The sequence below is a fragment of the Pleomorphomonas carboxyditropha genome (genome assembly GCF_002770725.1).
In the GTDB taxonomy this organism is placed as follows: domain Bacteria; phylum Pseudomonadota; class Alphaproteobacteria; order Rhizobiales; family Pleomorphomonadaceae; genus Pleomorphomonas; species Pleomorphomonas carboxyditropha.
On sequence record NZ_NQVN01000014.1, the window covers coordinates 1 to 57,671 of the forward strand.

43 protein-coding genes are annotated in these 57,671 nt (G+C 67.8%); 27 read left to right on the plus strand and 16 right to left on the minus strand.

Annotation, left to right across the window (positions count from 1 at the left end; genetic code table 11):
- The 4 genes from CJ014_RS17965 to CJ014_RS17980 form a co-directional block, all read right to left on the minus strand.
- Window positions 1–751: UDP-glucose dehydrogenase family protein (locus tag CJ014_RS17965; protein ID WP_133121877.1), on the minus strand; the 751-nt coding region annotated here is incomplete at its 3' end.
- A 21-nt stretch (window positions 752–772) separates the two neighbouring features.
- Complete coding sequence (locus CJ014_RS17970) at window positions 773–1,732, minus strand: NAD-dependent epimerase/dehydratase family protein (protein ID WP_100081874.1); 960 nt, start codon at window positions 1,730–1,732, stop codon at window positions 773–775.
- Between the two features lie 247 nt (window positions 1,733–1,979).
- The gene (nusG, locus tag CJ014_RS17975; protein WP_100081875.1) at window positions 1,980–2,543 is read right to left on the minus strand and encodes a transcription termination/antitermination protein NusG; all 564 of its coding nucleotides are present in this window, start codon (window positions 2,541–2,543) and stop codon (window positions 1,980–1,982) included.
- Between the two features lie 420 nt (window positions 2,544–2,963).
- Window positions 2,964–3,701 (minus strand): GntR family transcriptional regulator, encoded by a 738-nt coding sequence (locus tag CJ014_RS17980; RefSeq protein WP_165790891.1) that lies wholly within the window; start codon window positions 3,699–3,701, stop codon window positions 2,964–2,966.
- 207 nt (window positions 3,702–3,908) lie between these two features.
- Between CJ014_RS17980 and CJ014_RS17985 the strand changes: the two genes are divergently transcribed.
- Together CJ014_RS17985 and CJ014_RS17990 are read left to right on the plus strand one after the other, a co-directional pair.
- Window positions 3,909–4,886, plus strand: coding sequence for an SIS domain-containing protein (locus CJ014_RS17985; protein WP_100081877.1), 978 nt, complete (start codon window positions 3,909–3,911; stop codon window positions 4,884–4,886).
- 82 nt (window positions 4,887–4,968) lie between these two features.
- Window positions 4,969–5,814: a PfkB family carbohydrate kinase gene (locus CJ014_RS17990; RefSeq protein WP_100081878.1), complete on the plus strand. Its 846-nt coding sequence runs from the start codon at window positions 4,969–4,971 to the stop codon at window positions 5,812–5,814.
- 55 nt (window positions 5,815–5,869) lie between these two features.
- On the opposite strand, the gene CJ014_RS17995 is transcribed toward CJ014_RS17990, so the two are convergent.
- Complete coding sequence (locus CJ014_RS17995) at window positions 5,870–6,958, minus strand: LacI family DNA-binding transcriptional regulator (RefSeq protein ID WP_100081879.1); 1,089 nt, start codon at window positions 6,956–6,958, stop codon at window positions 5,870–5,872.
- 408 nt (window positions 6,959–7,366) lie between these two features.
- Between CJ014_RS17995 and CJ014_RS18000 the strand changes: the two genes are divergently transcribed.
- Entirely contained in the window at window positions 7,367–8,146 is a 780-nt protein-coding gene (locus CJ014_RS18000; protein ID WP_425351930.1) for an ABC transporter substrate-binding protein, read from the plus strand.
- 163 nt (window positions 8,147–8,309) lie between these two features.
- Window positions 8,310–9,833 carry an amino acid ABC transporter permease/ATP-binding protein gene (locus CJ014_RS28325; RefSeq protein WP_100081881.1) on the plus strand — a complete coding sequence of 508 codons (1,524 nt, stop codon included), beginning with the start codon at window positions 8,310–8,312 and terminating at the stop codon, window positions 9,831–9,833.
- 124 nt (window positions 9,834–9,957) lie between these two features.
- Here CJ014_RS28325 and CJ014_RS18010 read toward each other — a convergent pair whose 3' ends face one another.
- Window positions 9,958–11,361, minus strand: a complete 1,404-nt coding sequence (locus CJ014_RS18010; RefSeq protein WP_245427432.1) for a phospholipase D-like domain-containing protein — start codon at window positions 11,359–11,361, stop codon at window positions 9,958–9,960.
- Window positions 11,362–11,620: 259 nt separating this feature from the next.
- On the opposite strand from CJ014_RS18010, the gene katG reads away from it, so the two are divergent.
- From katG to CJ014_RS18055, 9 genes are all read left to right on the plus strand, one after another.
- Complete coding sequence (gene katG, locus CJ014_RS18015) at window positions 11,621–13,828, plus strand: catalase/peroxidase HPI (RefSeq protein ID WP_207765796.1); 2,208 nt, start codon at window positions 11,621–11,623, stop codon at window positions 13,826–13,828.
- A 391-nt stretch (window positions 13,829–14,219) separates the two neighbouring features.
- Window positions 14,220–15,164: a transcriptional repressor AlsR gene (alsR, locus tag CJ014_RS18020; protein WP_280952344.1), complete on the plus strand. Its 945-nt coding sequence runs from the start codon at window positions 14,220–14,222 to the stop codon at window positions 15,162–15,164.
- Window positions 15,161–16,099, plus strand: coding sequence for a D-allose transporter substrate-binding protein (gene alsB, locus CJ014_RS18025; RefSeq protein WP_100081884.1), 939 nt, complete (start codon window positions 15,161–15,163; stop codon window positions 16,097–16,099). The genes alsR and alsB overlap by 4 nt, the downstream gene beginning before the upstream one ends.
- Before the next feature lie 131 nt (window positions 16,100–16,230).
- Entirely contained in the window at window positions 16,231–17,805 is a 1,575-nt protein-coding gene (locus CJ014_RS18030) for a sugar ABC transporter ATP-binding protein (RefSeq protein WP_207765797.1), read from the plus strand.
- Entirely contained in the window at window positions 17,802–18,752 is a 951-nt protein-coding gene (gene alsC / locus CJ014_RS18035) for a D-allose ABC transporter permease (RefSeq protein ID WP_100081885.1), read from the plus strand. Before CJ014_RS18030 ends, alsC begins: the two co-directional genes overlap by 4 nt.
- A gap of 130 nt (window positions 18,753–18,882) precedes the next feature.
- Window positions 18,883–19,566, plus strand: a complete 684-nt coding sequence (gene alsE / locus CJ014_RS18040; protein WP_100081886.1) for a D-allulose 6-phosphate 3-epimerase — start codon at window positions 18,883–18,885, stop codon at window positions 19,564–19,566.
- Window positions 19,563–20,456, plus strand: coding sequence for an allose kinase (alsK, locus tag CJ014_RS18045; protein ID WP_100081887.1), 894 nt, complete (start codon window positions 19,563–19,565; stop codon window positions 20,454–20,456). The genes alsE and alsK overlap by 4 nt, the downstream gene beginning before the upstream one ends.
- Entirely contained in the window at window positions 20,453–20,917 is a 465-nt protein-coding gene (gene rpiB / locus CJ014_RS18050) for a ribose 5-phosphate isomerase B (RefSeq protein ID WP_100081888.1), read from the plus strand. The genes alsK and rpiB overlap by 4 nt, the downstream gene beginning before the upstream one ends.
- A gap of 257 nt (window positions 20,918–21,174) precedes the next feature.
- The gene (locus tag CJ014_RS18055; RefSeq protein WP_165790893.1) at window positions 21,175–22,314 is read left to right on the plus strand and encodes a MarR family transcriptional regulator; all 1,140 of its coding nucleotides are present in this window, start codon (window positions 21,175–21,177) and stop codon (window positions 22,312–22,314) included.
- Here the strand turns inward: CJ014_RS18055 and CJ014_RS18060 are convergent.
- From CJ014_RS18060 to CJ014_RS18080, 5 genes are all read right to left on the minus strand, one after another.
- Window positions 22,284–23,504: an ROK family transcriptional regulator gene (locus CJ014_RS18060; RefSeq protein ID WP_100081890.1), complete on the minus strand. Its 1,221-nt coding sequence runs from the start codon at window positions 23,502–23,504 to the stop codon at window positions 22,284–22,286. The two genes, CJ014_RS18055 and CJ014_RS18060, sit on opposite strands and share 31 nt — an antisense overlap.
- A gap of 59 nt (window positions 23,505–23,563) precedes the next feature.
- Entirely contained in the window at window positions 23,564–26,584 is a 3,021-nt protein-coding gene (locus CJ014_RS18065) for an alpha-mannosidase (RefSeq protein WP_100081977.1), read from the minus strand.
- Between the two features lie 45 nt (window positions 26,585–26,629).
- Window positions 26,630–27,472 (minus strand): carbohydrate ABC transporter permease, encoded by an 843-nt coding sequence (locus tag CJ014_RS18070; RefSeq protein WP_100081891.1) that lies wholly within the window; start codon window positions 27,470–27,472, stop codon window positions 26,630–26,632.
- Window positions 27,469–28,383, minus strand: coding sequence for a carbohydrate ABC transporter permease (locus tag CJ014_RS18075; protein WP_245427437.1), 915 nt, complete (start codon window positions 28,381–28,383; stop codon window positions 27,469–27,471). The genes CJ014_RS18070 and CJ014_RS18075 overlap by 4 nt, the downstream gene beginning before the upstream one ends.
- A 153-nt stretch (window positions 28,384–28,536) precedes the next feature.
- Window positions 28,537–29,832, minus strand: coding sequence for a type 2 periplasmic-binding domain-containing protein (locus CJ014_RS18080; RefSeq protein WP_100081893.1), 1,296 nt, complete (start codon window positions 29,830–29,832; stop codon window positions 28,537–28,539).
- 116 nt (window positions 29,833–29,948) lie between these two features.
- On the opposite strand from CJ014_RS18080, the gene CJ014_RS18085 reads away from it, so the two are divergent.
- The 7 genes from CJ014_RS18085 (at window position 29,949) to CJ014_RS18115 (ending at window position 38,193) form a co-directional block, all read left to right on the plus strand.
- Window positions 29,949–30,947, plus strand: coding sequence for an ABC transporter ATP-binding protein (locus CJ014_RS18085; RefSeq protein WP_100081894.1), 999 nt, complete (start codon window positions 29,949–29,951; stop codon window positions 30,945–30,947).
- 177 nt (window positions 30,948–31,124) lie between these two features.
- Complete coding sequence (locus tag CJ014_RS18090) at window positions 31,125–32,123, plus strand: LacI family DNA-binding transcriptional regulator (protein WP_100081978.1); 999 nt, start codon at window positions 31,125–31,127, stop codon at window positions 32,121–32,123.
- Window positions 32,124–32,163: 40 nt separating this feature from the next.
- Window positions 32,164–33,453, plus strand: a complete 1,290-nt coding sequence (locus tag CJ014_RS18095) for an ABC transporter substrate-binding protein (RefSeq protein WP_100081895.1) — start codon at window positions 32,164–32,166, stop codon at window positions 33,451–33,453.
- Between the two features lie 155 nt (window positions 33,454–33,608).
- Window positions 33,609–34,550, plus strand: a complete 942-nt coding sequence (locus tag CJ014_RS18100; RefSeq protein ID WP_100081896.1) for a carbohydrate ABC transporter permease — start codon at window positions 33,609–33,611, stop codon at window positions 34,548–34,550.
- A complete protein-coding gene (locus tag CJ014_RS18105) occupies window positions 34,543–35,421 on the plus strand; it encodes a carbohydrate ABC transporter permease (protein ID WP_100081897.1) in 879 nt (292 codons plus the stop codon). Before CJ014_RS18100 ends, CJ014_RS18105 begins: the two co-directional genes overlap by 8 nt.
- Window positions 35,422–35,423: 2 nt before the next feature.
- Window positions 35,424–37,130, plus strand: a complete 1,707-nt coding sequence (locus CJ014_RS18110; RefSeq protein WP_100081898.1) for a glycoside hydrolase family protein — start codon at window positions 35,424–35,426, stop codon at window positions 37,128–37,130.
- A 22-nt stretch (window positions 37,131–37,152) separates the two neighbouring features.
- The gene (locus CJ014_RS18115; protein ID WP_100081899.1) at window positions 37,153–38,193 is read left to right on the plus strand and encodes an ABC transporter ATP-binding protein; all 1,041 of its coding nucleotides are present in this window, start codon (window positions 37,153–37,155) and stop codon (window positions 38,191–38,193) included.
- 12 nt (window positions 38,194–38,205) lie between these two features.
- Here the strand turns inward: CJ014_RS18115 and CJ014_RS18120 are convergent, their stop codons facing one another.
- Window positions 38,206–39,108 carry an AraC family transcriptional regulator gene (locus CJ014_RS18120; protein ID WP_100081900.1) on the minus strand — a complete coding sequence of 301 codons (903 nt, stop codon included), beginning with the start codon at window positions 39,106–39,108 and terminating at the stop codon, window positions 38,206–38,208.
- A gap of 143 nt (window positions 39,109–39,251) precedes the next feature.
- Window positions 39,252–40,289: an NAD(P)-dependent alcohol dehydrogenase gene (locus CJ014_RS18125; RefSeq protein WP_165790901.1), complete on the minus strand. Its 1,038-nt coding sequence runs from the start codon at window positions 40,287–40,289 to the stop codon at window positions 39,252–39,254.
- Window positions 40,290–40,627: 338 nt separating this feature from the next.
- Here CJ014_RS18125 and ahcY point away from each other — a divergent pair, with 338 nt between their 5' ends.
- The 7 genes from ahcY to trxA all read left to right on the plus strand — a co-directional run bounded on the left by ahcY (window position 40,628) and on the right by trxA (window position 54,362).
- The gene (gene ahcY, locus CJ014_RS18130) at window positions 40,628–42,025 is read left to right on the plus strand and encodes an adenosylhomocysteinase (protein WP_100081902.1); all 1,398 of its coding nucleotides are present in this window, start codon (window positions 40,628–40,630) and stop codon (window positions 42,023–42,025) included.
- Window positions 42,026–42,516: 491 nt separating this feature from the next.
- Window positions 42,517–45,009: a PAS domain-containing sensor histidine kinase gene (locus tag CJ014_RS18135; RefSeq protein ID WP_100081903.1), complete on the plus strand. Its 2,493-nt coding sequence runs from the start codon at window positions 42,517–42,519 to the stop codon at window positions 45,007–45,009.
- Window positions 45,006–46,532 carry a tRNA (adenosine(37)-N6)-threonylcarbamoyltransferase complex ATPase subunit type 1 TsaE gene (tsaE, locus tag CJ014_RS18140; RefSeq protein WP_133121878.1) on the plus strand — a complete coding sequence of 509 codons (1,527 nt, stop codon included), beginning with the start codon at window positions 45,006–45,008 and terminating at the stop codon, window positions 46,530–46,532. Before CJ014_RS18135 ends, tsaE begins: the two co-directional genes overlap by 4 nt.
- A 36-nt stretch (window positions 46,533–46,568) precedes the next feature.
- A complete protein-coding gene (locus CJ014_RS18145; RefSeq protein WP_100081905.1) occupies window positions 46,569–47,312 on the plus strand; it encodes a nucleotidyltransferase family protein in 744 nt (247 codons plus the stop codon).
- A gap of 3 nt (window positions 47,313–47,315) precedes the next feature.
- The gene (gene addB, locus CJ014_RS18150; RefSeq protein WP_100081906.1) at window positions 47,316–50,369 is read left to right on the plus strand and encodes a double-strand break repair protein AddB; all 3,054 of its coding nucleotides are present in this window, start codon (window positions 47,316–47,318) and stop codon (window positions 50,367–50,369) included.
- Window positions 50,366–53,851 (plus strand): double-strand break repair helicase AddA, encoded by a 3,486-nt coding sequence (addA, locus tag CJ014_RS18155; protein ID WP_100081907.1) that lies wholly within the window; start codon window positions 50,366–50,368, stop codon window positions 53,849–53,851. The genes addB and addA overlap by 4 nt, the downstream gene beginning before the upstream one ends.
- Before the next feature lie 190 nt (window positions 53,852–54,041).
- Window positions 54,042–54,362 carry a thioredoxin TrxA gene (gene trxA / locus CJ014_RS18160; RefSeq protein WP_100081908.1) on the plus strand — a complete coding sequence of 107 codons (321 nt, stop codon included), beginning with the start codon at window positions 54,042–54,044 and terminating at the stop codon, window positions 54,360–54,362.
- A gap of 199 nt (window positions 54,363–54,561) precedes the next feature.
- On the opposite strand, the gene CJ014_RS18165 is transcribed toward trxA, so the two are convergent.
- The 3 genes from CJ014_RS18165 to CJ014_RS18175 are packed head-to-tail and all read right to left on the minus strand — an operon-like array spanning window position 54,562 to window position 57,391.
- Complete coding sequence (locus CJ014_RS18165) at window positions 54,562–54,807, minus strand: FeoC-like transcriptional regulator (protein WP_207765798.1); 246 nt, start codon at window positions 54,805–54,807, stop codon at window positions 54,562–54,564.
- A 5-nt stretch (window positions 54,808–54,812) separates the two neighbouring features.
- A complete protein-coding gene (gene feoB / locus CJ014_RS18170; protein ID WP_100081909.1) occupies window positions 54,813–57,158 on the minus strand; it encodes a Fe(2+) transporter permease subunit FeoB in 2,346 nt (781 codons plus the stop codon).
- Window positions 57,158–57,391, minus strand: coding sequence for a FeoA family protein (locus tag CJ014_RS18175; protein ID WP_100081910.1), 234 nt, complete (start codon window positions 57,389–57,391; stop codon window positions 57,158–57,160). Before CJ014_RS18175 ends, feoB begins: the two co-directional genes overlap by 1 nt.
- Between the last annotated feature and the right edge of the window lie 280 nt (window positions 57,392–57,671).

Sequence of the window (57,671 nt, forward strand, 5' to 3'; positions counted from 1 at the left end):
TGGCGCCGATGCGGCCGTCGAGGCCGATGCCGCGCGCCACCTGCTGCACGTCGGCGCCCACCTTCTCGCAGAGGTCGGCGATCTCGTTGATGAAGGTGATCTTCATGGCCAGGAAGGCGTTGCCGGCATACTTGATCAGTTCCGAGGTGCGGCGCTTGGTGAACAAGAGCGGCGCCTGGTTGAGGTAGAGCGGCCGGTAGACCTCGGTCATCACCTCGCGGGCCCGCTCGTCCTCGTAGCCGATGACGATGCGGTCGGGCCGCTTGAAGTCGTCGATGGCGGCGCCCTCGCGCAGGAACTCGGGGTTGGAGACGACGGCGACGTCGGCGGCCGGATTGGTCTCGCGGATGATGCGCTCGACCTCGTCGCCGGTGCCGACCGGCACGGTCGACTTGGTGACCACCACGGTGAAGCCGGTCACGGCGGCGGCGATCTCGCGGGCCGCCGCATAGACGTAGGAGAGGTCGGCGTGGCCGTCGCCGCGCCTGGACGGCGTGCCGACGGCGATGAACACCACGTCGGCCTCGGCCACCGGGCCGGCGAGCTCGGTGGAGAACGTCAGCCGCCCGGCCTTGACGTTGCCGTCGACCAGCGCCTCGAGGCCGGGCTCGTAGATGGGGATCTCGCCGCGCTCCAGCGCCGCGATCTTCTCCACCGCCTTGTCCATGCACACAACGTCATGGCCGAAGTCGGCAAAGCACGTCCCAGATACCAAACCAACGTAGCCGGATCCTATCATCACGATCTTCATGAATATGCTCTCTCGAAAATATCAGTTGAACTTGCCGCCACTTTCAGTGCCCCAACGCGTCAGAGCCGTCTCGATAGCGTTTGGATATTCCCGACCCTGGGAGGTCAACCATCCTGGATAGATGTCGGTCGATCGCACGAGCTTCATGACGCGGTCGGGATGAATTCCGATGTGAAAGGCATCCAGCAATTTGAGCAGCCGAGCCCCGGCAAGTACCAGTGCCTTGGGAACCAGGAACGTGCGAGCCTTCGGGAAATGACCATCAATCATGGCCGTGATGATCTGCTCGAGTGTGTAGCGCTGGGGATAGGCACCGTTAAACAGGATAAACGGCTCCGCCTTGCTCCGCGCAAACTCGATCGCGTCAAGAAGATCCTCGACGTATATGCAGGCTTTGATCGTGTCTTTGCGGCCCGGATAAATGAAGAAGCCCTTCTTGAGGAGCGTCGCCAGCCTCGTGAAGTTGCCGCCTTCACCGCCGCCAAATACGACCGCCGGGCGTACGATGGTCAGCTTTCTGCCTGAAACGGATTCGAGCCACTGTCTGTGGACACGCTCGGATATCAGTTTCGAATATCCATAAGCCGACTCCGGCGCCGGCGGTGTTTGCTCGGTCTTCATCTCCTCACTCGGGCCATATACCGAAATCGAGCTCGTGAAAATGATTTCGTTAACGCCATTCCGAGCGGCAAAATCCGTAACCGACAGCGCGCCAAGGATGTTGGTTTCGTAGTATTCATGGGTCGGATGACCCGGCGTCGTGTGAACAGCCGCGAAATTGTAAATTCGGCTGACCGCGCCATCGACCCAGAAGGCCGACAGATCGCGGACGTCTGCAATCCGATAGTCGACGCCGGGCAGCGTTTCGCGCTGCGGCTTGATATCGACCGAGACAACCTCAATGCCCTCGGCAACCAGACGCCGTGTGAGATGGGTTCCGATAAATCCGGAACCGCCGAAAACAATGACTTTATCGCTCAATGAAATCTCCTTGCCGCTTCAGCCTTACTGTCTTCCGAAGGGCCTCCAATACGGCGTAAGCACACTTCCAACGTTCGATAAATCATATCCCGAACGCTGCACTCACCAGACAAAAGCTACCGCACTCCGGGTGAAATCGCCTCACCGCGGACCAATCGCACCACCGTCGCGAATGAACAGCCCAAAGACCGTTCTCCCACGCCTCGACCGGAGGCTATCAACGCATCGATACCCAGCCAGGTGGCGGTCAGGCCACTTTCAGGATCATGTCCCGGGAAACGCCCGTCCGGACCTGGCTTCCCATCAAGCTCATCAGCAATACCAGCCGGTTGCGCCCGTCGAGCCGCTCGATGACGCCGAGCTGCTCGGCGAACGGGCCGGCCCTGAGGCGCACCGTCATGCCGGGCTGCAGCGGATCGACGAATTCGAGAATGCCGTCGGCATCGGTCGAGGCCACCAGCGTCTCGACGATACCCGGCCTGATCGCCAGGGGAGAATCGCCGTTGGTCACCAGCGACCGCACGCCCAGCGTTCCGTTGATCGACCGCCAGCGCGCCCGCAGCGGATCCATGCGCACGAAGACATAGCCGCGAAAGACGGGCGCCGTGGTGGCGATCGTCTTGCGGGCGTGGCGGCGCGTCACCCTTTCAAGCGGGGAAAAAGTGCAGAAACCCTGGCGGCGGAGATTGTCGACCGCGACGCCTTCCCGCTGCGGCTGTGTCATGGCGGCAAACCAGCGTTCGCCATCCGGAGGCCCATCGAAAGCGGCCTCGGACACGCCAGCAGCCTTTTGGGACAATGAACTTTCCATAAGGCCCCTTCTTACGCCCACACACGCCGACGCCCCGGACTGCAAGCGACCCGCGACGGACACCGCCGGGAGCCATGGCAACTCTTGCCACCGAATTGCAATTATCCTGCCAGTTTATTTGCTTCCACAACACAACCAGCCTAAGCGGCTCCGGCGACGGAAACGTGACGCCTCATCGGCATCGCATCATAATGGCAGAATTACAGGCGCCCCCTTTCAAAACAATTGCTTATCTACAAATCGACCAGGCCCGAAGGCCGTGAAAAACCGAAATCCAATGTGGCTTCCGAACGGTCCACCCAACCCTGGCCATCCGGAAAATCCGTTAGTCAACGGTACTTTCGATTGAGTGACGCTGTCAACATCCGCCTTGCAGGAAGGCGGATTCAAATCCACCCGATGGTGAATCCGCGCCGGCGCCTATACCTGGATGACGAGGTTGACGCGGTTGCTGGGTGTCAGCAGCAGCGAGCGCTGCAGCGGCGTGCCCGCCGCGTCGAACACCGTCTTCTCCACCTCGAACAGCGGCTCGCCGCTGCGGCAGTTGAGGCGTTCGCGCTCCTCGGCGCCGGCGAGGCGGACGTTGATCACCCGGCGGGCGTGACGGACCTCACGGCCGTAGCGGGTCTTCAGCAGCCGGTAGATCGAGCTGGCGCCGACGATCTCGGTGGCGAGATCGGGAAACAGCGCCAGCGGAAAGTCGGAGATCTCGATGGTCATCGGCGCGTCGGCGGCCATGATCAGGCGGCGGATGGTCAGGATAGGCGCGCCCCTCTGGATCGCCAGCTTCTGGGCGAGGGCGCCGTCGGCGGCGCCTTCGGCGACCCCGAGCAGCACCTTGCTGACCTTGTAGCCCTGCAGCGAATAGGTTTCCGAGAAGCCGGCGAGGTCGACCAGGCTGGTTTCCATGCGGCGGAAGGACACGAAGGTGCCCTTGCCGTGCCGCTTCTCCAGGAGGCCTTCCTCCTGCAACTCGCTGATCGCCCGCCGCACCGTGATGCGGCTCACCGCATATTGCTCGCAGAGCTGCGTCTCGGTCGGCACCGGCTCGCCGGGCGCATAGCGTCCGCTGCGGATCGCCTCCGTCAGGCTGTTCTTGAGCTGGAGATACAGCGGCGAAGCGTCCTGCCTCGCGAGGCTGTCGGCGGGCTGGGACAAGACGGCTTTTCTCCTCGGTTCGGGATGCAGGCGCCGGTCGACGTGACGGCGACCGTGCCACATAACGTCCGCCGAGTCACCGTTGCCGCGGGCGCTGCCTGTCGCCGGCGCCGGGTCGGCCGGCCTTGCCCTCAGAACGGCGTTGACAGACCTCGGCGCGCCATATTAGCCTATATGACGTCATAGGACGTTATCAAGGATTCAATCATGACGGAAGTGGTGAAGAACGTCGAGGCGGCGGTGAAGGCGGCGGCCGCCCGCGAGGCGGTGACGGACATGTTCTTCGTGGCCTGCGGCGGCTCCAACGCGCTGCTCATGTCCGGCCATTACGCGGTCGAGCGCGAGGCCGAGAAAATCGCCAGCTTCTCCTACAGCTCCGCCGAGTTCCTGGCGCGGGCGCCGAAGCGCCTCGGCAAGGGTTCGGTCGTCATCCTGTGCTCGCACTCGGGCAACACGCCGGAAACGGTGGCCGCCGCCAAATATGCCCGCGAGGCCGGCGCCCTGACCATCGCCTTCACCAACCTCGAGAATTCGCCGCTCGATCAGGCGGCCGAGGCGACCATCCTCTACCAGTACAATCCGCTGGCCGTCTCCGAGGATCACGCGGCGCCGATGCTGATGCGCCTGGTGTTCGGCATTCTCGCCGCCCGCGAGGGCAACGGCAAGCTCGGGAAGGTCGAGACGGCGCTCGCCGGCATGGGCAAGACCATCGAGGCCGTCATCGCCCGCCACAAGCCGTCGATCGCCGCCTGGGCCGAAAGTTCCAAGCGCGAGCCGGTCATCTACACCATGGGCTCGGGCGCCAACTGGGGCTCGGCCTATTCCTTCGCCATCTGCATCCTGCAGGAGATGCAGTGGGTGCATTCGGCGGCCATCCACGCCGGCGAATATTTCCACGGCCCCTTCGAGGTGACCGACTTCGACGTGCCGTTCATCATCCTGAAGGGCCTCGGCAACGCCCGCAAGATGGACGAGCGGGCACTGGCCTTCGCCGAGAAATACTCCAAGCGCCTGCTGGTGCTCGACGCCGCCGAGTTCGGCCTCGAGGCGCTGGCCGGCGACGCCGCCGAATATCTGACGCCGATGCTGTTCACGGCGCTGCTGCGCGCCTATGCCGTGGCGCTGGCCGACAGCCGCGGCCATCCGTTGACCGTTCGCCGCTACATGTGGCGCATGGAATACTGATAGCTTAGGGGCCGGGCGGACCACCGCCCCGCCCGCGTCCCGCGTGAGGTTGGCCGTGCCGCGACGGCCGAAAGGATGAGTGATGGCTGCTTCGGTGTCCTCGCCGGCCCTGCTCGGCATCGGCGACAATGTGGTGGATTTCTACAGGGATCGCGGCGAGTTCTTTCCCGGCGGCAACGCCGTCAACGTGCCGGTGCTGGCCAGGCGCTACGGCCTTGCCCGAGCCGGCTACATCGGCCTGATCGGCAACGACGCCGAGGGCGCCCACGTCCGCGACAGCCTGACGCGGGAGGGCATCTGGATCGACCGGCTCCGGCAGGCGATCGGCCCGAACGGCAAGGCGGTCGTGTCGCTCGACGACAAGGGCGACCGCGTCTTCCTGGGCTCCAACAAGGGCGGCATCCAGCGGGCGCTCGCCCTGCGCATGGACGCCGAGGACATCGAAGCCATCGAGAGCTTCGGCAATGTCCACACCTCGGTGTTCAGCTATATCGAGCCCGAGCTGCCGAAGATCCGGGCGCACGCGCAAACGCTGACCTTCGACTTTTCGACCCATCGCGACCCCGCCTATATCGCGTCGGTCGCCCCGCATATCACCGGCGCCTTCCTGTCCGGCTCCGGCCTTGCCGACAACGACATCGACGACCTCATCGGCTACGTCGCCGGCTTCGGCGTCGCCACGGTCGGCGTGACGCGCGGCAGCGATGGCGCTTTCTGGCTGGCCGACGGCCGGCGCTACCGCCAGGGCATCAAGCCGGCGGACGTAGTGGATACGCTGGGAGCCGGCGATTCGTTCCTGGCCGGCTATCTCACCGGCATTCTGACCGGCCGGCCGATCGAGGCCGCGCTCGATTTCGCCGCCGAATGCGCCGCTGCCACCTGCAGCTATTTCGGCGCTTTCGGCTACCCCCATCCCGCCGGCGGCTGAGACCGCCGTGCCCGTCGGGATGCTCCACCCCCTTCCGGCCGTGGCCCGGTGGCGGTCAGATGGCCGCCATCATCCGGCGCGGCGCGCCGATCGAGCCTCTTTCGATGAAGCGGGTGGGCAGAACGCAGTGGCGGGCGGGCGGCGATGCGCCGTTGATGCGGGCGATCAGCAGCTCGGCCGCCTGCGTGCCCATGTCGTAGACCGGCTGGTCGATGACGCTGATCGGCGGCGTCGTCACCGACGTCCACTCGGCGTCGTAGAAGGAAACCAGCGACAGATCGTCGGGAATGCCGCGGCCCAGCGTTCGCGCCGCCTTGAAGATCTCGAAAGCCACCAGGCTGTCCGAGGCCAGGATGGCCGTCGGCGGCGTCTCGCCGGACAACAGCCGTTCGATCGACGCCCGCTGCTGGCCGGCCGGGGCGCTGCCGGCAAGGCAGATGCCGCGCTCGGGCCCGTCGATGCCGGCGGCGCGGCAGGCGGCGAGGAACCCGTCGACGCGCGCCTTGACCGACGAGGTATAGAGCTGCTCCATGCCGGTAAAGACCGGCGGCTCGGCATTGAGCGCGGTGACGTAGGCGAGACGCCGGTGACCGGCCGCCACCAGGCGCATCGTGGCGGCGAAAGCCGCGTCGCGATCGTCGGTGGCCACAACGTCGGCGGCGAGGCCTTCGATCGGCCGGTCGAACAGCACCAGCGGCCGCCGCGACCGGACGATGTCCCTGAGATGGGCGATGGTGCGGTTGTCGGCCGGCGTGACGATCAATCCGTCGACCCGCTTGCCGACCAGCACCTTGAGCGCCGCCTTCTCCGCTTCCACCTCCTCGCCGGAATTGGCCAGGATGACGTTGAAGCCGTGCCGGTGGGCGGTGTCGGAAATGCTGCGCACGGCAATGCCGAAGAAGGCGTTCTCGATATCGCCGACCACGATGCCGATGGTGCCGGACTTGCCGGTGCTCACCGAGCGCGCCAGTTCGTTGGGCCGGTAATCGAGCGCCTTGGCGGCCGCCTGGACGCGCAGCTTCACCTCCTCGCTGACCGGGCCGTAGCCGCCGAGCACGCGGGCCGCGGTGGCCTTGGAGACCTCGGCGCGCCGCGCCACGTCGGCCACCGTCACCGGGCGAGGGGGAGAAGTTTTCCTATCCATGGGCTGTAGCACTACATAGCGATTGACGTCACGTCAATGTCGCAATAACCTCCGAACTGAGACCGGTCTCACACTACATACAAGTTGGATCGGGCGTTGAAAATAAGTGTGCCGGGCCGCTTTGCGCCAACATCAACCGGCATAGTTGGACAATCGCAGGTTCTGCCACCGCGTTACAGGGATACGACGTGGGGTAGAACCTTATATGGGCGAAGTCGAAAGATTTTTACTTCGCTTTCCAAAGAAATCCGGCCGGGAGCTCGGCAACGCGTCCGTCCGGAACAGACGGTTTCCGCTGCGGAAAGGCGCGACGGAGACAGAGACCAGCAGTCCAAACAACAAGGAGAACAGCACATGATCAGCAGCGCCATGAAGGGGTTGGGCCGTCACGTCCGGGCCTTTGGCCTTATGGCCGTTCTAGCCGGCAGCGGCGCCTCGGCGGCCCTGGCCGCCGGCGACAATCCCTACGACCTGATCGATCCCACCAGCATCAGCGTCGGCACCATGGGCGACGCCAAGCCCTATGCCTTCGTCGACGCCAATGGCCAGTTCAGCGGCTTCGACATCGAATTCTTCCTCAACATCGCCTCCCGCATGGGCTTCGACAAGGACCACGTCACCTTCACTGGCCAGGACTTCTCGGCCCTGATGCCGTCGGTGGCCAACGGTCGCTTCGACGTGGCGGTGGCGGCCATCGGCACCACCGAGGCCCGCAAGAAGACGGTCGACTTCTCGGACGGCTATCTCGCCGGCTACCTGACGGTGCTGACCTCCGATGCCTCGATCACCACGCCGGAAGGTCTCAAGGGCAAGCGTCTCGGCGTCGTACAGGGCACCTTGCAGGAGATCTATGCCGAGAAGAACTTCACCGGCACGGACATCGTCAAGTTCCCGGACAACAACTCAGCGGTCTCGGGCCTCAACAACGGCACGGTCGATGCTCACTTCCTCGATTACGAGGCGGCCAAGCAGTATGGCGAGACCTATCCGGCGCTGAAGCTCGCGGTCAACATTCCGTCCTTCGACGCGCCGGCCGGCTTCGTCGTCCGCAAGGGCAACGACGCCTTCCGCAAGGCGCTCAACGACAACCTGCACGCCGCCATGGAAGACGGCACGTGGCGGGATCTTTACCAGAAGTGGTTCCCGGGCTCGCCGATGCCCGACCAGTACCTGCCGTCGAAGAAGTAAGGCTGCCCGCCGCGCCCGGACATCGTTCCGGGCGCGGCGACCGGTCTGGCGAAAGCCGTCCGCGACGCTCCCCCCGCCGGACGGCCCACTCGGCCGGGACGCCTGATCGCGTGCCCGGTTTCTTTTTGTCTCGGTCAGCAGCCGACTTGGAAAGTCTTCCACAATGGAATGGTTCGAGAACGTTCGTCGCAGCTTTCTGGATTTCGATGCGATGGCCGCCGTGTTGCCGAACATGCTGTTCATCGGCCTCAAGAATACGCTCATCCTCGCCTTCGCCTCGACGATTCTCGGCGTGCTCGTCGGCATCGTTCTCGCCGTGATGGGCATCTCGCGATCGGCCTGGGTACGGCTGCCGGCCCGCATCTACACCGACATCTTCCGCGGCCTGCCGGCCATCCTGACCATCCTGATCATCGGCCAGGGCTTCGCCCGCATCGGCCGCCAGCTCTTCGGCCCCTCCCCCTATCCGCTCGGCATCATCGCGCTCAGCCTGATCGCCGGCGCCTACATCGGCGAGATCTTCCGCTCCGGCATCCAGAGCGTCGAGCGCGGCCAGATGGAGGCCTGCCGGGCGCTGTCGATGAGCTACGGCCAGGGCATGCGGCTGATCGTCATACCCCAGGGCATCCGCCGCGTGCTGCCGGCGATGGTCAACCAGTTCATCGGCAACGTCAAGGATTCGAGCCTCGTCTACTTCCTCGGCCTGTTGGCCTCGGAGCGCGAGATCTTCCGCGTCGGCCAGGATCAGGCGGTGGTGACGGGCAACCTGTCGCCGCTGCTGCTCGCCGGCATCTTCTATCTCGTCATCACCGTGCCGCTCACCCATCTCGTCAACTACGTCGACAACCGGCTTCGCACCGGCCGGCGGCCGACGGCGCTGGTCTCCGGCCTCGAGGAGGTCGGCGAGCTGCAAGGCAGCGTCGCGACGGCCACCGAAGCCGCCGAGAAGCTGCCGACCTTCAAGGGCGGCAGCCTCACCGTGCGCGGCCTCGGCATGGCCTACGGCGATCTCGAGGTGCTCAAGGACATCGATCTCGACGTGAAGGCCGGCACGGTGACCTGCGTCATCGGCCCGTCGGGGTCGGGCAAGTCGACGCTGCTGCGCTGCCTCAACCGTCTGGTGGAGCCGAAGGCCGGCGACGTGACCATCGACGGCGCATCGATCCTCACCATGAAGCCCGAGACGCTGCGCCGGCGCGTCGGCATGGTGTTCCAGCAGTTCAACCTGTTCCCCGACCACACGGCGCTCGAGAACGTCATGCTGGCGCTCACCAAGGTGAAGAAGATGCCGCAGGCCGAAGCCCGGCGCATCGCCGAGACGCGGCTTGCCGACGTCGGGCTGGCCAGCCGCATGGATCACCGGCCGAGCAGCCTTTCCGGTGGCCAGCAGCAGCGCGTCGCCATCGCCAGGGCGCTGGCCATGGCGCCGGAGGTGATCCTGTTCGACGAGGTGACCAGCGCCCTCGACCCGGAGCTGGTCAAGGGCGTGCTCAACCTGATGTCCGACCTCGGCCGCCGCGGCATGACCATGGTGGTGGTCACCCACGAGATGGGCTTTGCCCGCAAGGTGGCCGACCAGGTCGTCTTCATGGACGAGGGGCGGATCGTCGAGGCCGGCACGCCCGACGACATCTTCGAACGGCCGCGGAGCCCGCGCCTCCAGCGCTTCCTCAACGAAGTACTTTGAAGGACGGCCCGCGCTTTGGCGAAATAGCTGGATCGGCGTCCCGGATATATCCGGACGCCGCTCCACGCTTTTGTTTGCGCATCGGAATTTCCGAAAATCGGATTCCACTTTTCGGTCCGATGCCTTAAAGCAGCGGGCCGACCAATCGGGCGAGATTCTCGGCAAGGCTCATCGCCATCGGCCGGCGGCGCCATTCCAGCAGGTCCAGGCGGTCGCTCAGCGCCATGCACTGGGCCTGCTGGGCGACCAGTTGGGCGACCTCGGCCGGATCGTAGAGCAGCAGGCTGATCTCGGCGTTGAGCATGAAGGACCTGAGATCGGCGTTGCCGGAGCCAACGACGCCGATCCGGCCATCGACGGAAACATGCTTGGCGTGCAGCAGATGGCCGCGATAGCGGTGGATGCGCACGCCCATCGACATCAGCTCGTCGTAGAAGGAGCGCTGGGCGAGGCGGACGAGCCGCTGGTCGACCACCCGCGAAACGACAAGGTCGATGGCGACACCGCGATAGGCCGCCGTCTGGAGAGCGGCGAGCAACGCCTCGTCGGGGATCAGATAGGGGCTGACCAGCGTCACCTGCGTCTCGGCGGCGTGGATCAGGGCGACCAGCAGGCGCTCGAAGCCGGGTACGCCGTAGTCCGGGCCGCTCGGCATCACCTGCGCCGGGGCGGCGGCGGCAGCCGGCATCGGCGGCAAGGGGAGCACCTCGCGGGTCTCGAGATACCAATCGCTGGCAAAGACGGCAGCCACCGCGACCGCCACCGGGCCCTCGATGCGGGCGACCAGCTCGTCGTTGACGACGCCGCGGCGGAAATTCCGGTCGACGATGTTCTGCGAGCCGACATAGGCGAGGCGGCCGTCGATCACCGCGATCTTGCGATGGTTGCGCAGGTCGGCCCGCGCCCGCCGCACCGTCGTCCACCAGCGCACCGGCAGCGCAAGCCGATACGGCACGCCTTCGGCGGCAAGAAGGGCGCGCGTCCGCCGCAACCATGGGCGCGAGCCGACGGCATCGATCAAGACCCGGACGTCGACGCCACGATGGACGGCCCGGCCGAGCGCCGCCGCGACCTTCCGGCCGGTAGCGTCGTCGGCGAAGATATAGGTCAGGAGATGAACGCTCGCCTCGGCCGCGTCGATGTCGGCCGCGAGGCTGTTGATCGACTGGTCGTAGTCGGACATCAGCGAGAGATCGGAAGCGCCGGTCACGGGAAACTCGCCGAGCCGTTCGGCGAGCTCGGAGATGCCGGGCACCGGCCGCTCGGGCCGCGGCAGGGAGGTGGCCACGCGCCGCCGGAGAGTGGCGGCTTCGGCGAAGCGCTGCTGCCGCCAGGCGGGAAAGCGCGGCCGGCCGATCAGCCTATAGAGCACCAGCGCCGGCACCGGCAGGAAGAACACCAGCAGCAGCCAACTGCGGGCCGCTTCGGGCGGGCGGCGCAACGGCACGACCACCACCATGACGAGGCGGATCGACCATTCGACCAGCAAGTAGATGAGCGCCAGATGCTCGCTCCAGACCAACCGCACGCCCTCCGCCGATCCGGAAACCGACGAAATGCCGGCCCGGTCCTTTTCTATGGCCGAAACCGGGGCGCTTATCCAGAGGCGGGCGGCGGCGTTGCAACCGCCGAAAAAGGGCCGATGACGACGGAATTCTGCCACCCCCTGCCCCCCAATACGGATTGTGGACGGCCGTCGACCGCCTATGATCGGGGTGGTTGCGAAGGCGCCCCGGGGGCGGCAGGCCCATGGGGCGCCGGCGCTGCAGCAGAAAGGGGAGCGCGACATGGATAAGATTGATCATCACGGCACCGGCAAGTGCCCGATCATGCACGGGGTTAGCCCCAACGCGATTTCCGCCGGCCGGTCCAATCGGGACTGGTGGCCGAACCAACTGAATCTACGCATTCTTCACCAGCATTCGACCCTGTCGGATCCAATGGGACCGGACTTCGACTACGCCGAGGCGTTCAAGAAGCTGGACCTCGCGGCGGTGAAGGCCGACCTTTACGCGCTGATGACCGACAGCCAGGACTGGTGGCCGGCCGACTGGGGCCACTACGGCCCGCTGTTCATCCGCATGGCCTGGCACAGCGCCGGCACCTACCGCCTGATGGACGGCCGCGGCGGCGGCGGCACGGGCAACCAGCGCTTCGCGCCGCTCAACAGCTGGCCGGACAACGTCAACCTCGACAAGGCCCGGCGGCTGCTCTGGCCGATCAAGCGCAAATACGGCAACAGCCTGTCCTGGGCCGACCTGTTGATTCTGACCGGCAACTGCGCCCTCGAATCGATGGGCTTCAAGACCTTCGGCTTCGGTGGCGGCCGCGCCGACATCTGGGAGCCGGAGGAGGACGTCTATTGGGGCGCCGAGACCGAGTGGCTGGGCGACAAGCGCTACAGCGGCGAGCGCGACCTCGAAAACCCGCTGGCCGCCGTGCAGATGGGCCTTATCTACGTCAATCCCGAGGGACCCAACGGCAATCCCGATCCGATCGCCTCGGGCCGCGACGTGCGCGAGACCTTCGCCCGCATGGCGATGAACGACGAGGAGACGGTGGCGCTGGTCGCCGGTGGCCATACCTTCGGCAAGTGCCACGGCGCCGGCGATCCGACGCTGGTCGGCCCCGAACCGGAGGCGGCGCCGCTCGAGGCGATGGGGCTCGGCTGGAACAACGCCTTCGGCTCCGGCAAGGGCGTGCACACCACCGGCAGCGGCATCGAGGGCGCCTGGAAGAAGAACCCGACCCGTTGGGACATGGGCTACCTCAACACCCTGTTCGGCTACGAATGGGAACTGGTGAAAAGCCCCGCCGGCGCCCACCAGTGGCTCGCCAAGGATGTCGCCGAGGAAGACCTGATCCCGGATGCCCACGATCCCGCGCGCAAGCACCGGCCGATGATGACCACCGCCGACCTGTCGCTGCGCTTCGACCCGATCTACGGGCCAATCGCCCGCCGCTTCCGCGACGATCCGGCCGCCTTCGCCGACGCCTTCGCCCGCGCCTGGTTCAAGCTGACCCACCGCGACATGGGGCCGAAGGTGCGCTATCTCGGGCCGGAGGTGCCGGCCGAGGACCTGATCTGGCAGGATCCGGTGCCGCCGGTCGACCACGAGCTGGTCGACGCCGGCGATATCGCCGCGCTCAAGGCCAAGGTGCTGGCGTCGGGCCTCACCGTCGCCGAGCTGATCTCGACCGCCTGGGCATCGGCCTCGACGTTCCGCGGCTCCGACAAGCGGGGCGGCGCCAACGGGGCCCGCATTCGCCTGGCGCCCCAGAAGGACTGGGAGGTGAACGAGCCGGCGCGGCTCGCCCGCGTGCTGTCGGTGCTGGAAGGCATCCGGCTGGCGTTCAATGCCTCGGCGCCCCGGCCGATATCGCTGGCCGACCTGATCGTCCTCGCCGGCTCGGCCGCCGTCGAGGAGGCGGCCAGGAAAGCCGGCTATACGATCGACGTGCCCTTCTCGCCCGGGCGCACCGACGCGACGCAGGAGCAGACGGACGTGGCGTCCTTCGTCGTGATGGAGCCGAATGCCGACGCTTTCCGCAACTACGCGCGGGCCGGGCGTCCGGTGGCGACCGAGGAGCTGATGATCGACCGGGCGCAGCTTCTAACCCTGACCGCGCCCGAAATGACCGTCCTCGTCGGCGGGCTGCGCGTGCTCGGCGCCAACTGGGGCGGGACGCCGCATGGCGTGTTCACCGACCGGCCGGGCGTGCTCAGCAACGACTTCTTCGTCCAACTCGTCGACATGGGCACCGAATGGCGGCCGGTCTCCGAGGGAGAGGAAACGCTGTTCGAGGGGCGGGACCGCGCGACCGGCGCGGTGAAATGGACGGCCACCCGCGTCGATCTGGTGTTCGGCGCCAATTCGCAGCTCAGGGCGCTGGCCGAGGTCTACGCCCAGGACGACGCCGGCGAGAAGTTCGCGCGCGATTTCGCCAGGGCCTGGACCAAGGTGATGAACGCCGATCGCTTCGATCTGCGCTGACGACAAGCGGCCGGCCCCGGATATCCCCGGGGCCGGCCGATGACCAAAACACGCCCGGGCTACCGGCGTCGCCGGACCGGGCCCATGCCGGCGGCCGGACACCGAAGAGAGCCGCCCCGGCCGGCCGATCACCCCACGAAAAATCGAACCGCCAACCCGTCACGGATGCAGGCCTTGGACCGGCCGGCGCCGGGGCGCCGACGCATGCCTCGATCCTTGATCCGTATAAATACCAACTCAAAAGGAGTTGGTGGTTTGCACTTTACATTCTGACATCACTTTCGTAAAGTTTCGCCTATCACGCACGGTGACGGCAAGCGGGCGAGGTTGCGACAGCATGACAAACAGGGAGCGAGCCGGTCACCCTAAAGATAGCGGAATTCGCGACCCTATGGCGGCCGCGGCGCATATCCGCATGTTGCTACCTGCGCTATCACAAGGGGAACAGAATGTTGCCCTCTGGTTGCTGGAGCGTGGAAATTTGACGAATAGCCCGAAGATCGGTGAAGTCGCCGCCGCTCTCGGGATTTCGGAAGCCATGGTCGTCAAGGTGGCGCGCCGGTTGGGTTACGGCGGCTTCAAGGAGTTGCGCGCCGACCTCCTGGCCTATTACGCCAACCTGCGGGTGGAGATCGACGAAGAGCTTCGCCGGGAAGATTCGATCCCGCAGATCGTCCGCAAGGTGTTCGCCACCGAGCGATCGGCGCTCGAGGAAGTGGAAAGCATCCTCGACATCGACGCCATCGCCGAGGCGGCACGCATCTTCATCAGGGCGCGTCACCGCGACCTCTACGGCGTCGGCGGCTCGGCCACCGTCTGCGCCGATGCCTCCCACAAATTCCTGAGGATCGGCATCCGGTCGAGCGTGTTCTCCGACGCCCACCTGATCGCCATGTCGGCGAGCCTTCTGGAAGAGGGCGACGCGGCGCTGGTGGTGTCGCACTCGGGCGAATCCAAGGACGTGATCCTCGGCGCGGAAGTCGCCCGCGCCTCCGGCGCCAAGGTGATCACCATCACCAACTCGATCGCCTCGACGCTGGCCCGCAATTCGGATGTCGTGCTGTGCGCGCCGGCCAAGGAAGCGCCGCTGATGGGGCAGAACGCCGCCGCCCGCATCGCCCAGCTCGCCATCCTCGACACGATGTTCATCTGCCTGGCGCGCGAGGACTACGAGACCGCCGAGCGGAACCTGAACAAGGTGCTGACCTCGGTCGCCGTCTATTCGACGAACGACCGTGGCCGGACAGAAAGACGCGGCACGCCCCGCGCTGACAAAAATTCGCCGGACGGCGTCCAGCCGGCGAAGGAAACCGCAAGGAAAAGGGTGGAGTTATGAAAATCAGAGGTCTGCTCATCGCTACCGTCGCCGCCGCCGGCATGCTGGGCTTTTCCGCCGGCGCCATGGCCGCCGACTACGCCATCGTCCTCAAGACGCTGTCCAACCCGTTCTGGGTGCAGATGAAGGAGGGCATCGAGGCCAAGGCCAAGGAGCTCGGCGTCGAGGTCGATATCGTCGCCTCGCCGTCGGAAGAAGACTTCCAGGCCCAGCTGCAGCTGTTCGAAGACATGCTGAACCGCGACTACAAGGGCTTCGGCTTCGCGCCGCTGTCGCCGGTCAACCTGGTCAATCCGGCCGCTGCCGCCTACAAGAAGGGCAAGCCGATCGTCAACATCGACGAGAAGGTCGACATGAAGGCCCTCGAAGCGGCCGGCGCCAACGTCGAAGCCTTCGTCACCACCGACAACGTCAAGGTCGGCGAGAAGGGCGCCCAGTTCATCATCGACCAGCTCGGCGCCGACGGCGGCGAAGTCGCCATCGTCGAGGGCAAGGCGGGCAACGCCTCGGGCCAGGCCCGCCATGACGGCGCCAAGGCCGCCTTCGAGGCGACCTCCAACGTCAAGCTGGTGGCCAGCCAGCCGGCCGACTGGGACCGCCTGAAGGCGCTCGACGTCGCCACCAACATCCTGCAGGGCTCGCCCGACCTCAAGGCCTTCTACTGCGCCAACGACACCATGGCGCTCGGCGTCATGCAGGCGGTGCAGAACGCCGGCAAGGCCGGCAAGGTGCTGGTGGTCGGCACCGACGGCGCGCCGGAAGCCCGCGAGATGGTGGCCGCCGGCCGCCTGACCGCCACCGTCGCCCAGGACCCGGGCCAGATCGGCGCCACCAGCCTCGAGATCCTGGTCGAAGCCGTCAAGGCCGGCAAGCTGACGCCGGTCGGCAGCGAGCCCAAGCAGGTGGCCGTGGATTCGGTTCTCGTCACCAAGTGATGACTTGACCGGGACGAGGCGGTCGCCGCGCAGGCGGCCGCCTTCCTCCCCTCCGTCCGGCGCGTCAATCCCCCGGCGCGCCGGACGCTTTCTGAATGGCCATCCGACCGGACGACCCAAACGAGATCGACATGTCAAACCTGGCTCCGAACACCGCCGGTCCGGCCGGCATCGAAGAGGTCGCCCCGATCGTCCGCATGGTCGGCATCGAAAAGCATTTCAACAACGTCGCGGTGCTGAAGGGCGTCAACCTCGACATCCGTCCCGGCGAGGTGCACGTCCTGCTCGGCGAGAACGGCGCCGGCAAGTCGACGCTGATGAAGATCCTGACCGGCATCCACGAGCCGACCGGCGGCGAGATCGTGCTCGACGGCGTGTCGCACCCGCTGGTGACGCCGCGCGAGGCGAGCGAGGCCGGCATCTCGATCATCTACCAGGAACTTTCCGTCATCAACGAGCTGTCGGCGCTGGAGAACCTGTTCGTCGGCCGCCTGCCGGTGAAGCGCCGGCTCGGCGTGCCGGTGGTCGACTGGAAGCTGATGGAGACGGAAGCGCGGTCGATCATCGGACGGCTCGGCCTCGGCGGCCTGGATCTCCACAAGCCGGTCGGCGAAATGCCGATCGCCCATCGCCAGATCATCGAGATCGCCAAGTCGCTGATGAAGAACGTCCGCGTGCTCGTCATGGACGAGCCGACGTCTTCGCTGACCTCGGTGGAAACCGAGCGGCTGTTCGCCCTCGTGCGCCAGCTCAAGGCCGAGGGCACCGCCGTCCTGTTCATCTCCCACAAGCTCGACGAGGTGCGCGAGATCGGCGACACCTTCTCGGTGCTAAAGGACGGCGTCTCCACCGGCCACGGCCGCATCGCCGACTATACCAACGACGACCTCGTGCGCATGATGGTCGGCCGCGTCGTCAAGCAGCGCTTCCTCGCCGAAGGATCGATCGACCGGACGTCGATGCCGGTCCTCAAGGTGGAGAACGTCACCAGCGCCGACCGCAAGCGCGTGCGCGACGTCAGCTTCGAGGTGCACCACGGCGAGGTGCTGGGCTTTGCCGGCCTCGTCGGCTCCGGCCGTACCGACCTGATGAACTGCCTGTTCGGCGCCGAGCGGCGGGCCGGCGGCAGGATCATCCTCAACGGCGCCGACATCACGCCGAACAATCCGGTCGAGGCGGTGAAATCGGGCATGGCCTATCTCACCGAGAACCGCCGCCAGACCGGCTTCACGCCCAACTTCACCATCGAGGGCAACATCGCCGTCACCAAGTCGGTGAAGGACGCGCCCTTGCGCGGCACCTGGGGCCTCGTCGACCGCAAGGCCGAGCGCGCCGTCGCCGAGGAGCAGCGGCGCCAGCTCTCCATCCGCTGCGCCGGCATCGACCAGAGCATCCTCGAGCTGTCCGGCGGCAACCAGCAGAAGGTGCTGGTCGGCAAATGGATGTCGATCGCTCCCTCGGTCATCATCTTCGACGAGCCGACGCGCGGCATCGACGTCGGCGCCAAGTCGCAGATCCACGAAATCATCCGGGCGCTCGCCAATGCCGGCAAGGCGGTGATCATGGTGTCGTCCGAACTCCCCGAAATCCTGGCCGTCTGCGACCGCGTCGCGGTGTTCCGCAACGGCCGAATCATGGACACCCTCGACGGCGCAACGGCAACCGAGGAATCCATCCTGAGCGTCGCAATGAGGGACGGCAAATGAGCCAGCGCGTGAAACTCGGCAAACTCTGGGACATCTACGGGACGCTCTGCATCCTGCTGGTGATCGTGGTGCTGTTCAGCGCCCTGTCGCCCACCTATTTCACCCGCCCCGAGAACATCGTGCAGATCTTCCTGCAGAGCTCGATCACCATCATGATCGCGCTCGGCGAGTTCTTCCCGATCCTGATCGCCGGCATCGACCTCTCGGTCGGTTCCGTCCTGGCGCTGACCGGCATGATCACCGCCCAACTGATGGTGGCCGGCTTCGACCCGACGCTCGCCGTGCTGATCGGCGGCGTCGGCGGCGGCCTGGCGCTCGGCGCGGTCAACGGCCTTTTGGTCAACTTCACCGGCCTGCATCCCTTCATCATCACGCTCGGCACCAACGCCATCTTCCGCGGCGTGACGATGATCATCTCCGGCGCCAGCCCGGTGTTCGGCTTCTCCTACGACTTCGTCGACACGGTGACCGGCTTCGTCGGCTTCGTGCCGGTGCCGGTGATCTTCGCGCTGTCGTTCGCCGCCGTGCTGTGGTTCTTCACCGCCAAGACGCGCCTCGGCCGCAATATCTACGCCGTCGGCGGCAACAAGGAATCGGCCTTCTATTCCGGCATCGACGTCAAGCTGCATACGCTGATCGTCTTCATGATCTCCGGCCTCTGCGCCGGCCTTGCCGGCGTGCTGTCCATCGCCCGCCTCGGCGCCGCCGAGCCGGCGGCCGGCACCGGCTTCGAGACCTACGCCATCGCGGCAGTGATCATCGGCGGCACCAGCTTCTTCGGCGGCAAGGGGCGCATCCCCTCGGTGGTGATCGGCGGCCTGATCATCGGCACCATCAACAACGGCCTCAACATCCTGCGCGTCCCCACCTTCTACCAACTGGTGGTGATGGGCGGCCTGATCATCTCGGCCGTGGCGCTCGACCGGCTGATCGCCCGCATGCGCTGACACACGGCGGCGCGCCTACCATATGAACAGTTCCGCCCCGCCTTCCTCCCCGGCGGGACGGCCCGCCCCCGCCGTTCCTCCCCACGGCGGGGGGCCTGCCGGACAGACCGGCCCAGACCAGGACGACCCGATGAAGATCAAGATCTCCCCCTCCCTGATGTGCATGGACCTCCTGCGCTTCAAGGAACAGCTTACCTTCCTCGACAGCCATGCCGACTTCCTGCACATCGACATCATGGACGGCCACTACGTGCCGAACCTCACGCTGTCCCCGTTCTTCATGGAGAGCGTCGCCAAGGTCTCGAAGCTGCCGATGGACTGCCACCTGATGACCACCGATCCGTGGATGTGGGTGCCGATCATGGCCAAGGCGGGCGCCGGCTTCATCTCGCCGCAGGCCGAGACCATCAACGCCATCGCCTTCCGCATCATCGCCAGGATCCGCGAGCTCGGCTGCAAGCCCGGCATCGTCGTCAATCCGGCGACGCCGCTCGACAGCCTCAGGCACTATATCCACCTCATCGACAAGATCACCATCATGACGGTCGATCCGGGCTACGCCGGCCAGCCGTTCATCGCGGAGATGCTGGACAAGATCACCGAGGCCAAGCGCCTGCGCGAGGAGCGCGGCCTGAACTTCCTGATCGAGGTCGACGGCTCCTGCAACAAGCGCACCTACGCGCGCCTTGCCGCCGCCGGCGCCGAAGTGTTCATCGTCGGCACCTCGGGCCTGTTCCACAATCACGAGGACATCGCCGAGGCCTGGAAGATCATGACCGCCGACATCGAGGCGGCGCTCGGAGCCGCGGCATGAGCATTTTCGCCGGCATCGACCTCGGCGGCACCCATACCCGCTTCGCCGTGATGGCGGACGGCGCCTTTGTGCTGTCCGAGAAATACGTGACCACCGACCTGATGGCGGCCGGACCGAAGCTCGCCGGCGTCATCGCCCGCTACCGGGAGGTCGCGGACCGGGCCGGCCGCAAGCCGCAGGCGGTGGGCATCGGCCTGCCGGCGACGCTCGACGCCGATCGCCGCGTCGTGCTGTCGGCGCCCAACGTCGACGGCCTCGACGGCCTCGACGTGGTGTCGCTTCTCGAAGGCGCCTTCGGGGTGCCGGTGGTGGCCGAACGGGACGTCAATTTCCAGTTCTTCCACGACATGAAGGCCAGCGGGAGGACGCCCAGGGTGGCGCTCGGCGTCTACATCGGCACCGGTGTCGGCAACGCCGTGTGGATCAACGGCTTCTATACCGGCGCCCACGGCTCGGCCGCCGAGCTCGGCCACATCCCGGTGCCCGGCGCCACCGGCGTCTGCGGCTGCGGCAAGGTCGGCTGCCTCGAAACGGTGTGCTGCGGCCGCTGGCTGAAGGGCTGGCAGGAGCGGAACGCGCCGGACACGCCGATCGCCGACATCTTCGCGCGCCATGGCGACCATCCGGACATTCGGAACTTCGTCGAGACGGCGGCGATGAGCGTCGCCACCGCCGTCAACATCATCGACCCGGAGCTGGTGTTCCTGGGCGGCGGCGTGCTCGAGATGCCCGCCTTCCCGTTCGAGACGCTGAAAACGCGGCTCCTCGCCCATGCCCGCGCGCCCTTCCCGCGCGACGTGCTCGAGGTGCGGCTCGCCTCCAACCTCGGCGACAGCGGCGCGCGCGGCGCCTGCCTCTATGTCGCCGGCAAATTCGGAACCGTCCAATGACCGGCAAGCATAGAATCGTCATCTCCTCCGACCATGTCGGCGTCGACCTGAGGAAGACCGTCGCCGCCCATCTCACGGCGCTCGGCCACACGGTCGAGGACGTCGGCCCGGTCACCGCGGAGCGGACCGACTATCCGAAATGGGGCGAGAAGGCCGCCCGCATCGTCCAGGCCGGCGGCGCCGACTTCGGCGTCGTCATCTGCGGCACCGGCTTCGGCATCTCGCTCGCCGCCAACAAGCTGAAGGGCATCCGCTGCGTCGTCTGCTCGGAACCCTACACCGCCCGCCTGTCGCGCCAGCACAACAACGCCAACATGCTGGCCTTCGGCGCCCGGGTGGTCGGCCAGGATCTGGCCTTGATGATCGTCGACGAATTCTTCGCCGCCGAATTCGAGGGCGGCCGCCATGCCCCTCGCGTCGACATGATCGGCGAGATCGAGACGCGCGAAGGCGCCGGCTGACCGGCTTTTTCCGTCCGATATCCAAAGCAGACATGCCGCGCGCCCGTCAGGACGCGCGGCTGTTTTTCATCAACTTTGACGGACACGACAGCCTCCAGCCGGAGCAAGAAAAAGAGGCCGGACCGCAAGCGCCGGAGGACACTTCGCCATGGAAGGCCGGCGGAACTTTGCTTTCGGGCGGCATCGTTGTATCGCTAGGATATTCCCCCGGAAAGCCGCATTTCGGACGGGCGGAAGCGGATGCCGAGGTCAGGACGATGACGGGAACTGTTCGGTCGACGACGACGCGCCTCGGGCGAACGCCGCCATCGATCAAGGACGGTCCGGGCATCAACCACGGCGATATCGCCGATCACAATTCCCGCATCGTACTCGAACTCCTGCGGGTGTTCGGAGCGCTCACGCGCCGCGATCTCTCCCAGCGCCTCGGGCTGACCGAGCCGGCGATCACCGGCATACTCAGGCGGCTCGAGGGGCGCGGCCTCGTCACGTCGCGGCGGCAGGCCGGCGCGAGCCGCTATCCCGTCACCGAATTCATGATGCGGCCGCAGGGTTGCGTGGCGCTCGGCCTGAGGCTCGCCCGGCGGGCGGCGACGGCCGTGCTGGTCGACGCCGCCGGCGACGTCATCGCCGAGCGACGCGACGTGCCGCCGGAGGGGTTGATCGCCGCCGGCAAGGAACTCCTCGCCCTGAAGCCGGCCGAGGCGGAGGTGCTGGGCGTCGGCGCCGCCCTGTCGCCCGACGACGGTATCAGCATCGATGAGGTGCGGGCCACCTTCGCGCCGCTTACCGTGCTGGCCAACGCCGACAGCGCCACGGCGGCCACCGCCGAGCGGCTGATCGGCGCCGGCGACCGCGACGGCGGCTTCGTCAGCATCCTGGTCACCCGTTCCGGCGTCCGGGCCGGATTGTCGATCGGCGGCCGGCCTTTCCACGGCATGCACGGATTTGCCGGCGGCATCGGCGCCATGCGCACCGGCCAGGATCGCGCGCCGCTGGCCGAGGGCCTGTCGCCGGACCGGCTCGACGCGGCGATCGCCGCCGGCGGCGACCGCGAGGCGGCCATCGCCGCGTGGGCGCGCGAGGCGGCCGATCACCTGCTCGACGCGGTGGTGGCGATTTCCGGCGTGGTGGTGCCCGGCCTCATCGTCATCGGCGGCGACCTGCCGGACGCGGCGATCGACGCGGTGGTGGCCGAGATCGAGGCGGCGCCGATGGCGATCGGCGGCCGGCCGACAACCACCTCGTGGATGCCGCCGCTCTGCCGCTCGCCATTGCCGGCGGCCGGCGTCGCCCTCGGCGCGGCGCTGTTGCCGATCGTCGAATTCCTGCTGCCGGATCCCAGGCGGCTCAGGGAAACGCCGGCTCAGGCCGAGGGAGGGGCGGCGCGGGCGTGATCGACCCTCAGGGGCACGCGCTTGAGCTGCCCGGCGTCGGCCGACGGCAGGCCCAGCCGGTGGGCAAGCGGCATGGCCGCCGCCCCGAGGGCAGCCGCATCCTCCGAACAGACGGCGCGATGCAGCGTCACCGGCGGCAGGCCGGCACGCAGGCTCTCCTTCTGCGTTTCCACGATCAGTTGGTCGATCAGGCGCACCGGCATGCGGCCGCCGATCAGCACCGCCTCGGGATCGGCGATCAGGGCGATGTGCGACACCGCCTCGGCCAGCCAGCCGGCGGCGCGAGCGAGCCATTCCGACACCAGCGCCCGACCGCGGCCGTCCAGGGCGGCGAGCTCGGCCGGGGTTTGAACCACGATGCCATGAGCGCGGAGATGGTCGTAGAGCAGGAACATCGAGAACAGCTCGCCGATCTGACGGATATGCCCGACGCCGTTGGCGTCGATTTCCCGCACCGGCAGGCAGCCGATCTCGCCGTTGATGCCGCCCGCCCCCTTGTGGCGAACGCCGTCGATCACCAGGGCGCCGCCGACGCAGGCGTTGGCGAGAATGTAGAAGAAGCTGCCGATCTCGGTGCCGAGGCCGTAGTCAATCTCGCCGAGCGCGGCGGCGTTGGCGTCGTTGTCGATGAACACCGGATGCGGCGTCACCGCCTCGACGGCGCCGCGCAGATCGAAGTCGGTCCAGGCGGCATAAGCGTCGGGCCGGCCGATGACGTCGATCTCGCCCAGCCAATCGGGCACGGCGAGCCCGACGCCGGCAAGGCGCCCTTCGTCCACCAGCTTGCGGCGGCGGAAGGTCGACAGCGCGTCGGAGAACAGCGCGATGAACTCGTCCGGCAGGAAGAAGCTCTTCTCGTGATGGACGCGGCCGCGCACCGTGCCGGTGGCGTCGACCACCACCACGGTCAGGTGGTCGCGGTCGATGTTGGCGCCGACCGAGAACATGCCTTCGGGGTCGATCTCCAGCTCGATGGCCGGCTGTCCCCTGAGACCGTGCCGGCGGCGCGCCTCGATGACCAGCCCGTCGTCGACCAGACGATCGACGATGCGGGCGATGGCCTGCTTGGTGAGACCGCAACGCTCGGCCAGCTCGGTGCGCGAAAGCGGCGCGCCGCGATGGATGGCCGCCAGCACCAGTTGGCGGTTCCTGGCGGCCGCCTGTTCGGCGTTCGACCCGAGAAAGTTCACCGGCGCTTCCTCCCCGCCCGCCGGAAAGCCGGCGGGCAGCAGGAGATTAGCCCGGCGCCTCACGCCTTGCAAAGCCGCCAGCTCTTCACCTCGAACGGCCTCAGGCCGCGCGCCGGCACATCCATCGGCTCCTCGAGAATGGTAACCGGCTCGCCGACGGCCCAGCCGCCGTCGAGCGACAGTCCGAAGTCGCCGCGCCGGCCGGCCGGCTCCCAGACGCGCAGGATCAGGCCGTCGCCCTCCTCCGCCGGCTTGAGACCGGACAGCGCCGCCGGGATGCCCTCGGCCTTGACCGGCTGGAAGACGCCGGCCGCAACGCCGGCCACCGGCCGGGCGAGCAGCGGCTGGTTGAGATCGTCGGCTTCCTCGCGGACGCCGCCGTCGTGCCAGGGGCCGGCGTGCGGCATCAGCGCGTAGGTGAAGGTCTGCTCGCCCTCGTCGGCCAGCGGATCGGGATAGACAGGCGAGCGCAGCAGGCTGAGGCCGAGCACGTTGTCGCGGACGCTATGGCCGTATTTGGCGTCGTTGAGGAGCGCGACGCCGAAGTCCGGCTCGGAGAGGTCGAGGAAGCGATGGGCCGCCGCCTCGAACATCGCCGCGTCCCAGGAGGTGTTGGCGTGGGTCGGCCGGGTGACCACGCCATAGGCGCATTCGGCCGTGGCATTGCGGCTCTTGGCATTGACGGCGGTGAGCGTCCTCAGGAAGACGCGGCGGTCGTGCCAGTCGAGCATGGTGCGGATGTCGAGGCGGCGGGCGCCGGCTGCAAGGCTCAGCACCTGGGTAATGGTCGAAGACCGGAACTTGCGGACGAGCCTGACGGCGACGCGATGCGGCCCTTCCTCGACCACCTCCAGACTCTGGAGATCGGTGATCTCCTCGCCGCGCTCGGCATAGTCGCCCTCGATGTCCCAGGCGTCCCAGTTGCGCGGCTTGTCGACCGGGTAGGCCATCAGGCGGTTGCCGTAGCCGTCGAGCGCCTCGCGGCCGGTCGGCTTGTGCAGGATCGAGGCGATGGAGCCGTCGGCGGCGAGCGTCACGCGCAAGACGTCATTCTCGAGATGCGTGTGGCCGACCGACACGGCGCCGGCCGGCTTCAGGCTGCCGGCGTCGATCACGGCAACGGCGAGCGGCGGCAGGGTTTCCGCCGAAGCGACGACCGAACCGTCCTCAAGCGCCAGGCGGACCGGCCGGGGGTCGAGCGACGGATTGACGACGAGGAGACGCTCGCCGGGCGCCTTGGGCAGCGCTTCGGCGATGGCGTCGAGGGCCGCCGCCTGCGCCTTGAGGCCCGCATCGATCACGCCGCCAAGCTCTTCGGCAGCATCCTCGTAGACCTCGTGGATCGAAGAGCCCGGCAGGATGTCGTGGAACTCGTTCTTCAGCACGGCGCGCCAGGCGGGCTCCAGGCTTTCGGGCTTGGCCGCGCCGAGAAGATGGGCGAGCGAGGCGGCCGTCTCGGCGGTGATCAGCGCGCGCTCGGCCTTGCGGTGCAGGCGCTTGACGACGCTCTGGCTGGTCAGCGTGCCGCGATGCAGTTCGAGATAGATCTCGCCCTGCCAGACCGACAGCTTCTTGTCCTTCGCCGTCTGGTGGGCGCGGTCGAAGAACTCCTTGACGCGCGTCCAGCGGGCCTTGGGCAGCGTCGGGAAGACGCGCAACTGCTTTTCGCGCGCCACCATCTCCGGCGTCGGGCCGCCGCCGCCGTCGCCGTAGCCGACGCAGAGCAGCGTTTCCGGGTGCAGCGCCTTTTCGCGGAAATTGCGCCAGGTCGGCACGTGGCAATCGGGGCGGACGAAGCCGTTGTAGCCCTGCATGGGATTGTCGAAGGTATGGGCGAGCACGCGGCTGCCGTCGAGGCCTTCCCACCAGAACAGGTCGGACGGGATGTGGTTGGTCTCCGACCAGTTGACCTTGATGGTGAAGAAGCTGCGGATGCCGGCCTGCGTCAGGAGCTGCGGCAGGGCGCCGGTGAAGCCGAAGCAGTCCGGCTGCCAGCAGATGTCGTGGCGGATGCCGAAGGTGTTCCGAAAGAAGCGCTGGCCGTAGAGATACTGGCGCGTCAGGCTCTCGCCGGTGGGCATGTTGGTGTCCGGCTCGACCCAACTGCCGCCGAGCGTCTCCCACTCGCCGGAGCGGACGCACGCGGCGATCTTCTGAAACAGCGCCGGATCGTCCTCGGCGACCTGGGCGTAATAGTGGGCCGTCGACTGGTTGAAGCGGAAGTCCTTCGACGTCTCCATCAGCGACACGGCGGTCGAGAAGGTGCGGCGGGTCTTGCGGCGCGTCTCGCCATAAGGCCACAGCCAGGCGAGGTCGATGTGGGCGTGGCCGGTCAGGCCGATCTCGCCTTCCGGGGGAAAACGCTGCTGCAACGCTGCGAGCCGGGCCAGCAGCGCGTCGTAGGCGGCGGCGACGGCCGCCTGTTCGGCTTGATTGAGGGCGGCCGGCGCCTCGATCAGTTCGGGCAGTTGCCAGATCTTCTGCTGACCCTCGCTGCCGGCGGTGCGGGCGATGTAGTCGGCGGTCGACGACGGCCAGTCGAGGCCGCGCAGCGTATCCTCGGCGGCGGCGATCAGGTGCGGCGCCACGTCGTGGCCTTCGAGCACGCTCACCGCCTCGATGACCTGGGTGACGAGCAGCCACAGCGCCTCGACGGACGGCTCGGACAGCCGGAGCTCGGCGCGATTGACGTGCGGCCGCCGTACCGGCTCGCCGAACGGCAGACGGGCGACGGTTTCGGTGGTCACCTTGAAGCTGCGCCCGGTGAGAGGGAAGCTCTGATGGTAGGGGTCGAGGCCGTAGGACACCGCCTCACCGCCATCGCAAGTGATGGCGATCAGGCTTTCGCCGCCAAGATCGAGGCTGAGGCATGTCTCGGCGAGCGGCCAGTCGGCGGGAACGAGACCCTCCAGCGCGAAACGAACCAACCCGTCTTTGCGTGGCCAGGGCGCACCGATCCCGATGGGTTCGCCCTCGAAGGCGATGGCGGAAAGCGGCGCCGTCTCGCGCACCTTCCAGGCTTCCAGTTCGGCGACGCGGACTTTCAGGCGATCAAGACGTTGGGCAAGGGTCAGGGACATGGCAAACATCCAATTCGAACCAAAAGGGAGAGAAGCTTTCGAGCGTCATCCTTTGACGGCGCCGGCCGTCATGGCGCTCAGGATGAGCCGCTGCAGGGCGAGAAAGGCGATGATGGCCGGTACCACCGAAATCAGACAGGCAGCGGCCAGCACCTGAATGGTGCTGGCATTCTGCGTGCCGGCGTATTGAAAGATGCCGACACCGATCGGGACCAGCGAGTCCTTGGTGATCAACAGGAAGGGCACCAGGAACTGCGACCAGCCGGCGATCACCGTGATGATGAAGGCCGAGGCGACACCGGGCGTCGATAGCGGCAGGATGATGCGGATGAACACCGAGAGACGGTTGCAGCCGTCGATCAGTGCCGCCTCATCGAGGCTTTTGGGAATGCCGTCCATGTAGCCCTTGAGCAGCCAGGTGACCATGGGCACGCCGAGGGCGATGTAGACCATGATGGTGCCGAAGTGACTGTCGATCAGCCCCAGCCGGGCCATGTAGCGGTAGAGCGGCACCATGATGACCAGCGGCGAGATCATCTGGAAAGCCAGGATGCCGAGCATCCAGGCGCCCTTGCTCTTGAACTCGAAGCGGGAGAAGGCGTAGGCGGCCGGCGCGGCGATGATCAGGCAGCCGACGGCGGAAAGACAGGACAGCTTCAGTGCGTTGAGAAGGTAGACCGGGAACTGGCTGGAGGTCAGCACCATCGTGAAATTGTCGAGCGTCGGGAACTTGGGGATCAGTCTGGAAACGCCGAGGAACACCTCCTTGCGGGTACGGAGGGCCATGGACAGCAGCCAGATCAGCGGCCAGGAGAAGAAGACGAACATCACCGCCATGAAGGCATAGCTCAGGATGTCGCCGAGACGGTCGCGGGTGCTGAGTTTCATGCCTTTTCGTCCTTCGGCAGGAAGGCGGCGTAGACGAGCGCCAGACCGAGGCTGATGACCAGCATCAGGATCGACAGCACGCTGCCGGCGGCGAGGTCGTAGTTCCGGAACACCACGTTGAAGGTATAGAGCGACAGCACCTCGGTAGCCCGGCCGGGACCACCGCCGGTCAGCGAGATGATGGCGTCGAAGGTGTTGAGCGTCTGGATGGTGATCAGGATCATGTTGACCAGGATGGCCGGGCGAAGCTGCGGCAGCGTCACGAAGAACAGCTTCTGCCGGCCGCTGGCGCCGTCCACCTCGGCCGCCTCGTAGAGCGACGGGTCGATCGCCTTCAGCGCCGCGTACATTACCACCATCGAGAAGGCGGTGCCGCGCCAGACGTTGGACAGCACCACCGACCACATGACGACGTCGGGGTCGGACAGCCACTGCACCGGCGCCATGCCCATGAGGCGCAGCAAAGAGTTGAGGCCGCCGAACGGCGCCTCGTTGAACAGCATCTTCCAGATGATGCCGCCGGCGATGCCCGGCACCACCCAGGCGATCAGCGCCGTGGTCCGCAAAATGGTCGTGCCGAACAGGTTGCGCTTCTCCGAGCGCACCACGACCAGCGCCATGGCGAGACCGATCAGTTGCTGACCGATCACCGAACCGGCGGTGAAGACGAAGGTCACCCAGAGGATCTGCGGAAGCTCGGGGCGCGTCAGCACGTTGGCAAAGGTCGAGAGCGTGTAGCGACCTTCGCCACCGAGCAGCGTCAGGTCGGTGAAGGCGTAACGGAAGACGTCGATCACCGGATAGAGGTAGAACAGCCCCATCACCAGGATCACCGGCATCAGCCAGGGATAGGGGGAGGGAACGCGGTTGTGCCGGACTGCCGCCCCGAGGAAGGGCAGTTTCGACCTCATGGCGCTTGCGGACATGGGCACCTCGGTATCGGTGAAGCGAAAGCGGCCGCCATTATGGGCGGCCGCCCGCGGCGGGGCGGCTCCGGAACACTTACCGGAGCCGCCATCCTGCCGGAAGCCGCCCGCCTGGAGGAATGGCGGACGGCGATGGCCTCAGAGCCGGGCGTAGGCGTCGAGCGCCGCCTTGTAGGCGTCGTCGACGGCGGCATCGGTGGCGGCGGCGCCGGTCAGCACCTTGCCCATCATGATCTGGATCTGGTTGGAAATTTCCGGATAGATCAGCACACCGGGCCGGGCCTGGCCGACCTTCAGCGCCTTGGCGAAGGTCTGGTTGGCCTCGCTCTTGAAGACGTCGTACTTGTCGTAGAGGTCGGCGCGGGTCGGCAACTGCTCCTGCAGCGCGTTGGCCGGCCCCATGTAGATCTCGCGGGCGAGCGTGGCGCACATCTCGACCTTTTCCGGATCCGACGAGAAGGCGGCCACCGTCCAGCCGCCGGTGCCGGTCGATCGCTGGTCGGCGGTGATGCCCGGCAGCATCGAGAAGGTCCACTTGGCGAACTCTTCGGGATCCATCGAGTTCTCCAACTGGCGATACTGCCAGTTGCCGCCGACGAACAGCGCCGTGGTGCTTGCCGCGGCGGCGGCGTTGAGGTCATCATAGCTGCCGATGGTGGCGACGCGCCTGGGAGCGGCGCCGGATTCCACGAGGTCGCGGTAGTAATCGACGGCCTTGACGAACTTGTCGCGGTTGTCGGCATCGGCGAACACCGGCTTGCCGGCGTCGTCGACCAGCTTGCCGCCTTGGCCCCAGAAGTTGCCGAGCCAGTCGAAGGCGGTGCCCTCGTAGCGGCTGCCGTTGAACAGCATGCCTTCCATGCCGGCCTCGACCGACTGGAGCGCGGCCGCCTTGGTGTCGGCCCAGGTTTCCGGCGCGTTGGGCACGATCTCCTTGTTGCGGTAGAGCACGCGGAGGTCGGTCGACCACCACCAGGCATAGATCTCGCCGTCCTTGCCGGTGATGCCGTCGCGCACGAACGGGAAGAGCTGGTCGATCTCTTCCTTGGTGAAATAGGGCGACAGCGACTTCAGCACGCCGGCCTGTTTGAACAGCGGCAGCACGAAGCTGTCGACGGCGGCGCAGTCGGGCGCGTGGCCGGCCTTGGCCTGCTCCAACATGCGCGCCTGCTCCTGGCTGATGTCGCCGGTCATCATCTGCAGCTCGAGCTGCCAGCCGGGATGGTTGTTGATGAAATCCGTGTAGAGCTTGGTGTAGCCGGCCGCCCAGGTCGGGTCGGTGCTCGACGGACCGTCGCCGGTCATCCGGAACACCATCTTCTTCGGCGCGTCGGAGGGGCCGACGCGGTCGCTGGTGATCAGGTCCTCGGCGATCGCGGGCAGGCAGCCGAGCGCCGTCGCGGCGGCGAGCGCCACCAACAGGGATTTCCTCATTGCTTTTTCCTCCCAGGTGGACGGAAGCCGGCCGTTGAAAATACGGCTTCCCAAACCAACGCCAATTAGATTAAATCACTTTGTTTTGTTGTCAAGCCAGCGTCTGGGAGGTTCGCATGGCCACCGTCGAAATCAGGAATCTGCGCAAGGCCTACGGCGCGCTGGAAGTGCTGCACGACATCTCGATCGACATCGCCGACGGCGAGTTCGTCGCTCTGGTCGGGCCGTCGGGCTGCGGCAAGTCGACGCTGCTGCGGTGCATCGCCGGCCTCGAAACCATCAGGAGCGGCGAGATCCGCATCGACGGCCGGGTGGTCAACGATCTCGCTCCCAAGGATCGGGACATCGCCATGGTGTTCCAGAACTACGCGCTCTATCCGCACATGAACGTGGCCGCCAACATGGGCTTCGCGCTGAAGCTGTCCGGCCGGCCGAAGGCGGAAATCGAGGAGCGCGTCGGCAAGGCAGCCGCCATCCTCGATCTGGCGCGCCAGCTCGGCCGCAAGCCGGTGGCGCTCAGCGGCGGCCAGCGCCAGCGCGTCGCCATGGGCCGCGCCATCGTCCGCGATCCCAAGGTGTTCCTGTTCGACGAGCCGCTTTCCAACCTCGACGCCAAGCTGCGCGTCGCCATGCGCGCCGAGATCCGCGAGCTGCAGCAGCGGCTCGGCACGACGACCATTTACGTGACGCACGACCAGACCGAGGCCATGACCATGGCCGACAAGATCGCCGTGCTGAACGGCGGCCGCCTCGAACAGGTCGGCGCGCCGCTCGAACTCTATCGCACGCCGGCCAACCTGTTCGTCGCCGGCTTCATCGGCTCGCCGCAGATGAACTTCGTCGCCGGCGATCTGGCCCGCAAGGCGAATGCCGACACCATCGGCGTCCGCCCGGAGCATCTCTCGGTCGGCCGCGACGGTGACGGCTGGCGCGGCCGGGTGATCTCGGCCGAACATCTCGGCAGCGACACCTTCGTCCACGTCGAGGTGCCGGAAGCCGGCCGCCTGACGGCCCGCACGGTGGGCGACATGCCGGTGGCGGCAGGCGACGACGTCGTGCTGACGCCGATGGCCGGCTACCTGCATCGCTTCGACGGCGACGGCCAGGCGCTCTGATCCCGCGATCGAGGCGGCGATGACCGAGCCGAAGCGGACCGGCGATCCGGCCGCCGCTGCGGTCATCGACGGCTTGACAAAGATCGGCGGCGGTGGCATTGGGTAAACGATAACTCAAGGGCGGCAGCGGAGGACGGGACGAGGAAACCTGTCGGCGCCTTGGGAAGGGAGTTGCTCGTGGCCGTTTCGCTGCAGGATATCGCCAGCATCGCCGGGGTGTCGGTGAAGACCGTCTCCGGCGCGCTGCATGGCGGCTCGGCCCGCATGGCCGAGGAAACGCGCGACCGGATCCGCAAGATCGCCGAGGAACTCGGCTACGTCACCAATTTCGCCGCCCGCAGCATGCGGCAGGGCTGGATGCCGCTGATCGCCATCATCGGCGACGAGCTGCTCACCTCGCCGTTTGCCACCGAGATCATCCGCGGCCTCGACAACTCCGCCCGCAAGGCCGATCTCTCGGTGTTCTTCACCACCATCGGCGGCGACCATGACATCGCCAAGGTCTACGACGACGTCAGCCGCTTCCGGCCGCGCGCCATCGGCTATGCGGCGATGTACCACAAGGAAGTCGTGCTGCCGCTGGAGGTCGCCGACCGCATCGGCGTGATGATCAATTGCCGCGACGCCGCCGGACGGGTGACGTCGCTGGTGCCCGACGAGGAGGCGGCGGGCCATACCATCGCCAGTCACCTCGTCGACGCCGGCCGGCGCAGCATCGCCTTCATCAACCTGCCGGGCCTTCTGGCCGGCGAGCTGCGCGAACGCGGCTTCCGCGCCGCGCTCGATGACGCCGGCCTCGAACCGGTCGCCGTGCTGCCTGCGGTGAAGCGCGCCACCTATGCCGACCGCGCCCGCAGCCTGGTGGCGCAGCACGTCGGCGATCTGATGGCCGGTCCCCACCGGCCGGATGCCATCCTCTGCGGCAACGACCGCGTTGCCATGGAGGTCTATGCCGCGCTGCGCAAGGTCGGCGCCGGCATTCCCGACGATGTCGCCGTGGCGGGCTTCGACAACCAGGTCGACATCGTCACGCGACTCGATCCGCCGCTCACCACCATGGCCCTGCCGCACCGGGCGATGGGCCGGATGGCGGCGGAGATACTTCAGGCGGCCGAGCCGCCGGAGGGGGGGCTGAAACTGCTCCCGTTCCAGCTCGTGGAGCGAGCTTCCGTCTGAGCTGGTCAGGACAACCAACGAGTGGAGGAGATATTTCGGCATGGGTAATCGTTTACTTAAGGCTCTCGCCGCCACCACCGCGCTGATGGCGCTCGCCACCGCCGCCGACGCCAAGACCGTCGTGCGCATGATGCACCAGGGCGATCCCGGCTGGGTGGCGCTCTACGGCAAGGTCGCCGAACGCTTCGAGGCGGCCAATCCGGACGTCGACATCGAGCTGATCTATGCGCCGCACGATGCCTATAACGAGAAGTTCTCGTCGGCGGTGATGTCCAGGCAGTTGCCCGACATCATGGAGCTCGACGCGCCCTTCCTCGCCAACTACGTCTGGTCGGGTTACCTCAAGCCGATCAAGAGCTACATCGACCAGGACCTCCTCGACGACATGACGGCGTCCAACGTCGCCCAGGGGACCTATCCGATCGACAAGGAACTCTATGCCATCGGCCTCACCGACAGCTCGGTGGTGCTCTACGGCAACAAGAAGTACCTCGAGCAGATCGGCGCCCGCATCCCGACGTCGGTGGACGACGCCTGGACGCGCGCCGAATTCGAGGACTATCTCGGCAAGCTCGCCAAGGTGGACGGCGTCAAGTGGCCGATCGACACCTTCCGCGGCTATGGCATCAAGACCGAGTGGGTGACCTACGCCTACCAGCCGATCCTCAATTCCTTCGGCTGCGACCTGATCGACCGCACGACCTGGAAGGCCGAGGGCACGCTCGACAGCCAGCCCTGCGTCGACGCGCTCGGCATGATGCAGACTTGGGTGAAGAACGGCTGGGTGGTGCCGATGTCGTCGGGCACCAACCAGTTCTACGCCGACGGCGAGCCGGCCGCGCTCGCCTGGGGCGGCCACTGGTTCTACGCCGAGGCCGCCGCCAAGCTGAAGGACGACGTGGTGGTGATGCCGCTGCCGAAGTTCGGCGACAAGAGCGCCAGCCCCGACGGCACCTGGATCTGGGCGATCACCAGCCAGTCAGAGCATCCCGACGTCGCCGGCAAGTTCCTGAGCTTCCTCTTGAAGGACAAGGACTATCGCGACTACGCGGTGAGCCAGAGCGCCTATCCGGGCCTCAAGAGCTTCGCCGCCCAGTCGCCGCTCTATGCCGAAGGCGGGCCGATGGCCGTCGCCTTCGAGCAGGCGTCGAAGGCGGCCGTGCCGCGTCCGCCGCATCCGGCCTACCCGACCATCACCTCGGCCTTCATGCAGGCCGTCGACCAGATCTTCAACGGCGAGGACGCCCAGAAGACGCTGACGGCCGCCGCCAGGAAGATCGACGAGGACATCGCCGACAACGACGGCTATCCGCCGTTCGACGGCAACTGACGTCCATTTCCCGTTTCCGCCGGAGACGGGAAACTTCCGGCCGAAACGCCGGGCGGCGCTGAATTCGCACCGCCCGACACGGCCCGCCGGCGCGCATCCGTCCTCCCTTCGGGTGCGCGCCATCCTCCTGCCACCCATCGCCCGGCGAGGGGCCCATGTCCGCACTTACGACCGTTCCGAAGCCGAAGCGGCGCCGCCGCTCCATCATCGCCCGCGTCGGCTGGCCACGCTTCCTGCAGGAAATCGGCATGCTGGCGCCGGCGGTCCTGCTGATGACCGCCTTCCTGATCACGCCCTTCCTCCTGTCGTTCTGGACGGCGATGACCAACCAGCCGCTGGTGCCCAGGCCGACGCCGGTGCGCTTCGTCGGGCTCAACAATTTCCTGCGCATCCTCAACGACGACCTGTTCTGGACCTCGCTCTGGAACGTCACCCGCTTCACACTGTGGATATTGCCGGTGCAGTGCGGACTGGCCTTCCTGACGGCCCTGATCCTCAACCAGAAAATACCGTTCCGGAACGTGTTCCGCGGCATGTTCTTCCTGCCGGCCATCACCTCGATGGTGGTGGTCTGCGTCATCTGGGGCACGCTGTTCCAATATCCGACCGGCCCGCTCAACCACATCGTGGTGGCGCTGTCGGGCGGCACCATCCAGCCGATCGACTGGCTGGGCGATCCGAACTGGGCGATGTTCTCGCTCGTGCTGCTGTCGGCCTGGCAGGCCTACGGCTTCCAGATGATCATCTATCTCGCCGGCATGCAGGGCATCCCCGACGAGCTCTACGACGCGGCGCGCATCGACGGCGCCGGCCGCTGGGGCCGCTTCTGGCACGTCACCATGCCCGGCCTCAGGCCGACCCACGTCTTCGTGCTGGTCATTACCACCATCCAGGCCTTCAAGCTCTACACGCAGGTGGCCATCCTGACGCAGGGCGGACCGAAGTCGTCGACCGAGACCGTCGTCCACTACATGGTGCGCGCCGGCTTCGAGGAGCAGAAGCTCGGCTACGCCTCGGCGGTGTCGGTGATCCTGTTCCTGATCGTCCTGGTCATCGCGCTCGTCCAGCGCAGGCTCATGAGGCGTTTCGATGTCTGACCTCGCCCTTTCCTCCCGCAAGCCGGCGGCAACGCTGAACGGCTACCGCATCGTCCAGTCGATCTCGGTGTTCGTCATCGCGCTGGTGGTGATCTCGCCGCTGTTCATGCTGTTCATCGCCTCGCTGAAGGACGACCGCTTCCAGATCCTCGCCGACATGGGCTCGTTCCGGGCCTTCTGGGTGGACAATCCCACCTTCAACAACTTCCGCGAGGTCGGCAACTTCGCCGGCGAGCTGGCCTTCGGCCGCTATCTCGGCAATTCGCTGCTGATCCTGGGCTCGACGGTGAGCCTCGGCCTCGTCATCAATTCGATGGCCGGCTTCATCCTCGCCTGGGGCAGCCTGCCGGGGCGGGCGCTGATCCTGTCGGTGATCATCGCGCTCTACGTGATCCCGCAGGAGAGCATCATCATGCCGCTCTTGATCATCGTGTCGCGCGCCGGCCTCTCCGACACCTTCACCGCCCAGATCCTGCCCTTCGTGGCGAGCCCCCTCTACACCTTCCTGTTCTACCAGTTCTTCGCGCAATTGCCGAAGGAGCTCTACGAGGCCGCCTCGATCGACGGCGCCTCGATCTTCCGCACCTGGTGGTCGATCTTCATGCCGCTGAGCCTGCCGGCGCTCGCCACCGTCTCCATCCTGATGGGTATCGAGACGTGGAACCAGTATCTGTGGCCGATCCTGATCACCCAGACCGACTATGCCCGGCCGATCTCGGTCGCCATCGCCACCTTCTTCGGCCAGGACAGCATCTTCTGGGACCGGGCGATGGCCGCCTCGGTGCTGATGATGATCCCGATCCTCGTGTTCTATCTCGCCTTCCAGCGCTGGTTCATCAGCTCGTTTGTCGGTTCGGCGGTGAAAGGTTGACCATGCCCCAAGCATTTCCCGAAGCCGGCCAGTCGGGCCGGGAAACGATATCCTTTGCCCCGGTGGCTGCCGGCGCGACCCTGGAGCTGTTCCTGATGGCCAAGGGGCCGCAGCCGGCCGCCGTCGCGCTGCACGACGCCGACGGCGTCGTCGGAAAGGCCGAGACGCGGCGCAGCGACCGCTTCGAAAGGCAGCGGATCGTCGCCGCCGCGCCGGTCGACCGCCTCAGCTACGACCCGGCGACCACCGCGCTGTCCGTCGTCTACGCCTACGATCCGGCGAGCGTGCTCGACACCGGCATCCGCATCCTGCATGGCGGGCCGGCAGCGACGCCGGAAGCCCTCCGCGGCTATCACTTCCGCCCGCCCTATGGCTGGATGAACGACCCCAACGGCTTCGGCCGCTTCGATGGCCGCGCCCACCTCTTCTACCAGCACTATCCGCACCGGGCGCGCTGGCACGCCATGCACTGGGGCCATGCGGTCTCCGACGACCTCCTGCACTGGCGCCACCTGCCGATCTTCCTGGAGCCGGACGAAGCGGTGTGGGCGGCAGGCGGCGCCGGCGGCGTGTTCTCCGGCACGGCGATCACCGTCCCCGGCGAAGACGGCTTCCGTGCCTTCTTCACCGACCACCTCGACGGCCGTGAGCCGGAAATGGAAGTGCAGTGCACCGCGCGCAGCGCCGATGGCCTCACGGCCGATGCGCCGCAGGTGGTGCTGGCCGGGCGGCCCGAGGGGCTCGGCCTCGGCGAGGACAATCGCGACCCTTACGTCTTCACCGGGCCGGACGGCCGGCTGAAGATGCTGCTCGGCGGCCGCGACGCCACGTGCGGCGTCGTGCTGCTCTACGAGACCGACGACCCGAGCGGTGTTTCGGGCTGGCGCTTCGTCGGCCTCGTCCATCGTGAGCTGGACTATGGCCGTACGGTCGGCGAATGCCCGGCCATGCTGCCGCTCGACGGACCGGCGGAAGATCCCGCGACGCGCTGGCTGCTGATCGTCGGCCTGCTGATGAGCCGCGATCCGGCGACGCGGCGGCGCAATCTCACCTTCGGCATCGTCGGCCGCTTCGACGGCCGGACGTTCGCGCCGGAATTCCGGCAGGAGCTCGACTTCGGCGCCGACGCCTACGGCTTCCAGGCCTTCGTCGACCGGGACGGCCCGGTGGGCATCGCCTGGCTCGCCAACTGGACGGACATCGTCAAGACCGCCGATTGGCCGACCGCCATGACGCTGCCGCGCCGGCTGCTGCTCCGCGACGGCGTGCTGCTGACGCCGCCGATCGAAGCGGTCGCCACGCTGCGGCAGGCGCTTATCGACGACCGCCGGCTCGCTGCCGGGGAGATGGTTACCCTCGAAGACGGCGCCGCCGAGATCGTCATCGAATTCGGCGAGACGGGCCTGCCCTTCGAGCTCGCGCTGGCCCACCCGACGCTGAAGCTCGCCGTCATCGCCGATGCCGAAGGCCTCGCCATCGTTCACGAGAGCGCAGAGGACGGTCCGCCCTCGCCGCACTATCTCGCCGCCGGCGCGCGGGTGCGTTCGGTCCGCGTCTTCCTCGACCTGGGATCGATCGAAGTGTTCGCCGACGACGGCCGCCACGCCGGCAGCAAGCGGCTCGCCGATCCCGCCCCCGTCACCGCCATCCGCCTCGAAGCCCCCCGGGGACGCGTCACCGCGGCGCGCGTCTGGCGGCTCGGCCTCTGAATACGATCAAGGGAGGAACACCATGGCCAGCGTTTCCATCGACAACGTCGCCAAGTTCTACGGCAGCCACCAGGTCATCCACGGCATCGACATCGACATCGCCGACGGCGAGTTCGTGACGCTGGTCGGTCCGTCCGGCTGCGGCAAGTCGACGCTGCTCAGGATGATCGCCGGGCTCGAGGAAATCTCCGACGGCGACATCCGCATCGGCGACCGCGTCGTCAACGACGTGCCGCCGAAGGAACGGGACATCGCCATGGTGTTCCAGAACTACGCGCTCTATCCGCACATGACGGTGGCGCAGAACATGGGTTTCGCGCTGAAGCTGAAGGGCGAGAGCCGCGCCGCCATCGACGCCCGCGTCAAGGAGGCGGCGGCCATCCTGGCGCTCGATCCCTATCTCGACCGGTTGCCCAAGCAGCTTTCCGGCGGCCAGCGCCAGCGCGTCGCCATGGGCCGGGCGATCGTGCGCAGCCCGCAGGTGTTCCTGTTCGACGAACCGCTCAGCAACCTCGACGCCAAGCTGCGGGTGCAGATGCGCGCCGAGATCAAGGACCTGCACCAGCGCCTCGGCACCACCACGGTCTACGTCACCCACGACCAGATCGAAGCGATGACCATGGCCGACCGCATCGTGGTGATGAAAGGCGGCGTGGTCGAGCAGGTCGGCCGGCCGCTCGAGCTCTACGACCGACCCGCCAACCTGTTCGTCGCCACCTTCATCGGCTCGCCGGCCATGAACCTCGTCAAAGGTGCGGCTGGAAACGGCGGCTTCGTCACCGAGGGCGGCGTGGTGCTGCCGCTGCCCGCCGGGGCCGCCGCCGGCGCCGTCACCTACGGCATCCGCCCCGAGCACCTGACGCTCGACGACGCCGGCTTCCGCGCCGAAGTCGTGGTGATCGAGCCGACCGGCGCCGAAACGCAGGTGCTTGCCCGTTGCGGGGGGCAGACGCTGGTCGCCGTGCTGCGCGAGCGCGTCGAGCTCAATCCCGGCGACAGCATCGGCCTCAAGCCCAATCTTGCGGCCGTCCATCTGTTCGGCGAGGACGGTCGACGGCTTTGATGCCCGAGGCTCTCAGGCGGCGGCGCGGGTCTTGCCGCGTCCGCCCGCCCGCCGCTCGGCGCGGAAGGCCGAAGGCGTGCGGCCGATCAGCCGCAGGAAGTTGCGGTTGAAGGTCGACAGCGTCTCATAGCCGACGTCCATGGCGATCGAGGTGACCATGTCCTCGGTTTCCGACAGGAGCTGGCAGGCCTTGTAGATCCTGAGATGGTTGATGTACTCGGCGCAGGAGCAGCGCAGGTGCCGCTCGAACAGGCGCGAGAAGGCGGGTAGTCCCATGCCTTCCGTCGCGGCCACCTCGCGGCAGGTAAGGCCCGGCCGGTTGAAGTTGCCGGCGATGTAGGCCAGCATCCGCTCCAGCCGGCGCGGCTGGGCGCACTGATGCTCCGTGCCCTTCAGCGACAGCGACCGGCGATCGGCATCCTGTTCCAGAACCCGCATCAGCTTGAAGAACAGCGCCATCCGCTCGAATCCCTCGGCGGCGAGCAGCGCCTCCATCAGGCCGGCGGCTTCGGCGGCGGCGGCCGGCGAAAACTCGATGCCCGCCCGCGTGGCCTCCAGGAGGGCGGAAAGGCGGGCGCAATCGGAGAATTCGGCCATGCAGCGCTCGGCAAAGCCGCCGCCCATCTGCAGCACCACGTCGCGGTCGCGAATGCAGCCGTCTGCGCCGCGGTCGGCGCCGTCGGACACCCACATGTGCGGCAGGTTGGGGCCGGTCATGACGAGATTGCCGGGACCGAACTCGCCGGCATAGGTGCCGACGTAAAACTGGCCGGAACTGCGGCGAATGAGATGCAGCTCATATTCCGGATGATGATGCCAGCCGGAATAGGCAAAGGGATAGTCGTGCGAATAGATCCTGAACGTCCGCTCGAGCGGCGCCTCGATCACCTCCAAAACGGGCTTTGTCTGACCCACCTTTTTCCTCCCTTTGGTGGATAACGGGACCGTCCGTAGCCGTCGACATTAACAGACTTGGCCGACGACGCCGAGACCGGTTTTCGCCGGCCGCGGGCACCGGAGGCAGCCAGAGAGCGGCTTCCGGCTTTGTCCCCGTTTTCTCAGAACGTGATCTGGACCTTGACGTCCGATGGATTCTGCCGGGCGGCGCGCTCGAAGGCCTCGACCGACCTGTCGAACGGATAGCTCGCCGAGATCAGCGGCTTCAGGTCGATCTTGCCCGAGCCCAGGAGCGCCAGCGTGCGATCCCAGACGTTGGCGTAGCGGAAGATGCCGGTCAGGCTGATCTCCTTGACCTCCAGCGCCACCACGTCGAGCGGCACCCGGTCCTGCGGCATGCCGACCAGAACCACCCGGCCGCCCTGGGTGACCACCTCCAGCATGTCGTCGAACGCCTTCGGGCTGCCGCTCGCCTCGAAGAACAGGTCGGCGCCCTTGCCGGCCGTCCGCGCCGCCACCACGTCGGCGAGCTTCTCCTTGGTGAGATCGACGGCGACGACGCCGGGAACCTTGGCGATGATGTCGAGCTTGGCCCTGGCGACGTCGCTGACGATCACCTCGGCGCAGCCGGAAGCCAAGGCGGCGAAGGCCACCATCATGCCGATGGTGCCGGCGCCGGCCACCACGGCGATGTCGCCGGGACGGATCGCCCCCTTGGCGGCGGCGTAGACGCCGATCGCCAGCGGTTCGACCATGGCGCCCTCGGCAAACGACACGCTGTCGGGCAGCTTGTAGGTCAGCGCCGCCGGATGCACCACCTCCGGCGTCAGGCAGCCGTGGATCGGCGGCGTCGCCCAGAAGCGCACTGCCGGGTCGAGGTTGTAGTGGCCTTCCAGGGTCTGGCGCGAGCCGAAGTCGGGAATGCCCGGCTCCATGCAGACGCGGTCGCCGACCTTGAGGTGGGAGACCCTGGCGCCGACCGCCGTCACCACGCCCGACGCCTCGTGGCCAAGCACCATCGGCTCGTTGACGATGAAGTCGCCGATGCGGCCGTGCTTGTAATAGTGGACATCGCTGCCGCAGATGCCGACCGCCTTGATGGCGACCCGAACCTCGCCGGCCGCCGGTTCCAGCGTGCCGGGAACCTCGATGTCGCGCAGCGCAATGTTGTCGACGCTTTCCAGAACGACCGCTTTGATTTTCATGTTCTTTCCTCCTCAGCACCGGCCCGGCGCGGGTCGGCCGGATCCATGCCCGGCAATAGAGGAAGCATGCCCGCTTCCGCCGACAGGGACAAAGCGTCAGCGCCCAATATTATTGCATTATTTTACATTCGAACCGTCGTGGCAGCGCCGATATGGCACTCTCTCCCGTCTTCAGGTGAGCATGGCGCCTTCATCATGATATAAGGATCTCTTTATATCGAGATTGCGCCGGCGGCCGACTTCTCCTATAAGGCGCTGACCGGTGGCCGTTTGCCGCCCTCCCGTTGGCTCTCGACCAGCCTATCCTCACCCCCGCACCCGGAGATCCGCCGATGGTTGCCAAGGAATACGTCGTCAAGGACATCTCGCTCGCCGCCTGGGGCCGCACCGAACTCGACATGGCCGAGATCGAGATGCCCGGCCTGATGGCAGTGCGCGCCGAATATGCCGCCGCCCAGCCGCTCAAGGGCGCCCGCATCGCCGGCTCGCTGCACATGACCATCCAGACCGCCGTGCTGATCGAGACGCTGAAGGCGCTCGGCGCCGACGTGCGCTGGGCCTCCTGCAATATCTTCTCGACGCAGGACCACGCCGCCGCCGCCATCGCCGCCGCCGGCATCCCGGTGTTCGCCGTGAAGGGCGAGAGCCTCAAGGACTATTGGACCTACACCGACCGCATCCTCGACTGGGGTAACGGCGAGACGGCCAACATGATCCTCGACGACGGCGGCGACGCGACGCTGCTGGTGACGCTCGGCGCCAAGGCCGAGAGCGACCCCTCCGTGCTCGCCGATCCCAAGTCCGAGGAAGAGGAAGAGCTCTTCGCCACCATCAAGGCGCGCCTCGCCAAGGATCCGACTTTCTATTCGCGCGCCAAGGCCAGCATCCGCGGCGTTTCCGAGGAGACGACCACCGGCGTCATGCGCCTCTACCAGATGGAAGCGCGCGGCGAGCTACCCTGGCCGGCCTTCAACGTCAACGACAGCGTCACCAAGTCGAAGTTCGACAACAAGTACGGCTGCCGGGAAAGCCTGGTCGACGCCATCCGCCGCGGCACCGACGTGATGATGGCCGGCAAGGTGGCGATCGTCTGCGGCTATGGCGACGTCGGCAAGGGCTCGGCCCAGTCGCTGCACGGTGCCGGCGCCCGCGTGCTGGTCACCGAGGTCGATCCTATCTGCGCCCTGCAGGCGGCCATGGACGGTTTCGAGGTGGTCACGCTCGAAGACGACATCCATCGGGCGGACATCATCGTCACCTGCACCGGCAACCTTCACGTCGTCACCGTCGACGACATGCGCAAGCTCAAGAACATGGCCATCGTCTGCAACATCGGCCATTTCGACAACGAGATCGATGTCGCCGGTCTCAGGAACTTCAAGTGGAAGAACGTCAAGCCGCAGGTCGACCTCGTCGAGTTCCCCGACGGCAAGAAGATCATTCTTCTTTCCGAGGGCCGGCTCGTCAACCTCGGCAACGCCACGGGCCACCCGAGCTTCGTGATGAGCGCCTCCTTCTCCAACCAGACGCTGGCCCAGATCGAGCTGTGGACCCGCGGCGACAAGTACGAGAAGAAGGTGCACGTGCTGCCCAAGCATCTCGACGAGAAGGTGGCCCAACTGCACCTCGCCAAGCTCGGCGCCAAGCTGTCCAAGCTGACGCCGGAGCAGGCCGACTATATCGGCGTCAAGTCGACCGGCCCGTTCAAGTCGGCGATGTACCGCTACTGAGTTATCGGCCTCGGCCGCCCGGGGGCTCCAACTCCTGGCCTGCGTTCCGATCGCATCGACGCCCGCCCGTGCCCTTCAAGGCGCGGGCGGGTTTTTGTTGCCGGCAAAGCCTTATCCACAGCTGTTCCACACATGCGGATTTTTCCGGGGGATACCGCGGCCGGCCGCGAGGGATCGGGAAAAGGATGACGGCCGAAGCGCATAAGGCGAGTCCGGTCAATCCTCTGGCCACCCCCTGCCGGCAGTTGTCGACTCCGGGCCTACAATGCGCCGAGCGATCATGATCACTGAACGTTCCATGAACATATTGACGAGCTGGACTTGCTCGTCCCGGAGGAACCGGCGGAGGCGCCCTCGACTCTTTTTGCCCCCCCTGAAAGGCGGTATTTTGAGGTGATTCGGATCGGCGGTGGGGCACGCGCCGTCCGGGGGCGGATCTCTCCCGAGGGAGCGGGCGCCTTTTTGCATGCGGCCGAAAAGGGGACAGATACATGCCGGGGCTGAACCGGACACGATTGCCGTTTGCCGGGCATGTCGGGAAGATCGCCCTGCTCTCGACGGTCCTGTCGCCGGTCGCCACCGGCTCGGCGTTCGCCCAGGCCATCAAGTTCGGCTCCGACGGCTCGGTCTATTTCGAGCCGCTCCAGGTGGCCGCCCTGTCGGCCTTCGTGTCGGCCATCTGCATCGCCGTGGTGTCGGCCGCCGCCCTGATCCGGGCGCGCCGCATGGCCGAGGAGGATCGCGAGCGCCTGCTGCGCGAGAACGCCGACCTGAAGCTCGCCGCCGATCGCACCGAAGCCGCCCTCAACGCCGACGACCAGCGCACCGTGATCTGGGGCGCCCGCGACGAGGCGCCGAAGGTGATGGGCTCACTGCCGGAAGCCTCGGGCGTGCCGCGCAGCCAGGTCGGCTTCCTCGCCTTCGGCCAATGGCTGGAGCCGGCGTCGGCCCAGCTTCTGGAAGCCCGCACCCGCTCCTTGCGCGCCGAGGGCGAAGCCTTCCTCGACGTGCTGACCACCACCAGCGGCGTCCACATCGAGGCGGCCGGCCGGGTCAACGGATCGCGCTGCTTCATCCGCTTCCGCAACCTCACGCGCGAGCGGCAGCAATATGCCGAACTGGCCGAGCGTTTCGAGCGGCAGCGGACGCTGGTCGAGACCTTCGAAAGCCTGATCGACAAGGTGCCGATGCCAGCCTGGACGCGCGACAAGGCGGGCCGGCTCGTCTGGGTCAACGCCGCCTATGCCCGTGCCGTCGAGGTGGCCAGCGCGACGCAGGCGGTGGCCGTCGGCGTCGAGTTTCTCGACACGGCCGCCCGCAAGGCGATCGCCGACAGCCGGCAGGGAGCGCCGGTGTTCGAAAAGCGCCTGTCGCTGGTGGTGGGCGGCGCCCGCCGGGTCTTCGACATCGTCGATGTCGAGACGGCGTCCGGCAGCGCCGGCATCGCCACCGACGTCTCCGAGCTCGAGCAGGCGCAGGTGGAACTGCGCCGCACCATCGACAGCCACGCCCGCACGCTCGACCAGCTGGCCACCGCCGTGGCCATTTTCAGCGCCGACAAGCGGCTCAAGTTCTACAACGCCGCCTATCGGGCGCTGTTCGACCTCGACACCGCCTTCCTGGAAAGCGGTCCGGACGACGCCGCCATCCTCGACCAGTTGCGCGCTTCCCGCAAGCTGCCCGAACAGGCCGACTTCCGCAGCTGGAAGCACGAGCAGCTTGCCGCCTATCAGGCGATGGAGGCCCGCGAAAGCTGGTGGCACCTGCCGACCGGACAGACGCTGCGCGTCATCGCCAACCCGCATCCGCAGGGCGGCGTGACCTACGTCTATGAGAACGTCACCGAGCAGATCGAGCTCAAGAGTCGCTACAACGCGCTGACGCGCGTGCAGGGCGAGACGCTCGACCACCTCTCGGAGGGCGTCGCGGTGTTCGGGTCCGACGGCCGGCTGCGCCTGTCCAATCCGGCCTTCGGCAGCCTCTGGAAGCTCTCCGAAGAGATGCTGGCCGGCCGGCCGCACATCAACGAGGTGGTCGGCCACTGCATGGCGGCCCACGGCAACCGCGAAGCCTGGGATGAGGTCCGCCTCGCCGTCGCCGGCCTCGCCGACAGCCGCAACCGCCTGACCGGCCGGCTCGACCGCCGCGACGGCGGCGTCATCGACTTCACCACCGTGCCCTTGCCGGACGGCGCGACGCTGATCACCTTCGTCAACGTCACCGACTCCGTCAATGTCGAGCGGGCGCTCACCGAGAAGAACGAGGCGCTCGAGGAAGCCGACCAGCTGAAGAACGCCTTCATCCAGCACGTTTCCTACGAGCTGCGCTCGCCGCTCACCAACATCATCGGCTTCGCGCAACTGCTCGCCGATGACAATGCCGGCCCGCTCAACATCAAGCAGCGGGAATACACCGGCTACATCATGGATTCGTCGACGGCGCTCCTCGCCATCATCAACGACATTCTCGATCTCGCGACCGTCGATGCCGGCATCATAGAGCTCGATCTCGGCGAGGTGGACATTCCCTCGACCGTCGGCGCGGCGACCGCCGGCCTTCGCGATCGCATCGCCGAGGCGCATATCGACCTGAAGCTCGACGTGCCCGGCGACATCGGCTCCTTCGTCGCCGACGAGAAGCGCGTTCGCCAGGTACTGTTCAACCTCCTGTCCAACGCCATCGCCTTTTCCGACGACGGCGGCGTGGTGTCGCTTTCTTGCCGGCGCACCGACGAGGCGATCTCGTTCATCGTCGAGGATCATGGCCGCGGCATCCCCGACGAATATCTCCAGGCAGTGTTCGAGCGCTTCGAGAGCCGCACCAACGGTGCCCGCCGACGCGGTCCGGGCCTTGGCCTTTCCATCGTCAAGAGCTTCGTCGAGCTGCACAAGGGCAGCGTGGAAATCACCTCCAAGATCGGCGTCGGCACGCGGGTCGTCTGCAGGCTGCCGCTCAACCCCAGCATCGCCGAAGCGGCCGAGTGAGCGGCCCTGCGATGAGCCCGTCCTACCGGAAAACCATCAGCGTCGCCGACGAGGCCGGCACGCGCCGCCTCGCCGACGACATTGCGGCCATTGCCCGGCCGGGCGACGTGATCGCCCTTCACGGCGACCTCGGCATGGGCAAGAGCGCCTTCGCGCGGGCGGTCGTCCGGCGCCTTGCCGGCGATCCCGGCCTCGAGGTGCCGAGCCCCACCTTCACGCTGCTGCAAAGCTACGAAACCGCCCGGTTCCCGGTTCATCACTTCGACCTCTATCGCCTCGCCGATCCCGACGAGCTCATCGAGATCGGCTTCGCCGAGGCCGTCGGCGAGGGCCTGTCGCTGATCGAATGGCCCGACCGGGCGGGCGACGAGCTGCCGGCCGAGCGGCTCAACATCGTCATCTCCGAGGGTGAGGGCCTCGACGGCCGCCGCTTCTCGCTGGAGGCGCGGGACGGCGGCTGGGCCGATCGGCTCGACGAGACCTTTGCCGTCCGCGACCTGTTGGGCCGGGCCGGTTTTCAGGGTGCCGAACGGCGGCATCTGCACGGCGACGCCTCGACGCGTAGTTTCGAGCGGGCGACGGCTGGCGGCGACGCGGCGGTGGTGATGCGTTGGCCGGCCTGGCGCGCCTACATGAAGCGGGCCGACGACGACCGTTACGAGGAGATCGTCCACCTCGCCGACAACCTCACCGCCTTTTCCGCCATTGCCGATACGCTACGCCGTCATGGCTTCCGCAGTCCGCGCGTTCTCGATTGCGATATTAAGCGGCGGCTGATGCTGGTCGAAGACCTCGGCTCGGACGGCATCGTGCGCGACGATGCGCCGATCGCCGAGCGCTACCTTGTGGCCGCACAGCGGCTCGCCGACCTCGCGGCCGTAGCTTGGCCCGAAATTGCCGTCGACGACGCCGGTGGCCGCTGGCCGATGCCGCGCTACGACCGGCGAGCGCTCGCAACCGAGGCCGGTCTGTTCGCTGCCTGGTACATGCCGCGGCTTACCGGCGCGCCAATGGCAGCCGATGCACGAGCCGAGTGGGACGGTCTTTGGGACGACCTTCTCGCTCGCTTCGACGACGACCAGCGGCGGCTGGTGCTGCGCGACTACCATTCGCCCAACATCTTGTGGCAGGCTTCGGGTGACCCTATCGGGATGATCGACTTCCAGGACGGGCTGCTGGGCTCGCCGGCCTACGATTTCGCCGCCCTCGTCACCGACGCCCGTGTTGACATTCCCGACGAGCTCGCCGCAGCGATGACCGCCGCTTATGTCGACCGTCGCCGGGCCTTTGACGCAGGCTTCGACGCTGCCGACTTTGCCGAGCGCGCGGTAATCCTCGGCGCGCAGCGCAACGCCAAGATCCTTGGCCGCTTCGTCGAATATGCCGCCCGCACCGGCCGCAGCCATCACCTGCGTTTCCTGCCGCGCATTCGCCGCAACTTCGAAAAAGCGCTCGACGACAAGGTTCTCGCCGGTGTCAAGCTCTGGTATGAACGGCTCGCCCCGCCGGCCGTCCGGCCGTGAGTCTCCTCCGACCGCCGAGATCCCGATCGTTCCAAGATGACTGATGCTGCTTTTCTCTCCGCCGTCCGCCCTCGCAAGGCCATGGTGCTCGCCGCCGGCCGCGGCAAGCGTATGCGCCCGATCACGGCAACCACGCCGAAGCCGCTGGTGGAAGTGCTCGGGCGCAGCCTGATCGACCGGGTGTTCGACCGGCTGACCGAGGCCAGCGTCGAGACGGCGGTCGTCAACGTCCATTACCTCGCCGATCTCATCGAGGTACACGTCGGCAAGCGGCGCGACCTTTCGGTCATCGTCTCCGACGAACGCGACCTGCTGCTCGATACCGGCGGCGGCGTCGTCAAGGCGCTGCCCCATCTCGGCAGCGACCCGTTCTACCATCTCAACTCCGATTCCATCTGGATCGAGGGCGTTTCCGCCAACCTGCCGGCATTGGCCCGGGCCTGGGACGGCGCGCGCATGGACGGCCTGCTGCTGCTCGCCCCGACCGTCGGATCGGTTGGCTATTCGGGCGTCGGCGACTTCGACATGGCCGGCGATGGCCGCCTGACGCGGCGGCGCGAGCGCACCGTCGCCCCCTTCGTCTATGCCGGCGCCGCCATTCTCGATCCGGGCATCTTCACCGAGCTGCCTCTCGCTCCCTTCTCGCTCAACCGCATCTTCGACGAGCTGATCGGCCAGGGCCGCCTGCATGGCGTGCGGCTCGAAGGCACCTGGCTGCACGTCGGCACGCCCGAGGCGATCGGGCAGGCGGAGCGGACCATCCGGCTATCGGCGGAGTAGCCAATGACCGGGCGCGTCTTCACCATTCCTCCCGGTGCGCCCTTCCTCGCCACGCTGGCCGAAGCGCTGCTCGACGGCCGCCTGATTGCCGGCCGCGCCTATCGCCGCCAGCCGTTCGAGCTGGCCGACGTCAGCATCTACCTGCCGACCCGCCGGGCCGGCGCCGCGCTGAGGCAGGCCTTCCGCGACGCCTTCGATGGCGGCTCGGCGATGCTGCCGCGCATCCTTGCCATATCCGACGTGCTGGAAGCCGAGGACGACCTGCTGGCGCCGGAGGCGCTCGACCTGCCGCCGGTCATCGGCGCCGCCGAGCGGCGGCTGATGCTGGCGCGCCTCGTCGCCCGCTGGCGCGAGCGGGTGACGAGCGACCGGCTGCTGACGCCATCCGGCCAGCCGGTGGCCGTGCCGGGCTCGCCGGCCGAGGCGCTCAATCTTGCCGCCGACCTCCTCGCTCTCCTAGACCAGGCCGAACTCGAGGGCGTCGACTGGGACAAGCTCGACACCCTGGTGCCCGACGACTACGCCGCCTGGTGGCAACTGTCGCTCACCTTCCTCAAGATCGCCACCGAGGCGCTGCCGGCGGCCATCGCCGAGCGTGGCCGGATCGGCGCCGGCGCCTTCCACCGGGCGATGGTCGAGGCCACCGTCCGCCGCTGGCAGAGCCGCCCGCCACCCGGCCCGGTGATCATCGCCGGCTCGACCGGCTCGGTGCCGAGCACCGCCGACCTGATGGCGGCCGTGCTGTCGCTTCCCGAGGGCGCGCTGGTGCTGCCGGGCCTCGACACCGCGGCGCCGGCCGACACGGTCGCCGCCAGCCTTTTCGATTGCGCCCACCCCGAGCACACCATGAACCGGCTCGTCGAGCGGCTCGGCGTCGAACGGGCGGAGATCGGCGAGCTGGGCGCGCCGCTACCGGCGCTGGCCGCCCGCGCCGACATCGTCCGGCGGGCGCTGGTGCCGGCCGCCGTCACCGACCGCTGGCCGGCGCATGCCGCCGCGCTCGACGCCGAGGCCGAAGCGACCGAGGCGGCGCTTAACGGCGTTTCCCTGGTGGTCGCCGCCAACGAGGCCGAGGAGGCGCTCGCCGCCGCCGTCGCCCTCCGCCAGTGTCTGGAAAATCCTAAGGCGCGGGCGATCCTCGTCACGCCCGACCGTACCATCATCCGCCGCGTCGTCGCCGAGCTCGACCGCTTCGGCATCGAGGTGGAGGATACCGCCGGCCTGCCGCTGCCGCAGACCCCCTATGGCGCGCTGGCCCTGCTCCTCGCCGAGGCGGCGACCGAGGATTTCCCGCCGGTGAAGGTTGCGGCGATCCTCGGCCATCCCGAGGCGCGCTTCGGCTGGGCGCCGGCGCGCATCCGGCCGGCCGGCCGGCTGATTTCCCGCAAGGTGCTGCGCGGACCGCGGCTTGCCGGCGGCGCCGCGGCGATCTCGCGGGCCTTGCAGGCGCTGGAAGGACAGGACGATACGGACGCCGTCCTTTCCGACGCGCTGGCCCTTGCCGCCGCCTTCGATGCCGCGATGGCGCCGCTCGTCGCGGCGGCGGCTTCGCCGGCGCCGACGCTCGCCGATTTCCTCGGCGCGCTGCGCGAGACGCTGGGCCATGTCACCCGCCGCTCCGAGGAGGACATTGACGAGCCGACGCGGGCGGAGCGGCAACTCCTGTCGATCCTCGACGATCACATCGGCGCGCCCGATGCCGGCCTCGCGCTTGCCGGCGCCGATTTCGCGCCGGTGCTGAGAGCGCTGATCGGCAACGTGCTGGTGCTGACGCCGAGCCGCCGAGTTCGCGTCATGGCCACCGGCCCGATCGAGGCGCGCCTTCTGCCGACCGACCGGCTGGTGCTGGTCGGCCTCGACGAAGGCGTCTTCCCGCCGGTCACCGACACCGGCGCCTGGCTGTCGCGACCGATGCGCGCCGGCCTCGGCCTCAGTCCGCCGGAGGTGCGCATCGGCCTGTCGGCCCACGACTTTTCCGCCGCCCTCGGCGCGCCGGACAGCGTGCTGATCCGCTCGGCGCGGCGCGGCGGCGCGCCGACCGTGCCGACCCGCTTCCTGCAGCGGCTGACGAGCCTCATCGGTCCGGCGCGAACGGAAGCGATGGAGGCGCGCGGCGGCCGCTTCCTCGACTGGGCGCGCCGGCTCGACGACCGGCCGGCCGTGCCGCGCGCCGCCCGTCCCAACCCGGCGCCGCCGGCGGCGGCGCGGCCGCGCATGCTGCCGGTCACCGACATCGAAACGCTGATCCGCGATCCCTATGCCATCTACGCCAAGCGCATCCTGAAGCTCAGGCCGCTCGACGGCTTCGGCGAGACGCCCGACTTCGGCACGCGCGGCACGCTGGTTCACGACGTTCTCGCCGACTTCGCGGCGACCTGGGCCGGCCCCTGGGACGAGACGGCCGTCGCCGCGCTGATCGAATTCGGCCGCGGGCGGTTTTCCGAGGCGCTCGCCAGCCATCCGGAGGTGCATGCGCTCTGGTGGCCGCGGTTCAAGGCGCTTGCCCGGTTCATCGTGCTGGAATTCGAGGCGAGGCGCGCGCCGCTGGCCCGCCATCCGGAAATCGAGGGCAGCCTTGCGGTGACGGATCGCTTCACGCTGACCGGCCGTGCCGACCGCATCGACGTCGAGGAAGACGGCCGCGTCACCATCATCGACTTCAAGACCGGCCGGGCGCCGACGGCGGCGCAGATCGCCGCCCAACTGACGCCGCAACTGCCACTCGAAGCGGTGATCGCCCGTCACGGCGGCTTTTCGCGCCTGTCGGGCCCGCGCGAGGCGGCCGAACTGGTGCACGTGGTGCTGCGCGGCCTCGAAGGCCGCGACGAGATCGAAAGCTATACCGGCCATGCGCCGCGCGGCGGCGACGCGGTGACGCTGGAGCAGACGATCGCCGAGGCGGAAGCCCGCCTGCGCGGCCTCGTCCGCGCCTATGCCGATCCGAACCGCGGCTACCTTTCGCGCGCCCGCCCCTTCCGCAAGACCGACAGCGGCGACTACGACCACCTCGCCCGGGTGAGCGAGTGGAGCATCGAGGACGACGGAGGCGAGGAATGAAGATTCCGGCCGCCACCCGCCAGGTCCAGCTTCTGGCCACCGATCCCGGCGCCTCCGCCTTCGTGTCGGCCAACGCCGGCTCGGGCAAGACCTGGGTGCTGACGCGGCGGGTGATCCGCCTGTTGCTCGACGGCGTCGACCCCGGCCGCATCCTCTGCCTCACCTTCACCAAGGCGGCGGCGGCCGAGATGTCCGGCCGCATCTTCGACGAACTCGGCCGCTGGGCCGGCCTCTCCGACGACGAGCTGACCCGCGTTCTCTCCGAGCTCGAGGGCAAGCCGGTGCCAGCCGACCGCCTGGCGCCGGCCCGGCGGCTGTTCGCCCGGGCCATCGAGACGCCGGGCGGCCTGAAGATCCAGACCATCCACGCCTTCGCCGAAGCGCTCCTGCAGCGCTTTCCGCTGGAGGCCGGCCTCGACGGCCGCTTCCGGGTGCTCGACGATACCCGCGCCGCCGACCTCTATGCCGAGGCGCGGGCCGAGCTTCTGTCCGCCTGCGCCGCCCATCCCGACAGCCCCGAGGGGCAAGCGCTTGCGGAGCTGGTGGCGATCGCCGGCGACGAGGCCCTGGACCGGGCGCTTCGCGCCGTCGCCGCCGCCCGCGACGACCTCGCGGCCTTCTTCGGCGGCGACCTGTCGACCGACCAGGCGCTCGCGGCGCTGCCGCAGGCGCTCGGCGCGCCCGCCGGGGCGAGCCGGCAAAGCCTTCTCGAGGAGATGGCGACCTCGCCCGACTTTTCCGGGCCTTTCCTGAGCCGGCTCATCGATGCGCTCGACGCCTCGAAATCCAAGTCGATGCCGGCGCTCGCCGACGGCTTTCGCGCGGCGCTCGCCGCTTCAGACGCCGAGGCGCGGCGGCCGCTCTGGCGCGGCCTGTTCCTGACTGCCAAGGGCGAGCCGCGCAAGCGCCCGTTCACCAAGGACGTCGCCGACGCGCTGCCGGAGGCCAACGAGCACTTCGAGCGGGAGGCGCAGCGGCTGCTCGATCTCGAAAGGGCGCTGTCGGCGACGCTCTGGGGCACGCGCAGCGCCGCCCTGCTTCGCCTCGCCGACCGGCTGATCGGCCTCATCGAGGCGAAGAAGGCGCGGCGCGGCCTTCTGGACTTCGACGACCTGATCGGACGGGCGGCCGCTCTCCTGTCGCACTCCGACGCCACCGGCTGGGTGCAGTACAAGCTCGACGAAGGGCTCGACCACGTGCTGGTCGACGAGGCGCAGGACACTTCGCCGCGTCAGTGGCAGATCGTCGAGGCGCTGACCGGCGAATTCTCAGCCGGCGAAGGAGCCCGTTCCGGGCGCCGACGCACCGTCTTCGCGGTCGGCGACGAAAAGCAGTCGATCTATTCCTTCCAGGGGGCGGCGCCGCACCTGTTCGGCCTGACGCGCCAGACGCTCGGGCGGCGCCTCGCCGAGGCCGGCCTGCCGGTCCATGACCTCCGCCTCACCCTGTCCTTCCGCTCGACGGCGGCGGTGGTCGGCGCCGTCGACGCCGTGTTCCGAAACCCGGGGGCGCACGCCGGCCTTTCCACCGATGCCGGCCCTACGGTGCACGAGACGGTGCGCGGCCGCGAGCCCGGCCTCGTCGAGCTGTGGCCGGCGGTCGAAAAGCTGCCGGCGCCACCGCCCGGCAACTGGGAGGACCCGGTCGACGCCACCGCCGCCGCCAGTCCGGCCGTGCGACTTGCCGGCCGCGTCGCCGACAAGGTCGCCGGCTGGCTGCGCTCGGGCGCCCGCCTCGCCGCCACCGGCGCGCCGATCCGGCCCGGCGACGTGCTGGTGCTGGTCCGCAAGCGCGGCGCCTTCGTCGAGGCGGTCAACCGGGCGCTGAAGCAACGCGGCGTGGCGGTGGCCGGCGCCGACCGGCTCGACGTGGTCGGCCACATCGTCACCCAGGATCTGTTGGCCGCCGCCCGCGTCGCGCTGCTGCCCGAGGACGACCTGACGCTCGCCACCGTGGCGAAGTCACCGCTCGTCGGCCTCTCCGAGGAGGCGCTGTTCCGCCTCGCCCATGGCCGGCCGGGCCTCCTCTGGGATGCCGTCCGGCAGCGGGCGGCCGAGGGAGACGCCGATGCCGAGACGCTGCGCGCCACCGTCGCCCTGTGGATGAGCCGCGCCGACCGGGGCGAACCCTTCGTCTTCCTGTCGCGCCTCGTCGGGCCCGACGGCGGGCGGGCCGCCTATCGCGCCCGGTTCGGCCGCGAGGCCGACGAGGTGATCGACGAGCTGCTGACGCTGGCGCTCGACTATGAAGGTGAGGAGACGGCCGGGCTGAACGGCTTCGTCGACCGGCTGTCCAGGGGCGGCGAGTTGATCCGCCGCGAACTCGACGCCGAGCGCGACGAGGTGCGCGTCATGACGGTGCACGGTTCGAAGGGCCTCGAGGCGCCGATCGTGTTCCTGATCGACCCCGGCGACAAGCCGGCCAGCGAGAAGAACCTGCCCGACGTGCTGGCGGTCAGCGACGGTCCCAACCCGCCGATCATCTGGCGGCAGGGCGGCGCCTTCCGTCCGGCGCCGGTCGAGGCGGCGGCGGCGGCCTTCATCGCCGCGCAGGAGGAGGAATACCGGCGCCTGCTCTACGTCGGGCTGACGCGCGCCCGCGACCGGCTGGTCGTCGCCGGCCTCAAGGGCGCCGACGAAGGCGCCGACCGCCGCTGGCACGGCCTCGTCGAGGCGGCGCTCGGCATCGATGCCGAGACGGTGAAGGACGCGGCGGGCACCGTCGTCGCCTTGCGCTGGCATGCCAGGAACGAAGATCCGCCGGCGCCGCCGCAGCCGGCCCGCGCCGTTGCCGGAGAGCCGGCGCCGCTGCCCGACTGGCTCACCCGCAAGGTGGCCGATGCCGTTCCGGAGCCCGCTAGCGTCGCCCCGTCGCGCGCCGCCACCGGCGCCACGGCAATCCCCTTCGATCCGGCGGCCGCGGCGCGGGGCAGCGTGCTGCACCGCCTCTTCGAGCTGCTGCCGGACATCGAGCCGGCGGCCCGCGCCGCCGCGACCGATAGCTATCTCGGCCGCCTGCTTGCCGGCCTGCCGGACGGCGACAGGGCGGCGCTCGCCGAGAACATCGTCGCCCTCATGGCGCGGCCGGACCTTTCGCTGCTGTTCTCCCCCGCCGCCCGGGCCGAAGCGGCGGTTTCCGGCAGCGTCGCGACGCCGGCCGGACGGACCGTCGCCGTCAGCGGCAGCGTCGACCGGCTGCTGGTCGAGCCGGAGGCGGTGACGGTCGTCGACTACAAGACGGCGGCGCGTCCGCCGCGCTCGGTGCCGCCGAGGTATATTTTGCAACTCGCGCTCTACCGGGCGGTCCTCGGCCGCCTCTGGCCGGACCGTCCGGTGCGCGCGGCCATCCTGTGGACCGCGGCGGCGCGATTCGACGAGGTGGCGCCGGCCGATCTGGACGCGACGCTGGCCGCTTATCTCGAGGCGGTGGACGCCGGCATCCTGACTGGCGATCACGAAAACGAAATCGACGATCCGTCCTGAAGCAAAAGTCCGTTAGGGTTTTTACTTAATCCCTTGTTTTATCGACCGCAGCTTATGGCGGAGAGCCAGCAGGGTTTGGACCCATGCTTCAGCCGCGCTTGACGCTGCCGGGTCCGCTCCTTAGCTTTCGGGCAACAGGCGCGACCCGGCCATGAGTCGGCGCCGCGTCGTCCAGCTCGCGAGGTCCGCCATGTCGACCAAGAAAGTCACCGATCAGTCGTTTCCCACCGATGTGCTTGCCTCGTCGACGCCCGTCCTCGTCGATTTCTGGGCCGAGTGGTGCGGCCCCTGCCGCATGATCGCCCCGGCGCTCGACGAAATCGCCGGCGAGCTCGACGGCAAGATCACCATCGCCAAGCTCAACGTCGACGAAAACGGCAACACGGCGATGAAATACGGCGTCCGCTCGATCCCGACGCTGATCATCTTCAAGGATGGCGAGCCGGCCGCCATGAAGGTGGGCGCCGCTCCGAAGAGCGATCTTGCCGCCTGGATCAAGGCCGCCATCTGACGGTTCCGCCCTTTGGCTGAGAAACCCCGGTTCGCCATGCGGAGCCGGGGTTTTTATTTTTCCGGGCGACGTTTCCTGCCAATTCGCGAAGATGCTGACGCATCCGCTCATTGAGGCCATTGCCGATTTCTCATGTGCATCGAGGGCATGAGAAATCGGCAAGCGGAATACCAAGAGGCATTTTCAATGCCTCTTGGTATCAGCCCGCCAATCGTCTTTCCCCGATCCACTCGAAGATCTCTTCGGCCTTGCATGTGCAGCCGCAGGTGCCGGCCTTGGAACAGCCGGCGCCGTCCGTCAAGGCGCGCACCCTGCCCTTGGCGACCCAGAGGTCGAGGACGGCGCGGACGGCGTCCTCGCCGGCGTCGAAGTGCAGCGCGACGTCGGAAAGGGGCGCGCTGCCCCGTTCCCTCAGATAATCGCGAACGGCGGACGGCGTCATCATGGCCGTCACTCGGCCGGCTGCGCGGCGAGCGAGCGGCCCCGCGCCCGGCCGGCCATCCACATGGCGGCGATGCCGGCGGCGAAAATGACGGCGGCCGTCATCAGCCAGCGGCTGGAGCTGGCCGGATGGTCAGCGAAAGTGGCCGCTTGATAGAACGAGACGGCGGCGAGATAGCCAACGGCCGTCGTCCATATGGCCGCGAAGGCCGTCCATCCGCCGCCGATCTCGTGGCGCATGGCGCCGAGCGCGGCGACGCAAGGCGTGTAGAGCAGGATCAGCAGCATGTAGGCAAAGGCGGCGGAGGTGCCGCCGAAATGCGATTGCATGGCGCCGAACACCGAGCCGTCGACCTCCAGCTCCTCGGCGGCGGCGGCGCTGTCGTCGACATAGCCGACGTTGAGTCCGAGCGGATCGGCAAGGCTGCCGCCGAGCGCCCCGAGGTTCTCGGGAATGGTGGCGAGTGCGCCGAGAAGCTTGCCGCCGAGGCCGACTTGCTCCTCGGCGGGCGCGACGGCATCGGCGGCGGGCGCCGCCGCTTCCTCGCCCACCTGCTCGTAGAGGGCGTTGAGCGTGCCGATCACCGCCTCCTTGGCGAAGATGCCGGTGAACAGGCCGACGGCGGCCGGCCAGTTGTCGCGGGTGACGCCCAGCGGCTCGAACACCGGCACCAGTTGCTGGCTCACCACCGCCAGCACGCTGTCGCGGGTGTTGTCGCGGCCGACGCTGCCGTCGGTGCCGATCGCCGACAGGAAGGACAGCACCATGACGATCGGCACGATCACCTGGCCGGCGCGGACGATGAACTCGCGCAGGCGCTGCCAGGCCTGGACGACCACCGAGCGGACGGTCGGAATGTGGTAGGGCGGCAGCTCCATGACGAAACGGGTCGGCTCGCCGTCGAGCAGCGTCGACTTCAGGACGAGGCCGGTCAGCACGGCGAAGGCGAGGCCGACGATGTAGAGGCCGAACACGATGTTCTGGCCGCTCGCCGGGAAGAAGGCGGCCGCGAACAGCGCGAACACCGGCAGGCGGGCGCCGCAGGACATGAAGGGCGCCATCAGCGAGGTCATGATGCGGTCGCGGCGGCTTTCGAGGGTGCGCGTCGCCATGATGGCCGGCACGTTGCAGCCGAAGCCGACGATCAGCGGCACGAAGGACTTGCCCGGCAGGCCGATCGCCCGCATGGCGCGGTCCATGACGAAGGCGGCGCGGGCCATGTAGCCGGAGTCCTCCAGGAAGGACAGGAACAGGAACAGGCAGGCGATGATTGGCACGAAGGTCGACACCGTCTGGATGCCCGAGCCGAAGCCGACCAGCGCCGCCTCGACGATCGGCGGCGTGCCGAGGGCGGAGAGCAGTTCGCCGAAGCCGTCGACGAAGATGGCGCCGAACGCCTGGTCGAAGAAATCGATGAAGGCCCCGCCCACCGAGATGGTGAACAGGAACATCAGGTACATGGCGAACAGGAAGATCGGCACGCCGAGCACGCGGTTGAGCACGACGCGGTCGATCATCTGCGACAGCGGAGCGGACAGCCGCGTGGTCCGGCGGCAGACGCCGGCCATCAGCTCGCCGACGAAGGTGTAGCGGCCGTCGGCGATGACGATGTCGGCCTCCTCGCCGGCCGCGTCCTCGATCGCCCGGCGGGCGGAAACGACGTCGGCGGTGAGCGCCGGGCCGGCGAGGCTCTCGGCCAGCGTATCGCCCTCGATCAGCTTCAGCGCCAGCCAGTCGGCATCGGCCCTGGCGGCTCGGGCGGCGTCGGTCAGGCGAGGAGCCAGCTCGGCCACGGCGGTCGCCACCGCCTCGTGCTGCGCCGGACGGGCGACCGGCGCCCGCTTCAGGGCGGCCGCCTCGAGGATCGCCGCCTTGACCGCCTCGCGGCCGGCGGCGCGGCTGGCAACCGTCGGCACCACCGGGCAGCCGAGGCGCTCGGACAGCGCCGTCACGTCGATCTCCATGCCGGCCGCCTTCGCCATGTCCATCATGTTGAGGACGATCAGCATCGGCACGCCCAGCTCGATGAGTTGGGTGGTAAGGTAGAGGTTGCGCTCGAGGTTGGAGGCGTCGACGATGTTGAGAACGAGATCGGCCTCGCCGGACAGCGTGAAGTCGCGGGCGACGCGCTCGTCCTGCGAGCCGGCGTCGGCGCTGCCGACCAGGTAGACGCCCGGCAGGTCGACCAGATCGACCGTCCGGCCGGCGTGGACGAAGCGGCCGACGCGCTTTTCGACGGTGACGCCCGGCCAGTTGCCGACCCTTTGCGTCGCGCCGGTCAATGCATTGAACAGGGTGGATTTGCCACAGTTGGGATTGCCGACGACGGCGACGACAAGAGGCTCGGCGGCCATCACACCGCCTCCAGCTCGAGAATGGCCGCTTCGGACTTGCGCAGCGTCAGCGTGAAGTTGCGAATGGAGATCTCGATCGGATCGCCGAGCGGCGCCTTGCGGCGCACTTGAAACACCGCGCCAGGGGTCAGCCCCATGGCGAGAAGGCGCTGGCGGTAGCCGCGATCGCCGGCCATCAGGCCAGTGACGCGAGCGCTGTCTCCCGGTTTCATCGCCTCGATCGAAAGACCCATCCCCGCGCACTCCGGCAAGCGATCCGGTCCGCCAGACGGTCGGGCCGGCAGCATCGACACTGCAAATCAGTCTCAACTGTATATGTCCGGCCGTCGACGCCTCTCAATTCGTATTCGACCTTAGGCTTAGCGAATGTTACGGAGATTGCCGGGCATCCGCGGTGAATTCCGCTGGTAAGCGCTTAAAAACGCAGCAGTACAAACCGCTCGCGATAAACGGCGAGACTGTCCGATATCGCTGAAGGCCGGCGGGGTAATCCCAAATCCGCACTGGAAAACG

What these genes read in the sequence shown, in the direction of transcription:
- nusG (WP_100081875.1), bottom strand. Translation starts at nt 2,543, where the DNA reads ATGGAAAGTTCATTGTCCCAAAAGGCTGCTGGCGTGTCCGAGGCCGCT.
- CJ014_RS18030 (WP_207765797.1), top strand. Translation starts at nt 16,231, where the DNA reads ATGTCAAACCTGGCTCCGAACACCGCCGGTCCGGCCGGCATCGAAGAG.
- CJ014_RS17985 (WP_100081877.1), top strand. Translation starts at nt 3,909, where the DNA reads ATGACGGAAGTGGTGAAGAACGTCGAGGCGGCGGTGAAGGCGGCGGCC.
- CJ014_RS18100 (WP_100081896.1), top strand. Translation starts at nt 33,609, where the DNA reads ATGTCCGCACTTACGACCGTTCCGAAGCCGAAGCGGCGCCGCCGCTCC.
- alsR (WP_280952344.1), top strand. Translation starts at nt 14,220, where the DNA reads ATGGCGGCCGCGGCGCATATCCGCATGTTGCTACCTGCGCTATCACAA.
- CJ014_RS18135 (WP_100081903.1), top strand. Translation starts at nt 42,517, where the DNA reads ATGCCGGGGCTGAACCGGACACGATTGCCGTTTGCCGGGCATGTCGGG.
- CJ014_RS18000 (WP_425351930.1), top strand. Translation starts at nt 7,367, where the DNA reads ATGGCCGTTCTAGCCGGCAGCGGCGCCTCGGCGGCCCTGGCCGCCGGC.
- feoB (WP_100081909.1), bottom strand. Translation starts at nt 57,158, where the DNA reads ATGGCCGCCGAGCCTCTTGTCGTCGCCGTCGTCGGCAATCCCAACTGT.
- CJ014_RS18080 (WP_100081893.1), bottom strand. Translation starts at nt 29,832, where the DNA reads ATGAGGAAATCCCTGTTGGTGGCGCTCGCCGCCGCGACGGCGCTCGGC.
- addB (WP_100081906.1), top strand. Translation starts at nt 47,316, where the DNA reads ATGACCGGGCGCGTCTTCACCATTCCTCCCGGTGCGCCCTTCCTCGCC.
- CJ014_RS18075 (WP_245427437.1), bottom strand. Translation starts at nt 28,383, where the DNA reads ATGAGGTCGAAACTGCCCTTCCTCGGGGCGGCAGTCCGGCACAACCGC.
- addA (WP_100081907.1), top strand. Translation starts at nt 50,366, where the DNA reads ATGAAGATTCCGGCCGCCACCCGCCAGGTCCAGCTTCTGGCCACCGAT.
- CJ014_RS17995 (WP_100081879.1), bottom strand. Translation starts at nt 6,958, where the DNA reads ATGGATAGGAAAACTTCTCCCCCTCGCCCGGTGACGGTGGCCGACGTG.
- rpiB (WP_100081888.1), top strand. Translation starts at nt 20,453, where the DNA reads ATGACCGGCAAGCATAGAATCGTCATCTCCTCCGACCATGTCGGCGTC.
- alsC (WP_100081885.1), top strand. Translation starts at nt 17,802, where the DNA reads ATGAGCCAGCGCGTGAAACTCGGCAAACTCTGGGACATCTACGGGACG.
- alsE (WP_100081886.1), top strand. Translation starts at nt 18,883, where the DNA reads ATGAAGATCAAGATCTCCCCCTCCCTGATGTGCATGGACCTCCTGCGC.
- CJ014_RS18175 (WP_100081910.1), bottom strand. Translation starts at nt 57,391, where the DNA reads ATGGGTCTTTCGATCGAGGCGATGAAACCGGGAGACAGCGCTCGCGTC.
- CJ014_RS18085 (WP_100081894.1), top strand. Translation starts at nt 29,949, where the DNA reads ATGGCCACCGTCGAAATCAGGAATCTGCGCAAGGCCTACGGCGCGCTG.
- CJ014_RS18055 (WP_165790893.1), top strand. Translation starts at nt 21,175, where the DNA reads ATGACGGGAACTGTTCGGTCGACGACGACGCGCCTCGGGCGAACGCCG.
- CJ014_RS18095 (WP_100081895.1), top strand. Translation starts at nt 32,164, where the DNA reads ATGGGTAATCGTTTACTTAAGGCTCTCGCCGCCACCACCGCGCTGATG.
- CJ014_RS18145 (WP_100081905.1), top strand. Translation starts at nt 46,569, where the DNA reads ATGACTGATGCTGCTTTTCTCTCCGCCGTCCGCCCTCGCAAGGCCATG.
- CJ014_RS18165 (WP_207765798.1), bottom strand. Translation starts at nt 54,807, where the DNA reads ATGATGACGCCGTCCGCCGTTCGCGATTATCTGAGGGAACGGGGCAGC.
- trxA (WP_100081908.1), top strand. Translation starts at nt 54,042, where the DNA reads ATGTCGACCAAGAAAGTCACCGATCAGTCGTTTCCCACCGATGTGCTT.
- CJ014_RS18065 (WP_100081977.1), bottom strand. Translation starts at nt 26,584, where the DNA reads ATGTCCCTGACCCTTGCCCAACGTCTTGATCGCCTGAAAGTCCGCGTC.
- ahcY (WP_100081902.1), top strand. Translation starts at nt 40,628, where the DNA reads ATGGTTGCCAAGGAATACGTCGTCAAGGACATCTCGCTCGCCGCCTGG.
- alsB (WP_100081884.1), top strand. Translation starts at nt 15,161, where the DNA reads ATGAAAATCAGAGGTCTGCTCATCGCTACCGTCGCCGCCGCCGGCATG.
- alsK (WP_100081887.1), top strand. Translation starts at nt 19,563, where the DNA reads ATGAGCATTTTCGCCGGCATCGACCTCGGCGGCACCCATACCCGCTTC.
- CJ014_RS18110 (WP_100081898.1), top strand. Translation starts at nt 35,424, where the DNA reads ATGCCCCAAGCATTTCCCGAAGCCGGCCAGTCGGGCCGGGAAACGATA.
- katG (WP_207765796.1), top strand. Translation starts at nt 11,621, where the DNA reads ATGGATAAGATTGATCATCACGGCACCGGCAAGTGCCCGATCATGCAC.
- CJ014_RS17990 (WP_100081878.1), top strand. Translation starts at nt 4,969, where the DNA reads ATGGCTGCTTCGGTGTCCTCGCCGGCCCTGCTCGGCATCGGCGACAAT.
- CJ014_RS18070 (WP_100081891.1), bottom strand. Translation starts at nt 27,472, where the DNA reads ATGAAACTCAGCACCCGCGACCGTCTCGGCGACATCCTGAGCTATGCC.
- CJ014_RS28325 (WP_100081881.1), top strand. Translation starts at nt 8,310, where the DNA reads ATGGAATGGTTCGAGAACGTTCGTCGCAGCTTTCTGGATTTCGATGCG.
- CJ014_RS18115 (WP_100081899.1), top strand. Translation starts at nt 37,153, where the DNA reads ATGGCCAGCGTTTCCATCGACAACGTCGCCAAGTTCTACGGCAGCCAC.
- CJ014_RS18105 (WP_100081897.1), top strand. Translation starts at nt 34,543, where the DNA reads ATGTCTGACCTCGCCCTTTCCTCCCGCAAGCCGGCGGCAACGCTGAAC.